Genomic DNA, 52,637 nt, shown 5'->3' on the forward strand with positions numbered 1-52,637 from the left:
CCTGCCGCTCGCTTCTTTGGTGGTGCTCGCCTGCAGTGCGCAGTGGCCTTTCCCGCGTCTCCTGCCCTCCGTCTTTACCGTGGACCACATCGCGCGACTCCTCTTCACTCCCCGCCTAGCGGAGGCAGTTAGGACCAGTTTGGCAATGGCCCTGTGCTCAACAGCGTTGACACTGCTGTTGGTGTTCCCAGCCGCAAAGGCAGCCGGGCTTTACAGTTTTCGGGGCAAAGAGGCGCTTAAGCTCTTAGCCTTACTGCCGGTGATGGTGCCGGCGGCGACCGTTACCATGGGTCTGCACTACGTTATGATTAGAGCCAGTCTCGCCGGGACTATGCTCGGCGTAGTCATCGTGCACACCGTCTTCGCGGTGCCGTACGCCTTTAGAATCCTGATGCATGTTTTCGAGCTCACGGGCGAGCGCCACGAGGAGCAAGCGGCGATGCTGGGCGCAGGCCCTTGGTTGGTGTTCTCCGCAATTACTTTGCCCTTGGTAATGCCTGGGATGGTGGCTGCAGCGACCATGAGCTTCATCATCTCGTTCTCGCAGTACATTACGACCTTTATGATTGGCGGTGGCCGGCTCCTGACTGTCCCCCTGCTCCTGGTACCGCATGTGCAGGGAGGCGAGCTGCATGTTGCCTCGGTCTATAGTCTCGTTTTCATCCTTACGGCACTGGTAGCCCTGATTTTACTGCAGGCCTTGGTGCGCCGATACTACCGCGAGACATACTTCCTTAACCCGTGACAAGAGGAGTGCGCGATGTCTAAGATAAATCTGGTGGGAATCACAAAGTCATATGACGCCAAGTTGGTCCTAGATAACTTAGCGTTATGCATAGACAACGGTTCTCTGGTAGCTCTACTCGGGCCTTCCGGAAGCGGCAAGTCTACCTTGCTAAAGCTTATCGCGGGACTTGAGATGCCAAGCGCCGGGCAGGTGCTCTTTGACGACTGCGATGTTACCTTATTGCCGGCGAGGCATCGGCAGGCTGTAATCGTGTTTCAGGACCACTGCCTGTTCCCGCACTTAACAGTGAAAGAGAACGTCGCCTTTGGGCTGCGTGCGCGGGGCGAGAGCAGGGGAGTCATCGACAAGAAGGTCGGCGAAATCTTGGAAGTGGTGCGGCTGCCGCAGCGCAGGAATAGCTTGCCGCACGAGCTTTCCGGCGGAGAAAAACAGCGGATTGCCCTGGCTCGTGCCTGTGTGCTGCAACCTCGCGTACTGCTCTTAGACGAACCTTTTTCGAACTTAGACGTTAACCTGCGGCTCAGCATGCGCGAGTTTGTCGTCGCCCTACAGCGCGAGCTTAAGCTCACCTGCGTTTTGGTCACACATGACAAAGAAGAGGCGTTTGCTATGGCCGAGCGCGTAGCCGTGCTACTTGACGGTCGTTTGGAGCAAGTCGACACACCGGAAAGTCTATACGCGCGGCCCATCAGCCGGAAAGTAGCGACATTTCTCGGGGACTGCAACTTTCTGCCGGGCACCATTCTAGACGGCAAATTTGTCTGCACACTCGGCGCCTTCCCAAACAAGCATTCCACAGGTAACGGCAGACGGGCCATCGGCATGTTGCGCTATGAACATGTAGACTTAGCACGAGGCACCTGCCCGACAAATGGTCGAATTACAGGCAGAGTTTTCGCCGGCCGACAGACGACTTATAGTGTCGAGCTCGCAGACGGAACCATGCTCACTGCGGCCACGTGCAAAGAATTCTTCGCCGTCGGCGATGGGGTTTTCGTCACCTGTGCAGAGCGTGCCATGCAGGTTTATGTGGATTGAAGAGTGGGCCACCAGCCGCCAGCCGCCAGCTACCCTCTCCACATCTCGTTCCACGCAGTTGACTCCTCCCCTCGCACATGCTAAGATAGCTCAAAGCTTTGATGGGGCCAAACCAGGCAGGCAAGCAGAGAGTTAGCGGTTGGTGCAAGCTAACGAGGCGCCTGGCACCCACCCCGGAGCTGGCGGCGATGAGCCGCACCGGACCCACCGTTATCGGGCTTGAGTGGACTGCGCGCTGCGTAGTCAATCAGGGTGGTACCGCGAGCTTACTCGTCCCTTGCATGGGGCGAGTTTTTTGCTTTCAAGAAGCTCCGTGCTCCGTGCTGAGCAGCATGAGGTACGGGAAGAATTCTGCGGGATGGGGCGGATTTTTTGGATAGTGCGGGACAGGGTGGCTGCCGTCACTTCTTGCTTAATCAGCGCCATCATGCTAATCAAACCTAATCCGGATTAAACCGTTCCCCGCCCAAAGCTGGCGGCTGGCGGCTGGCGAGCCTGTCTGAGAAAAGGCCTTTGAAAGGGGCGGCAGCCCACCGTTTAGCCGTGCTTTTCCAATAGGTGGATGGTAGCTGAAATTTGAGCCTGTTGTAGGGAGTAAGTCTACCACTCACCCCCCCTCTAGCGGGGTTTCGTGCCCCCGTTCTGCAAAATGAGACAAAGATACCCTAGACCATTCTCGGCAACACTTCAGCCCTGGCGCGCCGTAGGTGGCATAGAATGTTCGTAATGGCCGAGATAAGGTTTAGTGTGTACTCGACATTGCGTTTGCCCCAGCGTCGTAACTTGCGCATTCCGGAGGCAACAGCGATTCCGTAGAAAGCACGCTCCACCACGTAACGATCCTTCATTACGACCTTGTACTCTTCTGTACTACATCTGTTGTGCGCTGCCTCGTTTAACGAGTAGAATCTGCTGATCTCGATGCGTTTTCGTTGGTCCTTGCCACGACAGGTGGAGAACCTTTCACAACCTCTGCAGTTTTCAACCAGAAAGGAGTAGTGCGTCTTGTTGTTCACTTCCTTGCCCGGCTTACCGTGAACCCCATTGGGACAAACTATGGTCTTCTTGTCTGAGTCATACGTAAATCCCTCTGGCAGGGGCTTGAAATTGGTCGGTTTTGCATAAAGATCAAACCCATTGGTCTTGGCAAACTCCTGGTTCTCACCCCAACCGTAAGCGCTATCTGTGCCCATGATTTTTGGCTTAAGCTCGTTCTCTGCTAGCTGTTCTGAAATTGCTGGAAGCTCATTGCCATCTGCAACGTTGCCGGGACTTACGGTGGTGGCGGTGATGACCCCCTGCTTAGTTACCGCAATGTGTGCTTTGTAGCCATTGAAGGTTTTTAGCTTACTCTTCCGCCCATATCTCGCTTCTGGGTCTGCTACAGAAACTATCCTATCTTGGCTTTCATGGCGCTTCAGAGTTTCTACGCCACCCTCGGTCTTCTTTAGGCTCTGGCTAAGGACGGTACGCAACACGGCGACTTCTTCTGCAGCGTCTCCGATGGCCGCACCCTCTACGAGTTCGAGCAAGGTTGTTGCCTGTCTGTATACTTCCCGCAGCACTTCCGCACGCTTCACCTCGCTAAGCTTGCCCTCATCAAAGCGCCCTGCCTTTTCTTGTCTGGTGATGTGCTGTAAGTAATCCCCAAGCCCGATGTCTCGCAGCTCTTGATGAGAAACTTGCTCAGATTTATCTAGTGCGCGAACAACGTTAGAGATAGCGCGCCTAGTGAGGGCCACCGGACTGACGATGGTGATTGCAGGCTCAATGTGTGTTGCGTCTACGAACATGGTCTCACTACTCTTGACCAAGCCCGAATCAACCATGTGTCTAAGAACCAAGGCGAATAGCTCCTTGTCTTTACCGTGTTTGCGCAGCCTGTTCCGATGGGCGTCAAAAACGCTATGATCAAAGCCCTTATGAAAGGCTGGGAGCCCCAAGGCAAACTTAATCTCTAGGTTGTAGCGAACGCGTCTTTCCAGTTCGCGATCTGAGAGGTGTAGGTACTCCTGCAGAGCCAGGGCAGCAGTGAGGATAACAGGATCGTTCGCGGGGCGGCCCAACCGCTCGTGGTACATGCCATCAAAAAAGTCTTTTGGGAGAAGGTTAGCAAAGAAAGACCTAAAGGCCCGCGCCCAATGGTTTGGCGGAATCATCTCTTCGAAAACCATGTCCCCATCGAACATGTCTAATTGCGCAAACTCCCGACCCTTACGTATCATAGTGCACCTCCAAAGAAGTAGCTTGCATTAATATTCGCCATTTATAGATGCAACTCCTTCTTTTGGAGACTAATTCGTCAAGTTTCTAGACAGGTTCCCTGGCGGCCGGCGGCCTCTCCCCAAGCGACAAGCGACAAGGGACAAGGGACAAGCAACAAGCTACACCAAAATAAAGGAGTGACTACCATGTCCGAACAACGCAAACTAACCTCCCAGAGCGAGGACTTCTCCGCGTGGTATCTTGAAGCTATACAGAGAGCTGAACTCATGGACTACGCGCCCGTGCGCGGCTGCATCGTCTTTCGTCCCGAAGGGTACGAGCTCTGGGAGCGCATCCAAGCAGGGCTCGACGCGCGGTTTAAGGCCACCGGGCACAGGAACGCCTACTTTCCCATGCTTATCCCAGAGAGCTTTATGCAAAAAGAGAAGGAGCACGTCGAAGGCTTTAACCCCGAGCTCCCTTGGGTGACAGAGGCCGGCGGCGAGAAGCTAGAGGAGCGCCTAGCACTGCGTCCTACATCCGAGACCATTATCGGGCATATGTACAGCAAGTGGATTCAGAGCTACCGCGACCTGCCGGTGCTCCTGAACCAGTGGGCCAACGTCTTTCGCTGGGAAAAGCGCACCCTGCCGTTCTTGCGTACGTCGGAGTTCTTATGGCAGGAAGGCCACACCGCTCATGCCGATGAAAGCGAAGCACGCGAGGAAACCATGCGCATGCTCGACATCTATGCCGAGTTTGCCGAGCAGGAAATGGCTGTACCTATGGTCAAAGGGCAAAAAACGCCGTCCGAGCGTTTCGCCGGTGCAGTCGACACTTACTCGATTGAAGGCATGATGAAAGACGGCAAAGCGCTGCAAGCAGGCACTTCGCACTATCTAGGGCAGAACTTCGCCGCAGGGTTTGACATTAAGTTTCTGGACAGGGACAACCAGCTTAAGCTAGTCCATACGACCTCGTGGGGGGTCTCCACCCGCCTGATTGGCGCGCTGGTGATGGTGCACGGCGACGAAAAAGGCGTTGCGCTGCCGCCGCGCCTAGCCCCAACCCAAGTAGTCATGATTCCGATTGGGCCGCCCAAGCTCCGCGAAAAGGTTATGGAAAAATTCGACGGAGTGTTTACGGCACTTAGACAGGCGGGGGTACGCGTAAAGAGCGATATCAGCGACGCAACGCCCGGGTTTAAGTTTAACGAGTGGGAAATGCGCGGTGTGCCGCTGCGCCTTGAGCTTGGCCCGCGCGATGTCGACAGCAACCAGTGTGTTCTCGTGCGGCGTGACACCGGCGAAAAGACAACGGCCAGCCTAGAGAACATCGTGGCACGCGTCAAGATGCTGCTTGACGAGATTCAGCTTAACATGTACCAGCGTGCGCTTGCCTTCCGCTCTGCTAACAGCCACACGCACATTGAGTCACTGGCCGACCTCACGAACCATATCTCCGCCAAAGAGGCATCAGGCGAGCTAGCCGGCTGGGTGCTGGCCGGCTGGTGCGGCAAAGAGTCGTGCGAGTCCGCCATCAAGGAAGAAACGAAGTTCACCTCGCGCAACATCCCCTTCGACCCCCCGACGACCAAGACCCACTGCATAACCTGCGGCGCACCGGCCTCGACCACTCTCTGGCTAGCCCGAGCCTACTAGAAAGAACAAAAGAAAAACAAAAGGGACGGTTCTTCCTGTATTGAAGAACCGTCCCTTGTGTTCATGACCCACATGCTCTCGTGCTTTCCTTCAAGATGTCAGGGCATCCTCGCAAAGCAATAGACACTAAATTATTGCCCCCCAAGCAGTCGTCTTTCGATTGCGATGCTGTCTTCGCGACTGGTTGCCGGGGCCGCGAAGTTCACGTTATGCTCAGGGAAGAGGCCCTCTACTTGCTGCAGCCACCCGGAGAGAGCACTTAGATCGCTGGCCAAATAGAATCCGCCCTTAAGCTGGATCAAGTGATCGGCATTGACTATCCCGACAAGAGTGGGGCTACTCTGCCCGCGCCAGCGCTCCCGAATCCAATGCCAGCGCATGGCCATATTGCCGGCAGAGCTGCCTATTGTGCCTATGCGAACGCCATTGACTATAATTGAGCCTGTGTAACGGTGGTGAGAGATAAGGCTTCTGTGCAGGTATCCCTGCAGTCGTATCTCGGCAGCTTGATCGACTGCGCCGTCGTGGGTGTATAGCCAACCCTGGTAAGTGCGGTCGACCATCACCGGGTTCCAGTATTGAAACAACGCTATCCCGAGCAGGACTCCAATCACAGAGACAATTAGACGTTTCATCCAGTACCTCCTCCCGAGCCCGTTATGCGCTGCGAACACTGGCGTCCTCCCCCGTCCTCAGGCACGCGCGCAGAATTTTAGCAGCAGAGCGCTTAGCATGATGCCGGCAACGAAGACGCCCGCATCGAGAAAAAGCATCCAACCGAGTGTGATATCTGGCCATATGAGCAGGGCCGAACCTAGCAAGAAGCCGAGGATAGAGTAATAAGCCAGCCCGTGGTAGCGCGCAAATACCTGTTCGACGGCGCGCACAAGGAGCACTATCCCTAAGCCAAAGCCAAGCCCGGCCGGGACTAGCACGGGGATGTCGACGGTAGCGATTGCGCGCAGGAGGTCGTCATACGACCCGATATGGATAAGGACAAAGGAGGAACTAATCCCAGGGATAATCGACCCTATGGCATATATGAAGCCAAAGTAAGTGTAGTGCAGAGCGGAGAACGCCCCGTCCGTCACGCGCGGCCACGCCAACAGCTCGGCTCCGCGGTACATAACTGTGAGCGCAGTAATCGTCGCCAACACGTAGCGCAAGCGAAACCCGGTGCTGTTGGCCTCGCGGATAAGGGCAGGCAGGCTCCCTGCTACAAGGCCGAGAAACAGGAGTTTAACTTGGCTGGGATAAGCGAGCATCAGCCATTCCATAATGCGGGAGAAGGCCAGCACGCCTACCAGCCCGCCACAGGCTAAAGGCAAGAGAAAAAGTGCGTTCTTGCGGAAGCTTCGCGAAAGCGAACTCAGCGCGCGGATAATCGGTTCGTATATGCCCATGGCCGCCGCCAGAGCTCCGCCACTTAGCCCCGGCGTTATCCCAGCGATTCCAATCACTAATCCCAAGACAATGTCGCGTGCAAAACGCATGCCGTTCCCTCGCTTCGCTGATGTTTCTTAAGTCTATTCGCTTATGGGTTATCCGAGTCCTGCGCGCGGATGGAAACTAGCAGGAGACAGTTAGCCTTGCGCAGAAATATACCTTATCGCAGAGGAAGGAGGTAGAGCATGTTAAGCGCAGTAATCGCCGTTTTGATTTCTCAGCGCACTGATGATGCACCGAAGTTTCAGGAGGTGCTGACGAAGCACGGTTGCATCATTAGAACAAGGCTAGGGCTACATGAGGTAGACAATTGCCGTGAGGACGGCCTAATCATCCTACACGTGTCGGGAACCGACGAAGACGTGACATGCTTGGCAGCTGACATTAACGCTCTTAAAAATATCAGAGCTAAAGTCATGAAGCTCGATTTCTAACTATGAAGTAGGGGGATGCGAACATGCCGGTTAAATGGAACGATACCCTAGCCGTCGGTGTAGCCCAAATTGACGAACAACACAAGGAGCTGTTTGAGCGGATGAACAATCTGCTCGAGGCCTGCAATAAAGGCAAGGGAAAGGAAGCAGTACGCCCAATGATTGCCTTTCTTGAGGAGTATGGCTTAGAGCACTTCAGCGACGAAGAGAAACTGCAGAAAGCCGCAGGGTACCCACAGTACGAGCAACACAGACAGCTACATAGCGATTTCTTGCGCAACGTACGCATGTTGAATGCTAAGCTTGAGGAGCACGGGCCCACGCTACCTTTTGTCATTGAGGTTAACACGACAGTGGTTAACTGGCTGACCGCTCATATTAGTAAGACCGATAAAGAACTCGGGGCATTCCTGAAAGCAAAAAGGTAAGGTATAGGTCGTGGGCACTAACATGCAGCTTGGGGCGGCACTTGCCTATGTTCGTAAATCGCTAGCCATACGCCGGAGATAATTAGCCCACCCCCAACTAACATGGCGGGCGTTACGTTCTCGCCAAGGAGCACAACAGCCCAGATAATGGCGAAAACCGGGATGAGAAAGAGCGAGGTGGCGGCCTGCGAGGCTTGCACTCGCTGCAACAAGTAGAAGTAAACCACGACGGATACGGATGTTGGAACGACAGAGAGATAGAAAGTGATTAGCTTGTGGGAGACCGATAGGTCTCCCCAGTTTACATGGCGGTCTAAGACTAGACTTGCGGCACACAGGAGAACAGCCCCCACACTGGTGGACCATGCCACTACGATGGGGGGCTCTTCGTGGTGGAGAACTTGTTTACTCAATACAGTATAGATGCTAAAGCCCATGGCTGCTGCTACAATCAGCAGGTTGCCGACGCTATTTCCCCAATCGGTAATGCCGCGTCCGTCGGTCGTAACGAGGTAGACACCCACAAAAGCGAACACGAGCCCGACAGCTTTGTGCTTGCTGAGCTTCTCTCCCAGAAACAAAAGTGAGAGCACGACTGTAAAGAGCGGGTCAATAGTACTGAGCAGGCTGGCACTGCCGGCTGCCGTACGCGCTAAGCCTAAGTTTTGTAACAGATTATTGCTGAAGATCCCCACAAATCCAAGCAGCACATAAGTCCTGTAACGACGACAGAAAGACCCATAGACTGCAGGCCAGCCGAAAGCATAGATGGCATAACCTAACAGGCACAGCGCTCCGATGCTAAAGCGCAGTGCGGCAAGCGAGGTGGGTGGGATATGCTCCAGCACCAGTTTTGAAAGCGGAAAGACGGTAGACCATATCACTACCGGGGTTAGGAGAAGTAAGTGAAGCGGTCGAGCCATTAAAACCCGAAGCGGCGATCGTGTAGCCAAAACACCGGCAGAGCCACAAGCGAAACCGTAAGCTGGTCGACTACTTGCCTATTGCGGGACGACTGATGGGCCTCTGCCTCTTTGCGCTGTGTCTCGAGATTGCGCCTGACTTCGTCTACATCGACGGTGCGCGGTGTTTGCTGCCCCTCTGGTCTAGGGCCATGGAAGCGGTGCATGTCGTAGTGGAAGTAGGACCACTCCACGTTCACCGCTTGCTCCACTAGGGTAGCGATACCGGCCGAGAGGGAGTAGAACAAAATTAGGAAGGAGATGCCGCTGACCAGGAAAAAGTAGAAATTGCGGACAGTCGGCTCCATCTCGAGCTGCTGGGAGCGCCCCGTTCGTTTCCAGAACCAAGCGAAGCTGCCAAGCGAGACAACGAGCAGAATCAGGCTGCGAATTAAGCCTGCTGTAGTAGTTCGCCTTGCCTGCTCTGCCGTTAAGTCGTTTAGGAATTCCTCGGCGGCGGGCGTAAAGGTGACTATATCGGTTGAGAATTTGGCGGGCCGCACGTTGTCGTTTAGGTCAAGCAGGAGGTAGAGCCCTTGCCTGACGAAGGCCGCGGCGTGAAACACCGACGTGACAAGTAGCACCGCAGCCAACAGGTAGACGTACAGCGCGGGCAGGTGGAAAAATTTCTGCATTAAAACTATCCTCTCTCGGGAGAGTTGCCCCCAGTACAATTATACTACGCGCGGCGCCGTTTTCCTGCGCAGCAGTTTCTGCCAGTGTGTTTAGCTGGGGCAGGACTTGCGCCTAGCGACGGAGAATTGCCTAGAGAGAAGAGGAGGTGCCCTATGGCAATAAAATGGCATGAATCACTATCTGTCGGGGTTCCAGAGATTGACCAACAACACCAAGAGCTTTTCCGGCGGCTTAATCAACTGCTTGAGGCGTGTAATCAGGGAAAGGGCAAAGAGTCGGTACGAGAGTTGGTTAATTTTCTGCAGGAGTATGTGGTCGAGCATTTTGCCACCGAGGAGAGACTGCAAAAGCAACACGGGTTTCCGGGCTACGCCGAGCACCGCGCCAAACATGCGGAGTTTATGAGGGCTGCGGGGGAGCTCAAGTTCACCTTAGAAGAACAAGGCCCGACTTTGCCGTTTATTATCGCTGTCAACAAGGTCGTTGTAGACTGGCTCGCCCAACACATCAGCAAAATGGATAAGGAGTTTGGCCGCTTTTTGGCGACAAAGTGAGTGAGCTGTGAGCTTTGAGCTGTGAGCGGTGAGTGGTGAGCGGAGAGCAATCGTGAATCATGAATCAGGAATCGTGAACTAGGGAGCGGGCCCGGTCAGGGCTTTCCGCTTTCCGCTTTCGGCTCTCCGCCGTAAGCTTCGCCTTCTACCAGCAGCCAGGAGCTAGGAGCCAGCGCCCCTCATTCCACGAAGTGCTAAGTGCGCAGTGCCAAGTGCCAAGTGCCAAGTGCCAACATTACCCCAGGGGAGTGATACTGTGAGCAATGAACTCAAGATCTATATATCCGTAGACATGGAAGGCGTTACCGGTGTAACGCGCTTTGAAGACGTAGAGGTCGGGAAGCCTAGGTATGAGCACTTCCGACAATTGATGATTCGTGAAACAAACGCCGCCATAGAAGGTGCGCTTGCCGCCGGGGCTACGCAGGTCGTGGTGCGCGACGCGCATGATTCTGCCTGTAACCTCCTGCCGGAGGAGCTTCACCCGGCGGCGCTCTTAATCAGCAACTGGTCAGGGGGCGTTTTTGGCATGATGGAGTGCATCGACAGCTCGTTTGCCGCAGCAGTCTTCATCGGCAACCACGCCAAAGCCAACGCACCGCATGCCATCCTTAAGCACACCATGAGCCTCGCGATTAGCGACTTGCGAGTTAACGGCATGTCCTTGTCCGAGGCGGGGTGGAATGCCCTTATCGCGGGATACTACGGTGTGCCGGTAGTCTTTGTGTCGGGCGACAAAGCGGTGTGCGAACACTGCCAGAGTCTGTTCCCCAATGTCTATACCGTAGCCGTGAAGGAAGCGGTAGGGTCGGCATCAGTTAACCTGCACCCCGCAAAAGCGCGCGAGTTGATTCGTGCCGGGGTCGAGCAGGCCGTGCGCGAGCGCGCCAAGTGCACCCCCTTTGTCTTGGCTCAGGGCTACACGGTAGAGATTGAGTTCACCAAAGAAGACAAAGCCTACCGCGCACAGTGGTATCCAGGGGCAGAGCGCGTGAACGAGCGGACGGTGCGCTTTATGTCCGACGACTTTTTGGCTTGCCTGCGCTTCTTTGATTTCGTGAGTTGAACACAATGCGTGGAACATTTTTCCCCTACCTGCGTCTAAAAGCGGAACAATGTTTTAGGAGGGGTCTTGTGAAACGCATTTTCGTTCTGGTGCTGGTAGCCATCGTGTGTCTCACCTCTGCTTTGCCTGCGGCGGCGCGGGTGGATGAGAGGCTGACGGCGGCCGTACAGCTTGCCAAGCAGTTTTTCCCGGAGACCGACAACTTCCGCAACTTCCGCTCGGGCCTCGATACGCGCGGCGATAGGGCAGTCTTTAGCCTACATTGGTCGGGCGCAAATACCGACCCGGCAGGCCATAACCCGTCTAGCCTGTGGGTGAGCGTGGATATCAGCCGGAGACTGGTAGTCTCTTTCCGGCACGAGCCGTCAACTCCCCGCACGACGCCGCCGAGCCTTACCGCCATACCGCAGTTTGACCGTGCGCATGCGGAGAGAGTCGCGCGCGAGTTTGCACAGCGCTTGGCTCCCACGCAGTTTGGCACCATGCGCCTGCACCACGTAGACGAACCGGCGATAAGAATCGGCAGGCGTCACTGGCCGCACTTCTACACGCTAAGCTACATCCAGTTTGTAAACGGCATCCCATTCGCCCCAAACTCCGTGCGTATTGCTGTTAATGCCGACACCGGCGCGGTGCAGATGTACGACCTAGCCTGGGAAGACTACACCTTCCCCCCGGCGACAGGTGTCATTTCGCAGGCAGAACTTGAGCGCGTGTTTGGGCAGGTTGGGCTTAAGCTTGTCTATCAGCGCGTGCAGTGGTGGCGCCCCATGCAAGATAAAGAGAGTGAGCCATTTCTGGCTTTTGTGCTTGAGGATGGCTCCTCGTTGGCCATTGACGCTTTCACCGGCAAGGTGACGCGCATCGGGTGGCATGGGGCTTTCCCGCCGCGAGCCATAGTCGAAGGCATGGCACAACAAGATGCCCGGCAAGGACTTACTCCCGCGGAGCTAAAGGAAATTGAGTTCGTGGCCGGCTTATTGCCGCTTGAGCGGGCCGAAATTATTGCGCGGGAAATAACTGCGCTCCCGCCCACGGTGCCGCTGACGAGTAGCCAGCTGTACGTGCGGGGAGACGGTGAAATGCGCCTGTGGCAGCTGCACTTCTCTCAGCACGATAGAGACGTGCAAGTTTGGGCGCAGGTGACGCTAGACGCCAAAACAGGTGCGCTCATTAGCTTCCACTACTCCGATGACGAGAAAGCCGAGCCCAAGCCAAGTCTTACGGCTGCGGAGGCGCAGCAACTCGCGCAGGCTTTTCTGCAACAATGGGCCGCCGACAAGTTCCCGAATGTAAGGCTTGAAGTAAGCGGCTCAGGGGGCGTGGAGCCCCATTGGTTTACATTCCGCCGCTACGTCAATAACATTCCGGTGGCAACCGACCAACTTGGCGTGACAGTGCGCCACGACCGGCGCGTGACGAGCTTTCACTCCAACTGGTATGAAGGCAAGTTCCCCTCTCCGGCAGGCGCGCTTACTCCTGCGCAAATGACGGCCTTGTTCCTACGGGAGCACGGTCTTCACCTCGAGTATGTGCTTGACCATCAGGCAGACGACGTAACCGCCGAGGCAAAGGCGTCTTCGCCCATGCCTATGCCTATGCCTATACCAAGGCCCGAGCCCGTGCCCGGACCGGTAGTAAGGCTGGTGTTTAGACCCAAGGCCTTGCCTTCGTATTCCTTTGATGCCTTCACCGGTAAGAATATCGACCATACAGGCGAAGAGATAAAGCCGGTTGTTAAGCCCGTTTACACAGACATTGCCGGCCATTGGGCAGAACGCGATATAGCTCAGCTGGTAGGTCTCGGACTCCTGCGGCTGCCGGGCCCGGCGTTTAAGCCTGACGCAGTCATAACCGTGGGCGAGTTCCTGCGTGTTTTGGCGGATGCCTCCGGCATGAGCGGCGACTTTACGACTATGACTCGCTCGTTTGCCGTGCAAAGCGGCATACTAGAGCAGCCCGAGGCCGAAAAAGTCGACCTCAATCTACCTCTTACCCGCGAGTTGATGGCCTATTACCTAGCTCGCCAACAGGGACATGGCCAAACGGCCGCCTTAAGGGGCATTTGGGCGACTCCGTTTAGGGACTTTGCCCAAGTGGCACCTGAGTACCAAGGCTCGGTAGCCGTAGTGCACGCCTTAGGCCTCATGGCTGGCGACACGGCGGGCAACTTCCTGCCGCAGCAGCAAACTACACGGGCCCAAGCCATAGTCATTATTGGGCGTATGCTACACATGAAGTAGCACGTAAAGAAACCACCCCGTAGGAGAGCCTACGGGGTGGTTATCTTAGAAGTCAAACAGGTCGCCAAGCAGTGACTTGCGGCGGCGAGGGTCGCGCCTGTCGTCATCGAAGCGTTCCGAGCGAGGTTCGCCGCGCTCTTGGCGCTCATTGCGTTCCTGACGCTCGCCGCGCTCCATGCGCTCCGGCCCGGATAGCTCGATAATCTTATCGAGTTCCCCCCGGTCAAGCCAAACACCGCGGCACTTAGGGCAGTAGTCTATTTCCACACCTTTGCGTTCAGACATCTTAAGCTCGACGTTCGGGCAGACAGGGCATAGCATGGCAATTACCTCCAATCAGCAGTAACTAAGCTTATCATACTATAGTCTGGCATGACCTTCAAGGTAAGTACATGCAGGAGGCGCAACTCAATTAGATGGTTGGCCCGTCTTGGCTGTGAAGTTATCGGCGAAACGCTGAGCTAGGTTTTGTGCGGTGCGGTCGTAGGCAGCTTTGTCGGCCCACGCATCACGTGGGCGCATAAGTTCTTTTGGGATGCCGGGAACATCCTCCGGCACAAACCCGTGGAACAGTGGGTCTTCCCTGTAGCTGCACCTCTCTAGGTCGCCGTTTAGCACCGCAGTGATGATCGCCCGCGTGTAGGCGATAGAGATGCGCCTGCCCACGCCATATGGCCCACCCACCCAACCGGTGTTAACGAGGTATACTCGCGCTTTACTTTCGGCGATGCGTTTGCCCAAAAGCTCAGCATAAACGCCAACAGGCAAAGGCAAGAATGGGTCGCCAAAGCAGGCGGAGAAAGTGGCCTCCGGCTCTGTTACGCCGCGCTCGGTACCGGCCAGCTTACTCGTGTAGCCGGAAACAAAGTGATACATGGCTTGTGCGGGTGTGAGTTTGGCTATGGGAGGCATGACGCCAAAGGCGTCCGCCGTAAGGAAGATAATGTTTTCGGGAATGCCACCCACACCGGAACGCGAGGCGTTAGGAATAAACTCCACCGGGTAGCAGGCGCGCGTGTTTTCGGTTATGGCCTGACTATCATAGTTTGGCAGGCGAGTGTCGTCCGCAACAACTACGTTCTCTAACAGGGCGCCGAACCTGAGCGCGTTATAGATCTGCGGTTCGTGTTCGGGCGATAGTTTGATCGTCTTGGCATAACAGCCACCTTCAAAGTTGAACACACCGGCATCGCACCAGCCGTGTTCATCGTCACCAATCAAAGTGCGGTCCGGATCAGCGGAGAGCGTGGTTTTGCCCGTGCCGGACAAGCCAAAAAAGAGGGCTACGTCGCCATACACGCCTTGATTGGCCGCACAGTGCATTGGGAGAATGCCACGCTTAGGCAACAGGTAGTTCATCACGGAGAATGCGGATTTCTTAATTTCACCGGCGTACTCGGTGCCGCCGACTAGAATTACGCGCCGCGCAAAACTAATGATAACAAAAGCCTCCGAGTTGGTGCCGTCCTCACTAGGGTTAGCCTTAAACTCGGGCGCGGAGATAACAGTGAACTCAGGTTTGAAGTCTGCCAGTTCATGCTCACTCGGGCGACGGAAGATCTGCTTGGCAAACAAGTTGTGGTAGCTCAGTGAGTTAACCACCCTAACGCATAGGCGCGAGTCGCCTGCCGCTCCGACAAACCCATCGCAGACAAAAGCCGCCTTGCCCACAAAGTGAGACGTCACTTTGTCGTACAAAGCGTCAAAGCGTCTCGGACAGAACGGCTTATTCACTTTGCCCCAGTCAATTTCGGCGCGAACAGCCGCATCGTCGACGATAAACCTGTCGTTAGGGGAGCGGCCGGTATACTTGCCGGTGTAAACAGCCAGTGCGCCTGTGGCGGTCAGCATGCCTTCGCCGCGTTTTAGTGCATGCTCCACCAGCTCCGGCACGGTCAGGTTGTAGTGCAGTGCGGCTAAACCCGTAATCCCCAAATAGGCGAGCGAGTTATTCTCCATCGTCTCTAGCTCCTTGCCTTGTTGCATGTAATACACGATACAGAATACAAGATACAAGGGCGAGAGGCAAGAGAGGGGAACGGAGGAGTGAGAGTTAGGGACGGAGGAGTGCGACATCGACACTATAGCAGGATTGCGCCGAAAATTGTCGAAAATGAAAGAGAAGACTTTGGTCGGCGTGCTGAAGGAAGGAAGGGTCGCCTTTGAAACGTATCCATAAAGTGCTTGTGATAGCAGGCTGCCTTGCGTTAGCGGTTCTTGCGTACGGGTTTAGCGCGGAGCCCCAAGGCATACCGATACTAATCTATCACGAGGTAGGCCCCGTCTGGGGTGGAGACGCACAGATGTTTGTGGAGCCTTCCGTGTTTAGAGCGCAGATGCAGTACCTGCAGGAGAATGGCTTCACCACGATTTCACTACAAGACCTGTACAATCATTTTTCGCGCGGCTACTCCTTGCCGCCGCGCCCCGTAGTCATAACTTTTGATGACGGATACGCGGGCGTCTACCGGCACGCTTGGCCCATCATGCGTGAGTACGGCTTCAGGGGGACGCTGTTCGTGACAGACTACATAGATGATTACCTCTACATGACCAAGGAGCAGGTGGCCTCCCTAGTTGAGGATGGGTTTGAACTAGGGAATCATAGCCGCTCCCACAGAGACTTGCGCGCTAAAGATGACCACGAGCTAGTACACGAGGTCGCACATTTCAATGAAGAGCTCGAAACTACGTTCGGCGTGGAGGTCATCGCTTTCTGTTACCCCATGGGCTTCTACGATGAACGTGTGGTGAAGGCTGTAGAGCAAGCGGGATTGCGCATTGCCGTCACGGTGAGACAGGGGAGAGCCGCTCCAGCGCAAGGCCTGCTAACCCTGCATCGCATACCGATTTTTAGGCACGATTGCGTGCGAAGCTTCGCCCGCAAAATCGGCGGAAGACCGTAAACGGGGAGGTGTCAGCGCATGAATCTGGCTACGGACACCCCAATATCTTTAGCTATTTGACGAAGTAAGATAGGTGAAACATCTCTCCCCGGGTGAAATGGTACAGTCGTGCGGCGACCGTTTTCCCCCGTCTTCCAGTAGCATTTCAATTACTTCTCTAAGGTTCTTGTTTAACTCCTCAAGCGTATCGGCTTGTGAGTGTGCGCCTGCAAACCCTGGAACGTAGCCCACATAAAGGCCCGTGTCGGAGCACTTCTCTATTACTGCGGTGAAAGACCTCATGCTTCATACCCCCTATACCGTCTGGTCGCAGATAAGTGGCTGCGGCGTTGTAGTTGCCATAAGTGTAGCATATGCAGAAACTGACGGCAATTGCCTCTAGCCTCCCCAATCAGGGTTCTCGTTGCTGCCGCGCGCGGTGATTTGGATTGGCCGCGTGTGTGGACTGACGACGGTGAGCTGAGGCGCGATAGCTAGGCAGTTGCTGTAGGCAATGCTGCGTGAGTCCGGGCTAAACACCAGCCGCCCGGCAAAACAAGCGGTGTCGGTGAGGTCGTGCTCTTCTGCGCCCTCACGATTCACCACGCGCACGATACCGCGCAGCCCCATCGGCCCGGCATCAGTAGAGGCGTTATAGGCAAGATGCTGACTGTCTGGCGACCAAGCTGGATTAAAGTCATGGCCGAGCGGACCGGGTGGCGTCTTGGTTACTGCACCCGTAGCGAGATCCACGATGTATACCCCCGCTGCACTTACCGCCGGAAAGGCGTACGCGCCCTTCGTGCCATCGGGAGAAACCACCAAAGAGTGAATCTCGCCAGGCTCCGTGAGATGCGTTATTTGTCGCTTGTCGGTACCGTCAATGTTTATGGCGTAGAGCTGGCTTTGACCGTTCTCGGTGCGCACGAAGACAATGCGCTTGCCGTCTGGCAGGTAATTTGGCCAAGTGCCTTCGGTAATAAAGTTCGTGTGCCCCGTGTGGACGTTAATCGTAATAATAAAGGGCACAACCTCCCGGCGACTAAAGGCAATGGTGGTGCTGTCCGGCGACCAGTCGAAGTCCGTGTAGATCTGCAGGTTTTCGATCAGGCGATCAGACCTAAGCGTCTGCACGTCCGTAGTCCACAAAGCGTTGCCTCGGCCTAGGAAGGCCACCAAGCGGCCGTCAGGCGACCAGCGCGGGACGGAGGATTCAAGCGCCAATCTGAACGTGATGCGCCGCGCGCGGGGATCCCCGGGGCTTCGCACAAAGAGGTCCGGTCGACCCCTGCGTGTCGAAAGCCAAACGAGCGAGCCTTGCGCTCTAGGCAATAGCGCGGGAATGACGAGCGCCTGCCCTGGGAAAATGGTGTAGGGCGGGCTCAAGCTGTTGGCCGCGGCTATGACCTCTACTGGTAAGTCATAACGCTCGGCAAAAACCCAAAGGCTGTCTCCCGGCTGCACGCGCACCCGAATCGGCCCAACTGCCGGCACCAGCAAATGCCGGCCAACCTCTAGCGGCTCCGCCAACTGCGGGTTAGCTGCCCGGATTAGATCGACAGAGGACCGAAACTGCTCGGCGATAGAGGCTAGCGTATCGCCCTCTTGTGCGGTATAAATGTACAATCCGACCACCCCCAAACTGACTGCTACAGCATATGCCAGCTGTCAGTATTCGGACAGTTGTCCAAGAGGAATGCGGGTGGGGGAGGGCGAATAAGTGCTCAGTAGAGCGGTGTCGTGTTGGCGCAGCTAGTGGACAAAACCCCTGCGCTTCTAAGTGCGCGCGGGGGTCCATACTAGACGCGACCTAAGTTGCGTGCGTCCATAAACGTTTCGGGGGAGACAGCGAGGGGGAACTCTTCGAGATAGAGCTCAGTCGCCTCGCGCAGGTTGGCCAAGGCTTCCTCTATAGTTTCGCCTTGAGTGGTTGTGCCCGTCTCGGGGTTAAAGGCCACATAGCCTCCCTCTTGCGCTGGCATTATTACTGCGGAAAGTTCCATAAGCTCACCCACCATCTAGAAAATCTTTCGAAAATACTTTACCCTAATGCGCTATAAAACTCAAGGCAGAGCGATTTGGCCGTGCTTCGTGCTTCCGTGGAAAGCCGGTTCCCCTTTGACCTTTTACCTTGTACCTTTCCACCCTCCTACTGATAGCTGATAGCTGAGCTCTGATAGCTGACATTTTCCCGGTCCACTCCCTAGTTCACGGTTCATGATTCATGATTCCTGATTCATGATTACCCACCGCCCACCGCTCACCGCTCACCGCCGGCGGTCGGCAGACCTCTCCACAAGCGACAAGCGACACAAGCCACAAGAGACAATCCAAAGAAGGAGGTCCCCCATGTCCTTGCGCCTTATCCTTGGCCGCGCCGGCAGCGGCAAGAGCGCCTTTATCGAGAACGAAATTGCGGCTGAGGTAGCAGCCGACCCATTGGGCGCGCCGCTTTGGGTCCTAGTGCCCGAGCAAGCGACCTTTCAGGTGGAAAGAGCGCTGTGCGATAAGCTAGGGGGCCTGATGCGCGTACGCGTCGTGAGCTTTCAGCGCCTGGCGCACATCGTCATGAACGAGGTGGCCGGCGCGGCGCTTACTCCGATTGGCGACCTTGGCAGACTAATGCTTATGCGCAAAGTCATAGAGGAGAACAAGAGCAGCTTGCGTCTGTTTGGGCGCGCCGCGCGTGGGCCCATGTTCGCCGGCAAAGTGGTGGAGCTTGTCTCCGAACTAAAGCGCTATCGCATTACGCCGGAGGCGCTATCCGTTGCCCTAAGCCTTAATCTTCCGGCGGCGCTAAGCAACAAGCTGCACGACCTGCACTTGTTGTACAGCGCCCTGACAGAAAAGTACGGCCAAGTGTCCCTCGACAGCGACGACCGCCTGGCCTGGCTAGCCGACCACGTCAGCAGTTTCGCACCTTTACGCGGAGCGCGGCTCTACATAGACGGATTTACCAGCTTTACACCGCAAGAGGCCAGTGTGCTCCGCCACTTGTTTCGCTTTATGCAGGCTTCGCTTGCCCTCACCTTACATCCTTCGCTCTTAGATGCCAGCCTTGACCAAAGCCACCCCTTCTTCTCGCCGTGGGAGACGGCGCGACAGTGTCGACAACTCGCTCTCCGCCAAGGTGCCCAGGTAACCGTGCAGCCGCTCTATCCGCCCGAAGTACAGGGCGATGTCACCCCGTTAGCTTACCTCGAAGCGAACTACTTCGACATTACAGCTAAACCGTGGGAGGGAGCGGCACCCGAAATATCCTTTACCGCGGCCGAGACGCGCCGGGCCGAGGTCGAGTTTGTGGCGCGCGAGATTATCGCCCTCTGCCGGGAGCAGAAGCTGCGCTACCGCGACATTTCCGTCGCCGCCCGCGACTTGTCGCTGTATGAGCCCTTACTCACCGAGGTGTTCTCAGTCTACGACATACCCTTCTTCCTAGACCAAAAGCGCGCCGTGCCGCACCACCCGCTGTTTGACCTGCTCACCTCAGCTTTAGAGGCCGCTCTCCTCGGCTTCCCCTATGAGCCGACCCTACGCTGTCTGAAGACCGACCTGTGGCCGCTCGCGCGCGATGTCGTGGACCGCCTCGACAACTTCGCCCTAGCGATTGGGGCCCGCGGCGCGTGTTGGACTGGCGAAGCCGACTGGCACAGCCTGCAACACGTAAGCGAGGAGAGCTTAGCAGAGCTCAATTCGGCTCGGCGCGAGGTGGCCGCGCATTTCGCACCACTAGCAGATAAGCTCAAGAACGGGACACAGGTGCGGCACTACGCCGAAGCTCTAATCTCCTTCTTAAGTGCCCTAGCGGTCGAAGATCGACTGACGCAGTGGGCGCTTTCACTGCGCTCTAGCGGCGACATAGAAAGCGCACGCGTGCACAGCCAGGTGTGGCAAGCGGTAGATCAGCTCCTAGCAGAACTCGTAGCCACACTCGGCCAAGAGCAGTTGCCGCTAGAAGATTTCGCGCGCGTGGTGGAGTCGGGCCTCGAGGGAGTTAGGCTCGGGCTTATCCCGCCTTGCCTCGACCAAGTGCTAGTTTTAGAGCTAGGCCGCTCCCGCAGCATCGCCACGCGCGCAAGCTTTCTTCTTGGCGTCAACGACGGCGTATTGCCGGCGCGGCAAGGCTCACCCGGCCTCCTTACCGACGAGGAGCGCGCCCTGCTGCACCACTCATGCGCGATTGTGCTCGGGCAGTCCGCCCAGCGCCAGCTCTTTGAAGAAGAGTTTCTCGCCTATGTCGGGCTTACGCGCGCCGCCGCAAGGCTCTTTCTCTCTTATGCGCAGGCCAACGAGGATGGGACGGCGCTCCGCCCTTCCTCGGTGATGCGCCGCCTACAGCAGCTCTTCCCCGCAGTGAAGCTAAAATTCGCCGGCGCGGAGGCACCGCTAGCCGCGAGCGAAGCGCTAAACTATCTGGCCCATCCGGTCAGTGCGGCAGGATATTTGGCCGCAGAACTACGCAAGATGCGCCTTGGCGGCGAAGTCTCGCAGGTGTGGTCAGACGTGTACAACTGCCTGCGAGCCGACACGCGCTCGCACGCACTCGTCGAGACATTAGCGCGCGGGTTGCGCCACCGCGTCAGCGTCCAGGATTTGCCGCGCCAGCTAGTAAGGCGCCTTTACGGCGGGGTGTTGCGCGGCAGTGTATCGCGGCTGGAAAGGTTTAGGGCCTGTCCCTTTGCCCACTTCGCCTGCTATGGCTTGCGGCTACGCGAGAGGCCGCTGTATAAGCTTGCCGCCGTCGACATCGGCAACTTCTTTCACCTCGCGCTTGACCGCTTTGTCGGGCACATGCAGGAAAAACGCCTCGACTGGGCAGAAGTTACCCGCGAGGATTGCCGCAGTATATCCCAGGGAATCGTGGCGGGATTGGTCCCGCAAATGGGCATTCTCGCTAGCAGCGCTAGGCACAAGTATCTTACAGAGCGGCTGCAGCGCGTCGTGGAGCGCTCGGCGCGCGCAATGGGCGAGCACGCTAAGCGGGGCAAGTTCCGCCCCGTGGCCGTGGAGCTAGCTTTCGGGCAAGACGGCGCAAGTCTGCCGGCAGTCAAAATTACGCTGCAAGACGGCACAGAAATGGAGCTATCCGGACGCATCGACCGAGTAGATGCAGCTACCGCGGAAGAGAAAGTCTATGCGATGGTGGTGGACTACAAGTCCGGCGCCAACAAATTGACACCGCTTGAAGTCTATTATGGGCTGAAGACACAGCTGTTGACGTACCTTGACGTCGTGCTTCGCTACGCCCCGCAGTTGTTTAACCAAGCGGCACGCCCGGCTGCGGCCGTCTACTTTCGCGTGCAAGACCCGGTGTTAACCCTGCCGGGCCCGCTCGCGCCGGCAGAGGCCGAAGCGGAGAGCCAACGCAAATTTCGCTTAGAGGGCATGGTAGTAGCGGACCAAACCGTCGTCAGTTTGTTAGACAATACCATAGCCGACCGTTCCGAGATAATCCCGGTAAAGTTGTCGGCTAAAGGTGAACTGAGCGGCAGCGGCTTGTGGACGGAAGCACAGCTAGAAAGCATGCTCTGTCACCTTAGGCAAAGCCTCGCGGAAGCGGGGGAGGAGATTATGGCGGGTAGGGCAGCCGTCGCCCCTTTTCGCTTGGACAAAGACACTGCCTGCACCTACTGCGAGTTCTTGCCTGTCTGCCAGTTTGACACGCTACATCCCGACAGCCAATATCGCCGCTTAGAGAAGCACGACGAAGCGACGGTGTGGAACTTAGTGTGCGAGAAAGGGGGTAGCGGCAATGTCTAACTGGACCTTAGCACAGCGCGCAGCCATCGACCTGCGCGGGTGCAATCTCCTGTTGTCGGCGGGTGCCGGTGCCGGCAAAACAGCCGTGCTGGTAGAGCGCATTATCCGGCGCATTCTCGACCAAAACAACCCGGTTGATGTCGACCGGCTACTGGTTGTTACGTTCACAAACGCCGCAGCAGCCGAAATGCGCGAGCGCGTGGCAGGTGCGCTGCAGCAGGAACTAGCCAAACAACCCGACAACGACCGCCTGCGGCGGCAAATCACGCTGTTAGGTAGAGCAACGATAACTACATTGCATTCGTTTTGCCTGGAAATTCTCAGGCAAAAGTTTTATCTCGTAGGGCTTGACCCGGCCTTTCGCGTCGCCGACGCCACGGAGTGCGCACTAATGCAGGTTGACGTCTTGGAAACGTTACTCGAAGAAAGCTATACGACGCTTGACAGCGCTTTTGTCGCTTTGGTCGAGGGGTTTGGCGGCCGTAACAGCGACGAGGGCCTACAGAAAATAATCTTTGAACTTGCCGACTTTGCCCTCAGCCAACCTAAGCCGGAGCAGTGGCTAAAGGACGCTAGTGCCGCCGTGGCCGTTAATGATATGGCCGACGTCCTGCAGAAGCCCTGGTTTGACGGTGTGCTGCGGCAAGTGCGCGGCAAACTCGCCGTTGCCCGCGACCACCTCGAAAGTGCCCTCGCCATTGCCGAGGTCGGCCCGACGCACTACTGCGCAGTAATTAGCTCTGAACTAGCCGCCTTGGAAAGTCTAATTGCAGCCGACTTCACCACTTGGAATAACATGCGTGAAGGCATCCTGAATATGGCTTTTGGGCGGTTGCCATCGAAGCGCGGTTACGACGCGCCTGACAAAGATGCTTGCCAAAACGCGCGTAACGCTGCCAAAGAGGCCATTAAGGACTTAGCCGGGGGCTACCTCGCGCCGAGCGAGGACGAGGTCGTAGCCAGCCTAAAGCTAGCAGAGCCGCAGGTAGCCATGCTGACCGAGCTAGCGCTTGATTTTCTGGCACGTTACCGGGCGGCTAAGCAAGCTAAGGGCATCGTCGACTTTAGCGACCTTGAGCACCTAGCCTTAGCCATTCTCACGGACGCCAGCGAGGACTCAGGTGCGGCGGGCGAGTTGCGAGCTCGCTTCGTCGAGGTGTTAGTAGACGAGTACCAAGACATTAACGCCGTGCAAGAGACAATTCTTCGTGCCGTGGCGGCCGAAAACAACATGGTTATGGTGGGGGACGTCAAACAAAGCATCTATCGCTTTCGCCTAGCCGACCCAAACCTGTTCCGCGCCAAGGAGCGCGAGTTTGCGACGCCTGCGCGGGGACAGTGCTTATACCTCGCCGACAATTTTCGCAGCCGTCCGGCCGTTATTGCCGCCATAAACTTCATCTTCAGGCAGCTGATGTCCGCGAGCTCGATTGGTGAAGTCGACTACGACGCGCGCGCAGCGTTAGTGGCGGGGGCCAAATATCCGGCGGGAGAAAACCTCGCCCCGACCGAAGTTGCCGTCTGTTTGCTCGAGCGCAAAGAGTCCGACACGGCACTAGCCGACCTTGACGCTAACACCCGCGAGGCGCGCGTCGTGGCACAGGAAATAGCTCGCCTCGTGGAAGGAGCGTGCGTCTCTGTCTGGGACAATAGCGCGCAGGCGTATCGCCCGGTGCGCTACCGCGACATAGTGGTGCTCCAGAGGGCTACCGCCGGCCGCGCCGACGTTTTTGTCGATGTCTTTGCCGAACACAATATCCCTTCCTATACCGATGCAGTGGGAGGGTATTTCCGCGCGACGGAGGTGCATGTCTGCCGCAGCCTGCTTAAGCTTATCGACAACCCGCGCCAAGACATACCCCTGGCGGCCGTATTGCGCTCGCCGCTTGTGGGGCTCGACGCAAGCGAATTAGCAGAGATTCGCCTAGCGCAGAGTGGGAGCTACTGGGATGCAGTCGTCGCCAGTGCGCCCCACCACGCCAAACTGCAGTTGTTCTTAACGAGGCTTGAGAATTGGCGCGATATGGCGCGGCGCGGCGGCCTGCCGGAGCTAATCGGGCAGATATACCGCGAAACGGGCTATTATCTCTATGTCGGCACCCTGCCGGGCGGCAGACAGCGCCAAGCGAACCTGCGGGCGTTACTCGACCGCGCGCACCAGTTTGAGACTACTGCCTACAAAGGCCTGTTCCGTTTCCTGCGGTTTATCGAGCGCTTGGAAGAACAAGAAGGCGACCTCGGCAAGCCCAATACTTGCGGCGAAAACGACGACGTCGTCCGGATTATGAGCGTGCATAAGAGCAAGGGACTTGAGTTCCCGGTAGTCTTTGTGGCGGGCTTGGGTAATAAGTTTAACTTGCGCGACCTCTCCGGGCAGGTGCTGGTACACAAAGAGACCGGTATCGGGCCTAAAGTCGTAGACGTAGAGGCGCGCTCTGTCTATCCGACGCTCGTGCACCGATACTTAAGCGACGTGCTGCGGCGCGAGAGCTTATCCGAGGAACTGCGAGTGCTCTATGTGGCACTTACCCGCGCGCGCGAAATGCTGTATTTAGTGGGCGCAATAAACAAGCGTGACGAAAAAATCGCAGAGTGGCGGCAGTTTGGCCAGAGCGGGCCTAGGCTAGTCGCTGCGCATCTTATGGAGGGTGCGGGCAACTACTGGGATTGGCTCGGGCCGGCCGTGTTCTCGCACGCCCCCGAGGTAGCTTTTGCCCGGCTGAGCGAGACGGCGCCGCTCGTTCTCGCCAGCAGCCAAGTAGACACGCCGTCGGCGTTCCTCGCTGCTGTGACGCAGTTGGGCGAACTGCCAGACGGTCCATACAGCGCCGAGGTTGCGCGCCGTTTAGGCTATCGCTATCCTCACACGGAGAGCACCCGCGTGGCCGTGAAGACCTCGGTATCCGAGCTTAAGCGCCGTCGCCTCGCGGAAGAGCAAGAAGAAGAAGCCCACACCGCACCTGCGGTCGCCGCGTTTCGCCGCAGCCGCCAGCAGCTCGTGCAGGAGCCAGGCGCGCTGACTGCCGCCGAAATCGGCACAGCCATGCATATGCTTTTGCAGCACGTCGACCTTAGCGCAGAGCTTACGGAGGACTACTTTGTAGCCCTAAAAGCCACTATGGTAGCCAAGCACCTGCTCACGCCAAGAGAAGCCGAAAGCTTCTCGCACCTGCCGATCGCCGCGTTTTTTGCCGGGGATTTGGGCCGAAGGCTCTTGGCGTCGCCGCGCGTCTGGCGCGAGCTTCCCTTTAGTTGGCGGGTCCCCGCGCAAGAAGTGCACCCTAACGTGCGCGACGAATTCGTCTACGTGCAGGGAGTAATTGACTGCCTATTTAGCGAAGGCGATGCTCTGATTCTGGTTGATTACAAGTCCGACCGCGTCACAGAGGACACAGCGCAAGCCGCAGGCGAGCGCTACCGCCCGCAAATTGAGCTCTACGCCCGCGCCGTCGAGTCTCTCTTCAAACGCCCAGTCGCCGAGCGGTACATCTACTTCTTTGCGCTGGGGCGGGGGATGCAGGTGTAGTGTGGGGGGAGCAATGGATTAGTTTTGCCAACTAAGGAATTAAGCCCATGGATTAAGTTATTAGCCAGGTTAATTATCAGAACACAACAAAAAATATGTTAAAATGCACTTGACGGTCTGGGGGGGGGGATGTGTAAAATATAGCTAATATTGATAAGGGGGTTGCGAGTGAATGAAAGCGTTTTTGGTTGTCGTCCTGTCGTTAGTGATGGTAGCAAATGCTGTAATGGTTCCTGTTGCCAGCGCTGAGTCAGCCGTAGGTGCGGCCGAGTGCCTTATAGCGTCTCTGATCGAGAACAGTACATACCTGGCTGTTAGGGATTCGCTCAGCCGTCAGGGTACAATGTTGATGGATCCACGTGTTGCACACCGAGGCGAAGTTGACATCGTAGCGTTTAACACTAATAACCCGGATATGCCTACGGTGTTGGTGGTTCTTGATCCCGCCCGTCAAGTACGGGATGTAGTCGCAGTGCAAAGGGGTGGAATGCAATCAGGAAATGAAGTAAGCGTAAGCAGCGCTACCAGCGGAGTAACAGCGGTTAGTCTGCTCACTGGAACTCCCAAGGAGGTCATAACTATGACCCCGGAGTTGGAGGGTGCTCATGCTGGGTTTCTGATTGTCGTCTTTGGGGCAGTATTATGGCAATCCACGCAGTGGATGTTGCTTGCTCACATAGGTATGCATAATTGGCAGGCAGCTGCGGTGCTAACTATTTTATGGGGTACCGCGCACTGGTACATCGACCAATATGGCAACATTTGCCCTAATATAATATGGACATTCCATACCGAACAGATCTTGCTAGAGTATGCCGTTGTGCATGTGTGCCCGCATACTGGACTGATCACTGTGCCATAAGTACGAGGCCGAGTTTTAGGGGGTGACTTCATCAATGGCAATTGGTACGGGGCCCATGGAGTTAGAATTATGGCAGATGTTGCTAATGGCGATAGGTGCTGGGGCTATCCTCCTGTTGGTAGTCATGATCATAAGGGATCTGTTGTGCCGGGGTGCTGGGCAAGACGTAGGCGCTGCCAAGAAATTCGAGATAATGAGAAGGGGGGCAAGGATTGGCACCTCATGTTGGGTGGCAGGCATTGTGATGGCTATAGCTATCGCAAAGGATTTAGTCGAGGCAGCCGTTCCTTGGCATGAGCTATTAATGATCCTTGGTGTTGGCGCGGTGGCATTCACTGTAACTGAGCTGATATGGGCGTTGTGCCGCAAGGCACTTGCGAAGCTAAGGGCACCCATTTCAAAGGCATAAGCATCTCAGGGCCCCACTGGTGGGGCCTTTCTAGTGAGCAGTTTGAGCTCTGAGCGTAGGCGTGGGAGGAAGGTGCAAGGGAATAGGTCAAAGTGGCACCGAGGCTCCCTGCCCAGGTGCGAAGTGCCGGTGAATTTGCGTGTTTGTGCAAATTCATAAAGTGCACAGCGAAGGCCTCCACCGCGCACTGGCCTAACGCAAAAAATAGTAGACATTTCAGTTAATAGCGAATAGAATTGCGGTAGACACGTGGAAATTCAGTGGAAGGAGTGGGCGTCATGCTCTTGCATATCAACATAGGACGCATGGAGGCAGAGCTCGCGTGGCAGGGCTTGTTCTTGCTGATAGGAGCAGCGACTATTGTGGTTATATTCGCTTGGCATGCAAAGGGTCTGGTACGCTTTGCCCGAACTCAGTTGAAGGCCATCCGTGACTGTGGTGGGATGCGGGAGTATATAAGCACTGTTAAGTGGCATGAGAAGCGAGAGGAGACCTGCAAATCACCACCGAGGTCCGGCGTCTCTGTATGGGCGGCTGTTATTGTGACACTCATCGTTATTGAGCGCGACGTGTTCGAGACGGCTGTTCCTTGGCACGAGCTAATAATGGTGCTTGGCGCGAACTCTGTTGCATTCACGGCAACCGAGCTACTCGAGGCGTTATGTCGCAAAGCGTATGCTAAGGTAAGAGCTCCGCATTTACAGGGGTGAGTTTTTCAGGGGGGGACTTCATCAATGGCAATCGGTACGGGGCCCATGGAGTTAGAAATATGGCAGATGTTGCTCATGGCGATAGGTGCTGGGGCTATCCTCTTGTTAGCAGTCGTTATCATAAGGGATCATCTGTTACGTCGGGGCACGGGGCTAGACGCGAGCGATGCCAAGAGATTTGAGACTAGGAGAAAAGGAGCAAGGCTTGGCTCCTCGTTTGGGGTGGCAGTCGTTGTGATGGGTTTAGCTGTAGAGAGGAGTTTAATCGAGGCGGCCGTTCCTTGGCATGAGCTATTAATGATCCTTGGTGTTGGTGCGGTCGTTTTTGCCGCAGCTGAGCTCGTGTGGGCGTTGTCTGGCAAAGCGATTTCTTGTATACGGGCAATGCGACCAAAAGGACCAGCCACAAACTGAGCTATCGGATAAAGCGCTACTAGAAAGCCTTACCATAGTGAGCGGACTTTCGGGGGCGTTGTGTAGCAGAGCGATTTCTCGGCTACGCGAACTGTGTCATAGGAGGTCAAATACTAACTGACCGAGAGGAGCAACGACCATCGTGGCCATATTCAAGGAGTCTTGGCGTGAATAAAGCTAGTAGGGTTGGTCTTTTCGACGATTGGGCGGATACATATGATGCTTCGGTGCAAGAGGTTGATTTCCCATTTGATGGTTATGAGCTAGTGCTAGATGAGGTTGCTCGGCTAGCTGCCGTTCAGCCAGGCATGCGCATCTTGGAGTTGGGCATAGGCACAGGCAACTTAACCAAGCGGCTGGTGAACTCGGGATGTGAAATTTGGGGCGTGGACTTTTCCGCAGAAATGCTTGCTCTAGCACAAGTCAATCTACCTCAAGTTATTCCAGTTCAGGCTGATGTTCTGGGAGATTGGCCTAGTGAGTTGAATAGGCGCTATGACAGGATTGTATCAGCATATGTGTTCCACGAGTTTGATACGCCCGCCAAGATAGCCTTACTGGAGCGGCTAAGGGAACAATATCTCACTCCAGACGGATACATAGTCATTGGTGATATTTCGTTCGCGACGGTAGAGGATCATAGCCTGGCGCATCGGCTGTGTGATCATGAATGGGATGAAGATGAGTATTACTGGGTAGCCGAGGAAGCAACAGAAGCCTGTCTTCAGACAGGATTAACTGCTGAATATAGGCAAGTGTCCCAATTTGGCGGGGTCTATGTAATTGGTGCACTAGGGGCCTAGCTCGGCTTCACCGGCTCGCGGAACAGACGCACGAGCATGTAGGAGTGACTTAGAACTACGCGCAGCACAGCGTAAGCGGGGATGGCGAGCAAAATGCCGAGCACCCCGGCGAGCTTTCCGGCCGCGAGGATTACCAGGATGATGATAACGGGGTGGCTCGCGAACCGCCTGCCCATAATGCGCGGCGAAATGAGCAGCCCTTCTAGTTGTTGCACGACGATCATCACCAGTAGGGCTCGCCAGGCCATGCCGGGTGAGTGAATGATGCCTACAACCAGCGCCGGCAAGGTGCCTATAATGGGACCGACAAAAGGCACGACGTTAGTGACGGTAGTTATAATGGAGAGGATAAGCGGATAATCCAGCCCAATAAGCATGTAGCCGATAAGCGCCAGCACCCCTACACTTAGACTCACTAAGGCCTGGCCTTGGATGTAGGTGCTGAGCGCTTTATCCATGCCGTAAAGCACGGATTTTGCCTCGTTGCGGTGACGGCGCGGCAGCCAGCTCACCAGCGCATCGGGTAGGCGGTGACCGTCGAGGAGCATATAAAACAAGAGAAAAGGGATAAGCAAGAGTGTAGTGACAACGCTGGTGGTAAGTTCAATGAGCGGCGTAATCTGCCTGCCGATGGAAAGGAGCGCGTCGTTGACTACAGCAGTCACTTCTTCGACTAAGTCTTCTAGCGTGACCTCGCCATAAGCAAACAGGCGGGCAATCCACTCGTGCTCCTCAAGGGCCAGGAGGCGCACGCGCAGCGATTCAGCCAGCAGCGGCGCGTTGCCGATGAGACTGGCCAGCTGTTCGCGTAGTAGCGGAATAAGTGAGGTGGCTAATAAACCGAGCAGGGTGGCGACTAGGACATAGACGAAGAGAATGGCCACGGTGCGCGAGAGCTTGCGCGAGGTCAGCCAGTCCACCACGGGACAAAACCAGTAGTAGAGCAACCCGGCTAAGATAATAGGCCAAAAAAGAGCTCTTGCTACCAGCACGAGCGGCGTAAAGATAAAGGAAATTTCGCTCCCCACCAAGATAATGAGAAATACCAGCAGTATCCACACGGCAGCGCGGAAGGCGCGTGACCCAAACACAAGCATCACTCCTCCATATGTGAAGATGACCAAGGCAAGCCTTGGTCAAAAAACTAGTACACCTTTTTTTCCTTCTTGGGCTTATCTTGCTTGGGCTTCTTGGTTTCTTTCTTGACGACCTTTTCCTTACCCACGAAACGGCCCTCCTTTCTATTGTCAGCGGGAGTTAGGTATAGTATACCACGACGTGTGTCGCTTGTCGCTTGTGGCTTGGGGGGACGGGGGTACCGTTACTGCCCTGACAAGACGTTATCCGTTTTCGGTGGACACCATTGTCAAGTATTGTGCGGCAGTCATGACGCACGGACGCTCCATACTCAGCTCCAAAAAATGCCTATCTCCGCTAATGATGATGTCGACCTCCCCAACTATAGCCGCATCTAAAATCGGCTGGTCTTTAGGATGCCTTATCAGCTTTTGTGGGTTTTCTGGAGCAGGCACCAATTCATAGGAAAGCTCAGCCAGGAAGACGTCTACATCTGCCAATATGTGTGGCGCTTTACGCGCTAGGACTGTGCGGAGCTCAGAGATATTGCGGTCGCATAGCACTAGCTCGTGATAACGTGCAGCGTGAAGCAAGGCAGTGGCCGGCTTCGAGTGGGGCCACAGCAATGCTGAAACAAGAATATTTGTGTCAGTAAGAACTTTCATTGACGAGGAGTATTCCCATAGCGGACCTCGTTGATAAGGTTCTGTACGTCATTTTCATCTTCTACGCCCATTGACTCTGCCACACCTTCAAAGGCCTTTTGGGCACGCAAAATCGCCGTGGCCGAAGCATTGTTGATGACGATTTCGCCGTTTTCGCGCTGAATAAAGAGCACTTTGTCCCCTTCCTTCAACATGAGTTTACGGCGTATTTCGATAGGCACAGTAATCTGCCCGTTTGCGGACACCTTCGCGAGATTCACCAATGTCCCCTCCATGATTTCTTGAGTGCTACGCAGCTCTCCTCTTTCCTGTCAGCGGGAGTTAGGTATAGTATACCACGACGTGGGTCGCTTGTCGTGTGTCGCTTGTGGCTTGGGGAGAGGGCTACCGGCCGCCAGGCGCCAGCCGCCGGCTGTGAGCGGTGAGCGTTGAGGGGCAAACATGAATCGTGAATCGTGAATCGTGAAACGAAGAGTCGCTTTCCGTCTTCCGCCGTCCGCTTTGGGCTGTAAGCCGTAAGCCGTAAGCATAGCAGGGGTGCCTTCCACGAAGTGCAAAGTGCAAAGTGCGAAGTGCAAAGTGCGAAACACACTCCCACTCACACTCGGGCAGCCCCCAACTTCTCCAGCAGTTCGACCACGTCCCTAGGCAGCGGCGCCGTCAAGCTCATGCGCTGACGCGTTATGGGGTGAGTGAACGCGATTTCGCTGGCGTGCAAGGCTTGACGAGCGATCAAAGGCGACGGTTCGCCGTAGACATCGTCGCCGATCAAGGGGTGACCGATGTGGGCGAAATGCACGCGAATCTGATGTGTGCGACCTGTGACTAGTTGCGCTCTAACCAGACTAGCACCCGACAAGACCTCTAGCCTTTGCCAGAGGGTAAGCGCAGCGCGACCCTCCGCGGCGACCACGCGTGCGCGGCTGCCGTTACCGACACGCGCAATGGGCGCGTCAATTCTCCCGGCAGACGAGGCGAGCTCACCTTTGACGACCGCAAGGTAATGCTTCTCCCACTCGCCGCTCTGCTGCTGATTCGTCAGCACAGCCTGCACATGCGGGTTCTTGGCAATGACTACGAGCCCTGATGTATCCCTGTCTAAGCGGTGGACGGGGCGAAAGACCTGTGGCAGTCCCTGCACCTGCCAGTGAAAGGCCAGCGCATGGGCCAGTGTACCCGTCATGTACCCTTTGGTTGGGTGCACTACCAGCCCGGGCGGTTTGTTGACGACCGTCAGGTAGTCGTCTTCGAAGGCTATATCTAATGGTATGTCCTCGGCGTCAACGGTAGGCGTTTTTTCTTCGCGCAACGTGACCGTCAAAACGTCGCCGACTCGAGCCAAGGCCTTGAGGTAAGCGGGCTCATCGTTTAGCAGCACTTCGCCGCTGCGCTTAAGCCGGATTAGCACTTGCCGCGACATGGCGAGCTCACTTCTCAGTATGCTGCCGATGCTTGCGCCGCCCTGCGTCACGCGGTGAACGTAGGTATGTGTGGCCGTCATGCGGCTACGCGGTCACTTCTAGCCGGTCGTAGTACTCGGCCGCTTTACGCAAGGTGAAGCTGACGCTAGCAGTTGCCGCGACGAGGTGGAGCACCAACAGCGCAGGTACAAACAGCGTGCCCAAAGGCTCGTGTAGCCAAAGGTAGAGATAGTAGCTTACAACCCCAAGGGGTACGCAAGCGAGAAGCGCGGTAAGCGCGTTTAAGTTGTTCTTTACGGCGTGCTGCGGGGTAGTCCACTTAAGGAAGGGTCGCCAGATGTCAAAGGCGAGGCCTAACGCTTGCGGCGCAATGCTCGCCACAAACCCGAGCGCGACCGCGACCAAGAGGGTCGAGACGCTAGGCGAGAACAGCACCGCAAAAAAGACTGCAAGCAATATACCCGTTAACGCCGTGCATAACAGTGCAAAGATTAGCTTTGCTTTTACTTGGGTAACCGGCATAACCGGGATAGATTTAGAGATCCACAAGTACTTGCCCTCGCGAGAGACGGCAGTGCAAGCGACCGTGTTCATAGACGACATGGCGGTCACAAAGGCTGCTATGGCAAGCATCAGGATAGTTTCGCCTTGCGGGTTCTCCGCCAGGAGCGCTGTCAACTGGCGTAATCCTCCGTTTCCGGTAAGGGCGGGGAACAACGACATGAGGGGTACTATCACTACCGCCAAGAAGCCGTTTAGCACCCAGATAGGCATGCGCATAAACAACCTGATTTCGCGTAAGACTAGCGCGGTTAAGGAAGGGGTGCGCACTACCTGCGCGAGCGATTTGCCGTCAAGTCTGGTTCGCTGCCGTAATCTCTCTTCTCCTCCTACTAGGCCGCGGTAGAACACCCTTTGCCCCACCAGCAAGAAGGCGCCCACAGACGCAAGCGAAGCAAAGGTGAGATACATTAGATTCGCCAAGCCAATAGGGTTTCCCGCCCCGGCAATGGCGCGCGTCGCCCACACGCTAGGCGGAAATCTGCTCCCAAGAGCCGCCACCAAGTCGATGCGGCCCTCTAGTACAGCGCCGATGTCGAGACTACCCATGGCCATGGACTGAATAAAGTATTGTAGTGCCAGCATCCCCACAACCAAAACTAAGCTCGCCACTACCACCAGTATGTCGCGGTGGCGGCGGCCGACGCCACGCATAAGGGTGAGTGTGGCAATCCCGGCGAGCGATAGAGGAATGGCCGGCAGCAAGACAAACACCAGCAGTGCGGACAGTATGCCAAGGACGCCCAGCGGCACATGCCGATTGTAGGCGATAAGCACCGGTAGCAAGATGACGATAGGCAGCAAGTACTCCGTAATCGAAGCCACGACAAACTTCGCCGCGAGAATTGTCCATTCCCTAAGGGGCAGAGGCACTAGCACCGAGAGGTCTGTCGAGAAGTAAAACAGCGAGATTAAGCTGGCCAGACCAAAGCCAAGCATCAAGAGCTGTGTGGCGAGTATAGCCAAAAGCAGGACGAGGTCGGAGAAGGCCAGAGGCAGTACGGCAAGTAGCGAACGCGCGGCGAAAAAGAGCATGCTGCCGAAGCTTCCCCCGCCGACAATTACCGCGAGTCCAAATACAAGCGGCTCCCACTGTCGTTCCCGCTTCTCGAAGTAAGTTTCCTGCATGACGGAGATGTGAAAGTGGTTAAGCAGTGTTACTTTAAGTAGACGCCAAAAGCTCTTCATTTTTCGGTCAGCCCCAAGAAGATGCTCTCCAGGCTAGACTGCGCAGTGGCGGAGCGGCGCAAGTCTTCCATCGTACCGCAGGCGATGAGGCTCCCTTGTCGGAGGATCCCCACACGGTGGCACAGCCGCTCTGCGACGTCAAGAATGTGGGTAGAGAAGAACACGGTCTTCCCCTGGCTGCAGTGCTCATTCATCAGTTCCTTAAACAGGTGGGCAGAGCGCGGGTCAAGCCCGACCATGGGTTCATCTAGAATAAGCAGGGGAGGTTCATGAATCAGGGCAGCTGTTAAGGCAAGCTTTTGCTTCATGCCGTGCGAGAAAGAGCCGATAAGGTCGCTCATGGCGTCGTGAATCTCAAACATTCGCGCGAGCTTAAGCAGGCGCCGTTGTCTTACCGAAGTCTCCACACCGTAGACATCGGCGACAAAGTTAATGTACTCGATAGCCCGCAGCTTTTCGTAGAGGTCGGGGTTATCGGGGACATAGCCGATGCTAGCTTTAGCCGCAAGCGGTTCGCGCCGTGTGTCGTGGCTGTTAACTACAATTTGTCCTGCGTCCTGTCTAAGGAGCCCAACCACCATCTTAATGGTGGTAGTTTTGCCTGCCCCGTTAGGCCCGAGAAACCCAAAGATTTCACCCGGCCTCACTTCTAGGTCTAGTTTGTCGACTGCTTTTACACCAACGCCGCTATAAGACTTGGACACGCCTGTAATTGTCAGCACAAAACTGCCTCCCCTTCTCCCTGCCTGCCTACAAAGGCAGCCTTTTCCTGCAAAATACAGCCGTTCCGGCAGCAAACAACGCGGCAACAAGGCCGATATAGATAACATTAGTGACTAACACCGGTTCTCCTGCTGCAACTTTTAAAGGATCGTAAAAGCCGAAGATTGAAGCTCTAGCCAAGAATCCTAGGCCAGGGGCAGATTCGCTTAGCATTTTCATTAACAGGAAGGTAATCGGAACGCCTGAGCCAAAGGCGAGTGCCAGCCGCGACTCATTAAAGACACACGAGAAGAAGAACGAAATCATCAACACGACGGTGTTGACGAGCATAGTAGTGACGTTAAGCCTGAGGAACCCTGCTATGTCAAGTTCGCCCGGGAAAAGCGCCTGTGCGCTGAGCATGCCGACCACAAAGACGGCGGTAAACAGAATGAGCATGGACGAGACGGCGTACACGCCTTGCGTAATAATGAGCTTGCGACGCGAATGTGGGGTAGATAACAGGAAGGCAAAGGACCCACTGTCCACCATTGCGGCTACCAAGCGATTGCCGAGGATTATGCTGTAAACAAGTGGGAAGCCAATCATCAGCATGCCGTAGAGCCAGCTAGCGAGGTATCCCGTCAGATCTAGCGGTATGGCGTCAAAGCCCATGGCGGCACTCAATGCTTCTGGGAATGCTTCGATCATAAGCATTAGCCCCTCCATATTGGCAGGGTCGTACATCGCCAACATGGAACTCATGTACATGACCAAAACGCCGAAGAAGATAAGGAGCAGCACCCAGTTTTGCTTTAGCGTCTTCTGGAACAGGGCGGGTATCATGCTACTTCGCCTCCTTGCCATAGTACTCGATAAAGATATCTTCAAGCGACTGGTGTTTTTCGCTAAAACCGAGCACAGTGAACTGGGACGCAGTCTTTAGGAAATTATCTATGCGCCCGCCGGCGACAAAGACAGTGAGCGTGCCGTCGGATTCCCTCCGCAAGCCGTATCCCTCGCGGCCAAGCCTTTCCGAGAGCGCAGCGTTGTCGCTCGTAGCAAGAGAAAACACCCGCCGCTGCGTGCTGCGCAGCTGCTCCACGCTAGCTTGTCTAATGATTCTCCCGTTTTTAATAATAAGTACGCTGTCGCAGGTCTTCTCAACCTCCTCAAAGTTATGGCTAGACATAAGTATGGTCTTGCCTCTAGCTTTTTCGCTAAGTACGAGCTCGACAAAGCGGTTTTGCATCAGCGGGTCGAGGCCGCTAGTGGGTTCGTCCAGAATAAGCACCTCTGGGTCATGCATAAAGGCAGCTACTATCGCGAGCTTTTGCTTAGTACCCTTAGAGAATTTGCGGATTCTGCCCTTTGGCGAAAGCTCGAACATGTCTAGCAACTTGGCTTGTAGCCCCAAGTCTCTGCTTCCGCGCATATCGTTCATAAAGGAAAGGAACTCGTCGCCATCCATCCCCACAGGAAAAGCGATTTCGCCCGGGATATAGCCGAGTTTCTTTTGTATGGCGGGAGCACTTCGCTGGCAGTCAAGGCCTAAGATGGAGCAACTGCCGCTGTTTGGCCGCATAAAACCGAGCAGCGCGCGGATAGTAGTGGTTTTGCCGGCTCCGTTCGGCCCTAGGTAACCGGTAACTACTCCCTTGGGCACGGCGAAACTAAGGTCAAATACCCCCTTGCCGCTAGGGTAGGTGAGAGTCATCCCCGAAACAGCGATCATTAGCAGACCTCCTCATTTCCTGTTGGGTTAGTGATAACAGCAGGGATTTTGCCCTTGGTCGTGAATACTGTACGCATAAAGGAACTAGGGTAGGGGGAGCAGGCCGTGATTAGACTAGCCGAGATGTCGGATATTCCTAGCATTCAAATGGTGGCGCGGGTGGCGTGGGAACACACCTACCGCGAGATTATGCGCCCCAAAACGCGCAGCATGTTCCTTGATGAATTCTATAACTACGAAGCGCTAAGCAAGGCCTTGGTCGTACGGCCGGGCGGGGTATGGGTTGCCGCAGAGGACGAGCTGGTGTTAGGCTTTGTGCAGGTAGTGCCCATGCTAGACGGCACGGGATTAGAGATAGCCAGGCTTTATGTATTGCCCAACTACCAGAGACAGGGGTTAGGCAAGCTCCTGCTGTCGGCGGCGCTAAGCAGTTACCCAAACACGAAGTGGTGGGCGCTCGTCGAACGCGACGATGATAAAGCGGTGCAGTTTTACCGCCAGCAAGGGTTTCGCAAACAGCGCGACCTTACCTTAAACCTCTTTGGCGAGGAGCTAGGCTTTGTCGAATATAGTTTGAGCTGTGAGCTGTGATTTGTGATTTGTGATTTGTGATTTGTACGGGCCTAGCCTTTCGGGCGGCCCTCTTTTCTTTTGCGTACACACTCGTGTAGCAGGTACTCGATTTGGCCGTTAATAGAGCGAAAGTCATCTTCCGCCCAAGCTGCTAGCTCTTTCCACAGCGCGGGCGACAGACGGAGCAGCAGCTGTTTCTTACCGGCTTCCTTCTCACTCATGGCATCTGTGCCGCTCCTAGTAAAGAGATCCGCTGTTAACTACGGGCTGCACATCCCGATTGCCACACAGAACTACCAACAGATTGCTGACCATGGCAGCCTTGCGCTCTTCATCGAGCCTAATCATGTCGTTTTCATTGAGTTTGGCTAGGGCCATCTCCACAATGTCTACCGCGCCTTGCACAATAAGTTGGCGGGCGTCGATAAGGGCTGCGGCTTGCTGCCTTTGCAGCATGGCGGCGGCAACTTCCGGCGCGTAGGAGAGATGCGTAATGCGAGTTTCAAGCACCTCGAGACCGGCTACTTCAACCTTGTCTTGTAGTTCTAGGCGCAGCTTTTCCGCCACCTCTTGGCTGCTGCCGCGCAGCGACATCTCGCTGTCTTCATTCGGTAGGTCGTAAGGGTAGTTGCGCACGATATTGCGCAGTGCCGCGTCACACTGAATGGAAAGATATTCTTGGTAGTTCTCTACATTAAAGACGGCCTTAGCGGTGTTAACGACTTTCCAAACCACCATTACACCAATGATAATGGGGTTGCCTAGCTTGTCATTTATCTTCTGCTTGTCGTTGTTTAGCGTAATCGCTTTAAGCGAGATGGCTCTGTTCTGAAAAGGTGAGACTACGCCCTTTTCCATTTTGCCCGCTACGACTCCGGTGGTAAGTGCAACCCCTGCCGTAGGATTGACGGCCGAGACGAAGGGATTTACGAAATAGAATCCTTCGTGCTTGAGCGTGCCGTGGTACTTGCCAAAGAGGGTCAAGACCAAGGCTTCATTGGGGCGAACGATTTTCAAGCCGATGAAGATAATTGGTCCCTTGACGAGCAAGTAAAACAAACCCATTACCAGGAAGACGATAGCCGGGGTGCGGTTTATGCCGGCTTCGAACCAGATTGCCGCATACACCACCATTGTCACGGCGACGAGCATAAAGGCGATGTTGAGTATAAGTACAGGCATGCCGGGCAAGGACGACGGCAAGACTTCCGTTTGGGGAGCCAGGCGGACTAGCTCCTTAGGCTTAGACATGGTACGAACCTCCTCTGCGATCTCGATATCATAGTGATATCACCACAATACTACTACCATTGTGCCCCAGTGTCAACGCTTAGTTCGTGACTTAGCGCAGTTTAACGTTTCTCTAATGGTGGCTTAATGCAGAAGCAATATCGATTATGCACGATAATTTGGGCGTGTGATATAATCGCTATGGCAAGTCCCTACCAAAATTATAGTAATGGAGGAACGATAGTGAAAGCCAACAAGACTGTCAGTCGCATCTTAATTGCCGTTGTGGGCCTTATTCTGCTCGCGACAACTCCACTCCTGGCCTCTCCCCCCGCGCCACAGACTATTAGCATGTCGTTAGATGGACGCAATTTTGCCCTTGCGACACCACTCGTCAGGCTGGGCGACTCGGTTATGGTGCCCTTCCGCCTAGTCAGTGAAGCACTTGGGTTTAGCCTGCAATGGATTGACAGCACCAATACAGCAGTGGCCGAGCGCGCCGGTCAAAGCATTAGGGTACGGCTCGACGACGCGACTGCCTTCGTTAACGGACGGGCATTAGCGCTCGATGCGGCACCGCAAATTGTGGGCGGTCGCCTTGCCGTGCCTCTGCAGCTCTTTGGGGCCCAGCTTGGCGTGCGTGTAAGCTACAACAGCGAGACGAGGCATGTGGCGATTTTCACCGACAATGGCCCGCGCAACGTCATCTTTATTCATCCCGACGGCACGTCACCTACGTTCTTTGCCGCGGCGAGAATGCTCCATTATGGCCCCGACGGCGAAACCCACTGGGATAGGCTGCCGGCTACTGCCGTGTACAAGGGACATATGCTAGATAACTTAACGGGTACTTCAAACTCAGGTGCGGTAACGCATGCTTACGGCATTAAAGCCTGGGACGGCTCGTTTGGCATGGATCAACAGAACGTGCAACTCACAGCCCGCTCGGGCCAACCCCACACCATCCTCGAAGAAGCAAAGCTAGCTGGCTTCTCCGTGGGCATGATTAATACCGGCACAATCACGGAGCCCGGTTCCGCCGTGTGGGGCGCAAGTGTGCCTAACCGCAACGACCACCTCGGCATCGCGCATCAGTTAATCGTACGTCCCGAGGGCCAGGCCATTGACGTTATCTTTGGCGGCGGCGAAGTGTGGTTCTTACCTAATACCGTTGTAGGACGCCACGGCGTACGCGGTCGCAGGACAGATGGAGTCAACCTGATTGACGAAGCAATTGCGCGCGGCTACCGTGTTATCTACACGCGTCAAGAGCTGCTTAACCTCCCGGCTGACACGACACGCGTACTTGGGTTGTTTGCCGCGCATGACACCTACAATGACAACAACGAAGAGGCCAACCCGCGCTATACATACACAGAAGAGCAGTTGCGCGCCGAGAACCTCCCAGACTTTGACCCGAACGCTCCCACCTTCGCGCAGATGATGGACGTGGCCATAAGGCTGCTTTCCCGCAACCAGACCAAGGGCTTCTACTTGGTAGCCGAAGAAGAAGGCACAGATAACCTAGCTAACTTCTCACTTAACGCGCGCGGCACCATCGAGGCGACGAAGCGAGCAGACGATGGCATCGGCGTAGCGCTAGCTTTTGCCAGAACCCAGCTTAACACGCTCATTATCACGGCTGCTGACAGCGAGGCCAGCGGCTTTAGCATTATGGGTAATCCCCCCGTCGATGCCGCCGGCAACGTATTGGCCACGCAGGTGCTACGTGACCGCGCCGGACAAGTCTATTACACCGAGTTCCTCGATGGACGCGACGGCACCGGCACGCCGCCTTTCCTCTCCGCACCGGATCGCAACGGCCGCCGTTGGCCCTTTGCCGTAACTTGGTCTATGCGTGCCGACCACTCCGGCAGCATTGTAGCGCGCGCGTTTGGCCTGCACTCGGATATGCTTAGCGGCACTATCGATAATACCGATATTTACCGTATTAAGTACCGCGTGTTGTTTAACCGCCTACTACCATAAGGCGGCGGCTGTTGCTACGAGCCGTAAGCCATAAGCGGTAAGCTGTGAGCTGAGAAAAGAGGCCTGTCCTTTGGGACAAGCCTCTTCTTGCTCTTAGCTATTCAATCTTTATATGCGTAAACTGCTTCTTCCCGCGGCGTACAACGATTACACCGTCGCGCAAATCCTCTAGGCCGACGGTTTGGTCTGGCGAGTCGACCCGTACTTCGTTAATGTAGAGGCCGCCCCCTTGGATAAGGCGCTTGACTTCGCCTTTGCTGGACATGATGCCGCTTAGGACCAAGAGGTCGACTACGGCAAGGCTCGGGACGAGAAGGGAGCGAGCGAGTAGCACCGTAGGTATACCTCCGGCGTTTTCACCGCCACTAAACAGTGCCCGCGCGGCTTTCTCAGCTTCTAAGGCAGCAGCCTCACCGTGCACTAGGCGCGTCACCTCGAGAGCTAGCACTTCCTTGGCGACGTTTAGCTCGCGCCCTGTTAGCACTCCTAGTCTGTCGACCTCAGCTAGCGGCAGGAAGGTAAACATAGCGAGTGATTTCTTAACGTCGGCATCGTGGGTGTTGCGCCAGTACTGGTAGAAATCGAAAGGCGTGGTGCGCGCGGGGTCTAGCCATACCGCACCGGCTTCTGTCTTACCCATTTTGCTCCCGCTCGCGGTAGTCACAAGCGGCCACGTAATGCCATAAGCCTCAACTTGCTCTACGCGGCGGATAAGGTCGGCACCCGCTAAGATATTTGACCATTGGTCGTCCCCGCCGATTTGTAGGCGACACCCGTAGTGCCTATAAAGGTGTAGGAAGTCATAGGCCTGCAGCAACATGTAGTTAAACTCAATAAAACTAAGGCCTTTCTCCATTCTGCCCTTATAACACTCAGCTGTAAGCATGCGATTTACGGAAAAATGCACCCCGACATCACGCAGAAACTCTATGTAGTTGCACTCGCGCAGCCAATCGCCGTTGTCGAGGACTATGGCTTCGGAAGTTATTGTACTAAAGAAGCGCTTTACCTGGCTCTGGATGCCGGCGACATTTCCCGCAATTTGCTTTAGGGTCAGCATGTTGCGCATTTCCGTCTTGCCGCTCGGGTCGCCAATCATGGCGGTGCCACCGCCCAACAGCACGATAGGGCGGTGACCGGCGCGAGCTAGGTGTGCTAGCGCCATAAGCGACACTGCGTGCCCGGCGTGCAGGCTGTCAGCCGTCGGGTCAAGCCCCACATAGACAGTCGCCTGCCCGGCAGACAAAAGACTGCGCAGCGGCTCGTCGTGCGTCGCTTGTCTGACAAAACCTCTTTCTCTTAGCACATCTAGCGCGTTGACCACAGTCGTCCACTCCTAGCAAAAGTTTGCCTTATCTTAACACAGCACTTGAGAGACGGCAACCGAAGTGGGGTAAGCTAAAACGGGAGGTGAGCAATATGAGATTGCGGGCAAAAATGAACCACAGGACGACAGGTTTAATTGTGGCCGGACTAGGCGCAACAGTGGCGGGCGCAGCGCTCTTTATGAAGAAAGGCCCCCTGCGGGACGGTGCGGTTGGCTTTGGACTCGCGCATCTAGTTCTTGGAGCCTTAGACGCAGTGGCGCGGGATTAGATTTAGGCCCCTACGGGGGCCTTCTGTTAACCCTTAGAGCCGGGTGTGTTATAATGTCTCCACTAAGTGCGGGGGGACGAGCGATGCAGGAATCAATACTTTTTGTGGTGACGGGCCCGTCAGGGTCAGGTAAGGGGACGATTATGCGGGCAATTGTTAAACGCTACTCTGACATCATAAAAATTGCTACATTTACGACGCGTGCACCGCGGGCCAACGAGGAGCACGGCTTTGACTATAACTTTGTTCCCCAAGCACGTTTCTTAGAGAAAGTTCAGGCCGGAGAGATTGCCGAATGGGAACAAGTCTATCAGGACCATTACTATGGTTCCCCAAGCTTCGATCCAAATGCCGGGCCCGACCGCTTGATGGAGTTAGACTATAAAGGCATGTTTAAGTACAAGAATCTAGCGAAACGCTTAGTTAGCATCTTCGTTGCGCCACCCTCGCTTGACGAGATGGTAGAGCGCATACAAAAGCGCAGCACCGAAGCTAATTTGGCTAATCGCGTAAACAACGCCATAGAGCAGCTGTGTTACGCGCAGCACTACGATTACATAATTATAAACGGCGAGATGGAGGAAGCGTGCGCAGAAGCCGTGGCCATTGTCGGCGCCGAGCGGGCGCGACGCGACCACGGCGCAAGAATAGCCGCGCTAAATGCCTTATGCCTTAACTCGCCTCAGTCAATAAGTGCGCGGCGGTAGAGAGAAAACTCTGCTTCCGACAAGATGCGGCTTACGACTAGCGTAGGATGTTCCGACGTGTTTACTTCCTGCGGCACGCGGTAGGGCTGCCCTTGTTCGTCATAGAGCATTCTGACGCGTGGGTACTTATAGAACCCTTTGGGCGTGTCTACGACAATGCCGACGCGGTTATCCGAAAACTTGACGATGGAACCCGTAGGATAGGCAGCCACGTTTTCGAGAAACTTGGCGATTAGGTCGAGCGAGAAGCTTTGGTTGCCGGAACCAGCGATTAGCTCTAACGCTTCATGCGGTGGGAAGGCGGGGCGGTGTACTCTCGCTGCCGTTACCGCGTCGTAAACGTCGCAGATAGATACTATTTGTGCGTGCAGCTGAATTTGGCTGCCCTTTTTTCCGTATGGGTAGCCTGAACCGTCGTAGCGCTCGTGGTGCTCGTGGGCTACATCTCTGGCTTGCGGCAGGGCTTCCAGTATCTCATAACCTGCCGTGGTATGCGTCTTGACGGCCTCAAACTCCTGTGGGGTGAGCAAGGCAGGTTTGCGCAGAATAGTTTGTGGGACTACACTCATACCGACATCAAGCATTATGGCCCCAATCCCGAGGTGGCTTAACTGCTCTTTGGTCAGCCCGCAGCTAATGCCGGTAATCAGTGCCAGCACACATACATTCACGGAGTGGCCGAAAAGATAATCGTCCTCTAGGCGTATGTCGGTCAGGTTGACCATAAGCTCGCGTTGGCGCAGCAGTTCCTCGACAATGGTGTCCACCGTGCGCGCCACTTCCTTAGAGCGCATTAACACGTAAGAAAGTGGGTTTGGCGTCTCCATTGCAGCTACTAAGTTGCGCACTCTGTGCACGGCGCCGGCGCGCGTCTCGTCGGTGATGACGTCTTCCACGCGAAAACCGTCCATGAGGCTGTCTTCAATGTAGAGAAACGGCACTCCTAGACTCCGAAGTTGCGATATGTAGCGGTGTGTCAACATCACATTGCGCTGCAGCAAAGCTTGTCCGGCGCTGCCGTAAACCGGACGCGCCACGCACATGCCAGGTTTGAGGGAAGTGATAGGTACTCTGCGCATACTTAACCCCTTATCCGTGCTAGTCATGTCTATTTCGACACGCAGTGAGATAATCCTCTATTCAAAATGCAGGGGGGAGGCAGTTGCCTCCCCGTGTGGCCGTGAACTAGAGCATGGTGTTATTCCGCAGCAAACAATGCAGGTTTTCCATCCTGCGCAAGGCCCGCAGCGAGGTGCGTGCGTTGCCGGCTAGTGCGAGCATGAGGGCGGCTGCGTCCATGTTAGGAGAGAGCGTTGCCAAAGCCCGAAAGCCGCGCACTGTGCTCTGCTGATGCAGAATGCCTCTCCGCACTAGAGCGCAGAAGCGTTCTTGACGAGTTGCCATCTCGAATCCCCCCTTTCATTTCACCATACGACGCGTCAGGCGAGAAAGTCACAAATAGGACGAGCTAGGAAAATAGTATATTTTTCAATTGGCTTATATCAGCAGGAAAACCTCCTGACAGCAAGAATATTTCTTGTAGTCAGGAGGCGTTAGTTGTATGCATAAACACATCGCATTTTGGCTAGCTTTCATGGTGTTGACGGTCTTTGTGTCTTCGGCATGGGCAGCCACCCCAAGCGTAGTCAATGTCAACCAGCTAAACCTGCGCAGTGGCCCGGGCCAAGCCTTTAGGGTGCTATCCACCTTGGCGCGGAACACCGAACTGGTAGTAGTTGGTTTGTCGGGTGAGTGGCGGCAGGTAGTTACCGCAACCGGCAATAGCGGATGGGTGTTCGGGCCCCATCTTGCGGAGGACTCGCGGTTCGTAGCCAAAGAGAGAACTGCTGTTGTCAGCGTAGCGAGGCTCAATGTCCGGCAGGGGCCGGGAACGGGTTATCCTGTAATTGCGGTGGCCGAGCGCGGGCAGTCGCTTCAGGTTAGAGGCGACGTAGGTGTGTGGCTCAAAGTACAGTCGCCAAGCTTTCTAGGCTATGTGCATAGCGACTTTGTCACGGAACAAGCCGCTCCGCCAGCTGCGCCGGATGCGGCGAGCGTACCGTTAGCGCGTGTGACCGCAAGCGCACTAAACCTGCGCTCCGGTGCTGGCACAGAGTCTTCGATAATTGCACGCCTCCCCCAGGGAACCCTAGTAGCCGTACTGGCGCCTGGCGCATGGTCACAGGTTATGCTTGAGAACGGCACGATAGGGTTTGTGTCAGAGACCTACATCGCACGGGTCGAGGGTCAAGCGACTGCGCGCGTGGATGCTAACGCCGTGAATCAACGGCGCGGCCCTGGCACAAGTTTTCCGGTCATGACTACTCACCCTGCCGGACAAGTTGTGGCGCTTGGCGGCCGCGAAGGTGATTGGGTGCGCGTGTCGTCTTCAGTCGGTGAGGGGTTCATTTTGGGTAGCCTGCTGTCTTTTGGCTTCTTGAGCCCGGAAGTCCCCACGCGCGAGACACCTGTTAGGCAGGACTTAGTAGGGTTTAGGGTAGCCATTGACGCCGGACACGGCGGTACAGACCCCGGCGCTATCGGTGTCAACGGTCTTAGGGAGAGCGACGTAAACTTAAGAATGGCACTTAAGCTGCGTACCCTGCTACAGGAGGCCGGAGCCGAAGTGTTTATGACGAGAACGGCTGACGTTCGCCCATCGCTTGACGAGCGCATTGCGGTAGCCCACGACAATCGGGCAGATATTTTTGTGAGCATTCACAACAACGCTCATCCACTAACCGAGGTTTCCGGAACGCAGACGTTCTTTGGCATCACTCCGAGTAGCTTCCGGCTTGGACAAGCCGTCCATCGCCGCCTTGTTGCCTTGGGCCTTACCGACAGAGGTGTGCACTCCGCTAACTTCAGGGTTCTGCAGTCGACCATGGTGCCTGCTATCCTCACCGAGACAGCGTTCTTGTCTAACCGGGGAGACGCGGCCTTGCTCGCTGACGAAAACTTTATTAACCGCGCCGTAGAGGCGCACTTCGAAGGGATTCGCGAGTTTCTGCTCGCACGGCGCTCTCCGGGGTCGTAGGCTACCGGCCGCCGGGAGATTGTCGCTTGTGGCTTGTCGCTTGGGGGGGCTGTGAGCCCCTACGGCTCACGGCTCATAACAAGGAGAAGGCTGACTCATTAGTCAGCCTTCTTCGCCTTTGTGGCAGATAGAGATGCTTGCACCTTTTTCTCAAATGGTTTTCCAATCTTAAAGATCTTGCGACACTTTGCGCCCACGACCGTCACCTCCCGCAAGATTATAGCATGCCCTTGGCGTATCGTCACGCCTGCTTGGCGGTACTCTATGCGAGAGGTGGGAAACAGTGACGTGGTTGAGCGCGCTGTTAGCGGCATTGTCGGGAGCGCTTATGGCGGTGCAAGGTTCGATAAACTCGAGCTTGGGCAAGCAGGTGGGGGTGTTGCTGGCTACCCTGATCGTGCATGCGGTCGGCACCGGTTTTGCCTTGTTGCTATATTGCCTGCCCTTCCTGCGCGGACAGCGAGGCGGGAGCCCCGGGAATGTCCCTTGGTATCTTTATGTGGGGGGCGTGCTCGGCGTAGGTATTGTCTATTTGGTGGCGATAAGCATCGCTCGCTTAGGTGTAGCCGTAACCACTACGCTAATTATCGTGGGGCAGGTCGGAACGGCACTCTTGATTGACGAGTTAGGCCTCTTTGGCCTGCAGCGCACGCCGTTCACATGGCTGAAAGGTGCCGGGCTGCTACTTTTGGCCGCCGGAGCGGGACTACTACTCCGTAAGTAGGGACGTGCGTTTCGCACGTCCGCGGACGTGCCACAGGCACGTCCCTACTTGCTCGCTAACGTGATCATGGCGCGGAGCCCTTGGAAAGCCGTAATATAGTCGTCGGCAGTATACTCTACGATGCTGCCTTCTACGCGCAGCGAACCCGGCAGAAAAGCTGCCGCATCTGCCATGCCAGCATTTAAGAACTCTATGCGCATGGTAACCGGGGGACGAAAGACAAGCGGCTGCCACGCGGGTCGCTTACTCATGGCGTGTTCAGCCCGTGTGCGAATCAAGTCTGCGGCCGCTCTTGGGTGTAGGTTCTTGGCGCTGTAGCGGGTAATGGCCTCTTTTACGGCAGCCACTTCGACGCTTGGGAGCAGTGCTAACGCTTCCTCGGTCGCATCTTTATCACCGGTCGTCAAAACCACGGGAACACCGAAGTGACCTGCTAAGCCGGCATTGATACCGATTTCGCCGCACAATACCCCATTGACCCACACGTTACTCACCACGCCACCGCTGATAGTGTGCGAGAGAATCCCACGCGCGTGCATGCGCGAGTGATAGCCGACGAACATGCAGGCGTCGCACTCAGCGTCGACCCCCTGCATCATCATCAGCGGCTTAGGCGTGCCAAGAATTACCTCGGCTAAGGGGTGAAGCTGTTTGGGGAGAAGGTTGTTCATTCCGCCGTGGCTGTCGTTTACTACAATCTTTGTGGCACCGCCAGCTATGGCGCCCTCTACGGCGGCATTGACTTCCTCGGTCATCTGCAGACGCGCCTCATCGTAAGTCTTCCCACCGGGGCCGGTGCTGTCGCTGTTTACTACGCCGCATACGCCCTCAATGTCCACACTGATAAATACCTTCACTCTTGCACGCTCCTTTACACTCGCTATCACAGATATATTCAATGCTCTGCCCTCTGCTCCTGCCGTGACTTGTAACCAGTCTGTAACTTAGTTTAGAGCGCGTCATGCCTTATAATTAACTTGGAGGTGGCGAAAGTGCGTATGCGGAAGTGGTTGCTTGTCTTAGTGCTAGTCGCTCTCTCCTTGGCTGTCAGTTGTACAAATGAACCGAGCCGGGCCCCGCTTGTGCCCCTTGTGGCCCATAACGCACACAGCCAGCGGGCCCATTACACAGCTTCCGGTGAGTCACCGTTTGTCGTAGTATATGTTTTGGAGAGGGCAACCGGCTGGATTGTTCCGCTTAGCGTGGCGCGCGAGCCGGGACAAACGCCCCTAGAGCAAGCGGTCCGTCTCTTAAACGACGGCGCTTGGCCGGAGGATTTTAGGACCTTAGGCGCAGGTCAGTCTCGCATTCAAGGAACGACCCTTAGGGATACGGTGTTGACGGTAGATATGCCGCCTGCCTTTCAGGCATGGGTCACTCGCAATCTAGCCGAGGAGCGCTCCTTTGTTAAGGCAACGGTGCTTACGCTTACGAGTTTTCGGGACATTACGGCAGTGAGATTCACGATTAACGGACTCCCCATGCACGGTGCGGTCGGTCCTTTTCAGCTCGCCGAACCCATAGGACGACCCACAGCCGTTAACTCGCTGCTAGCGACCGGCAATTCAGTGGTGCTTTACCTTAGGCTACGAGACGCAGATTTGCTGGTGCCTTGGGCGGTGCCTGCCGCGCGCCGGGACCCTGCAGTCGCCTTGCAGGAGTTAATTAGATTTCGCGGACATGAGAAGCTTGTCTCCCCCGTCCCCAACAATCTCTCGGTTCAGTCTGTGCGGGTAGGAGAGGGACTGGCCATAGTCAATCTCGATAAGGCCTCCGTTTCCCTGTTTTTGCAGGGAGCTGTTAACCAGCAACTCGTTCTCGATGCCCTCGTCTATACTCTCTTAGAGTTTCCCGACATAAAGGAAGTCCAATTCCTAGTTGACGGGCGCGTGCTTGCTCCGCTAGGGTCGAACCTAGACCTCAGCAGACCGATTGGGCGGACGGAGATTAACCGAGTGCGATAGCGCTCATCGTCGCACTATTGACCCGTCTACTGCTACTCTGGTAGACTTTACTTGGGTTAGCGGATACGCGAGGGGGAAGATGGAATGAGCGATGCCGACTTTCTGAAGACTGTCGACGACGTCGAAAGGCTTTTGCGCACCGTCAGTGTTATTATCAAGAAGCGAGGCAGGGAGATTCTCGCTGACTTTGGGATTACCCCTCCGCAGTTTAGCGCACTCCTCACCTTGATTCAAAACGGCGACATGACCATTGGCGAGTTAGGCGAGAAGTTGTACCTAGCCTGTAGCACCGCTACCGACCTAGTGGATCGCATGGAACGAAACGGCCTTGTAGCACGTGAGCGCGACACTAATGACCGACGTGTGATTCGGTTGCGAGTGCTTGAGCGCGGGCATCAAATGCTAGAGGAAGTAATGCAGGCGCGGCGGAGGTATTTGTCCGGTGTGCTTGAGCGCGTCTCGCGAGAGGAGACAGCCAACATGGTTGTGGCCCTTGACCATCTCGCCGCACTTATGACGCAGGAGGAAGTTACTTAAACGTCAAGACCTGCCGCGGGCGGGTCTTTTGTCTGGTTAGCAGCGCGCGCTAGTTACCGCCGTCAGAAGTAGCGCATACTATGAAGCATCACAGAAAGAGGCGGTGGTGGATTTGGGCCCAATCGGCCTGTTTGACTCCGGTGTCGGCGGCCTTTCGGTGTTGCGGCAGCTGCAGAAGGTAATGCCGCAAGAGGATTATGTGTACTTTGCCGACACCTTGCATATGCCCTACGGGTTGCGTAGCCAGGCAGAGCTTGAACAAATTGTTTTTGGCATCTGCGACTTCTTACTGCGTGAGCGCTGCCGCGCGATTGTAATGGCCTGCAACACCTCGTCCGCCTTAGTATTACCGCTAGCCAGACAACGCTACCGAGTGCCGCTATTTGGTATGCTGTTGCCGGGAGCGCGTGCCGCCGCTCAAGTTACTCTAGAGGGCCGGGTCGGCGTGCTTGCTACCGAGGCCACGATTAGGTCGCAGGCCTACACGAAAGCTCTAAAGGCCATCTCGCCCTGCACAGAGGTTTTCGGGCAAGCGTGCACGGCTCTCGCCCCGTTAGTAGAGAACGGTGAACTCGCGGGCGCACAGGTGAGTGATGCGGTACATGACTGCGTGGCACCGGTGCTTCTGCAGCACGTTGACACTTTAGTTCTTGGCTGTACGCACTATCCGTTCTTGCTGCCTGTGTTTAATCAAGTGGTTCCCCCTAACGTGAAACTAGTCGACCCAGCGGAAGAAGCAGCGCGGGATGTGCAGGCACATCTGTCACCGGCACTTTCCGGCGGCGGCAATACCACCTTCTACGTTTCAGGCGGCGTCCGGCAGTTTGGGCAAGTGGCAGGGAGCTTGCTTGGTGTCGCCATAGAACCTCGGCAGGTAAAGTTTGGGGCAGGAACAAACGGTTTGAGCGTGGAAGTTGTTTGACCGGGGAAACTGAATAAGCAGTGCGCGCCTCGCATATCGTGTAGGGAGATAGCTTAAAGGAGGCGCACATGAGCATTCACCGCTGCACCCGCTGGGTACTCGTTTTGGTGCTGTTGTTATCTGTCGGTGTGCTGCTAGGCTGCATTCCGGCTTGGCTGCGGCCTACCGCCGCGCCGCCTAGGAATGATGAGCCTAAGCGGCAGGGGGTGTTTGTGCCACGCGCACTGCCGGTGCTGCAGCAAAGGGAAGTGCGGCAACGCGTGCTGTGGGTACTTGACCATACGGGCAAATATGTTGTTCCCTTCGTGGTGATGGTGCCCAGAGTTGAAGGCATGGCTAGGGACGCAGTGGGCAGGCTCATTGACAATCCTACTAACGTAGAACATATGGGAGAGAGCGGCTTAAAACTTCCGCTGCCCGCAGGCACGGCCGTGCGCGGGCTGACTATCCGTGACGGTCAGGCTACGCTTGACCTTAACGAGGCCTTCCTGCAATATAATGTTGGAAGCGAACGACTGATAGTAGATGCCTTGGTGCTGACGCTGACGGAGTTTGACAACGTAGAACGCGTGCAACTGCAGGTTGGCGGCAAGAGATTGGCCCGCTTGCCGGGTGGCACTGCCGTTTGGCAGCCGCTCATGCGCAAGGACCGGCTCGTAAACGAAGAGAACGCCACAGCGCGCACAGCCGCAACCGTGCCGTTGACGCTGTACTTCAGCAGTGCCAGCCAGGAGGAGTATGTCTATTTTGTGCCGGTGACACGCCACGTGCCACAGACGGAGGACCTACTGCTGGCGACGGTTAATGAGCTTATCCGGGGTCCGCTGGCAGGCACTTCTCTCTTGCGGGACGTCCCTGCGGCCACTAAGGTGCGCTCTCTGCGCGTAAACGCCATGGGAGTGGCCGAAGTCGATTTCTCGCGCGAAATATACGACCATGTGCGAGGCGAGACGGCCGAAGTGGCATTGATGGGGTCTCTAGTGCTAAGCCTGACAGAGCATGAGGGAGTTAAGGGCGTGAGGGTTACCGTCGAAGGGCGGGCTCCGCGGTTTAATGCCGGGACTGATATTACCAGGCCCATACTGCGTCCGGTATTTGTTAACCCGTTTATTCTCTAGTGTTGTGGGAACCGCTGACGTGGTTCCTGCGCCTGGGACAAGCTAAGGAGGGTTTTTATGCGCATCGACGGCCGAAAAGAGACCCAGTTGCGTCCGGTGAAGTTTCACCGCAACTACATAAGTCATGCAGAGGGCTCGGTTCTCGTGGAGATGGGGAAAACCCGCGTTATCTGCACTGTGACGCTAGAGGATAAGGTGCCGCCCTTCCTCAGGCACACCGGCAGAGGTTGGATTACCGCCGAGTATGCGATGCTACCGCGCGCGACCATCGAACGCAGTCAACGTGAAAGCACGCGAGGCTCGATCGGCGGCAGAACACACGAGATTCAGCGACTCATTGGCAGGTCGCTGCGTGCCGTGGTTGACTTAGCTGCCTTAGGTGAGCGTACCGCGTGGGTGGATTGCGATGTCATAGAAGCTGACGGCGGCACGCGCACGGCTTCTATTACCGGCGCGTTTGTGGCGTTATGTGATGCCTTACACCACTTGTACCGCAAGAAGAACATGTCGGTGTTCCCTGTAACCGATTACCTTGCCGCCGTCAGCGTTGGGCTAGTGCAGGGCATGCCGCTCCTAGACCTGGCCTATACCGAGGATGTTGCGGCAGAGGTAGACATGAATGTCGTGATGACAGGGAGCAAACGACTAGTAGAAATCCAGGGCACGGGCGAGGAGGCCACATTTTCTCATACGGAGCTTTTGGACATGCTGGCGTTAGCGGAATCAGGCATTGTGACTTTAATCGGTCTGCAGCAGCAGAGTCTAGGCGACGTGGCGCGGTTGATTGGGGGCAGCCCGCATGGAACCAATCGTCCTAGCTAGCGGCAACAAGGGCAAGCTAGCGGAGTTTGCTGCCATGTTCGCGGCGTTTGGCGTGCAGACTATCCCTATCCAAGCGCTGCTGCCGGCGTGGCAGGTTGAGGAAACCGGCAGCACGCTGTACGAAAATGCCCTGATCAAAGCTCGCGCAGCTGTGCAGGCTACAGGTAAGGCGGCGCTAGCGGATGATTCCGGTCTCTTTGTTTACTATTTAGGCGGAGAGCCTGGGGTTTTCTCGCAGCGTTACGCCGGCTTAGAGGCCACCGACGCGGAGAACAATGCCCTGCTGCTGCAGAAGTTGTCGCGTGCAGGAAAAAGGCGGCAAGCGCACTTCGCTGCGGTGTTGACGTTACTCTGCCCTGACGGAAAGTGCGTAACCGCTACCGGACGCTTGTTTGGCCGCATCACTGACGCCCCGCGCGGGAGCTTGGGCTTTGGCTATGACCCCATTTTTGCGGTGCGAGGGAGTGACCTTACGCTAGCTGAAATGCCTCTACACGAAAAAAACAAAATCAGTCATCGGGCTATGGCTTTGCTTGCGCTACGCGATAGCTTAGGCTTAGCTTCCCATGTCCGCTGAAAGCTATCGCTGCGGCATACTGGGCGATACGCACGGGGACCAAGCGTCTATAGAAGCTGCGCTGCAAAAATTTGGGTGCGTCGAGGCAATAATTCACGTAGGCGACCATTACCGCGATGGGGAAGCATTAGCTCACAGGCTCGGCATACCTGTGATCGCCGTAGTGGGGAACTGCGACGCTCGACGTCAGCCTGAGCGAGAGATAATAGAGCTTGGCGGCAAGCGTTTTTTCGTGACACACGGACACTTACAGGGCGTCAAACTAGGTGTGGGGAACCTTGTGCGCGAAGCCAAACTGTACCGAGCTGATATCGCTGTGTTTGGTCATACGCATGTCCCGACAGTTTTTAGTCAGCAGGGGATTCTCTTTGTTAATCCTGGGTCAACCCATGCCGGCAGAAAAGTAACGGCGCGCTCCTGTGCTTTGCTCGTCATTGCCGGAGGAGAAGTACATGTTTCACATTTTTCACTCTGAGACCTAATTGCGATGTCCAGAAAGGACGGTAGATAGGGCGTTTTGAGGCTGTGGTAGATTTATTTTACCCCAGCACAACCTAGCGTTAGCGAGGGTTTTTGGGGCAAGGACGTTTAGCTACAGTAAAATTGACCCCAAGGCAAAAATCAGAAGAAAAGGGAAATAATATTCGAAATATGAAGGGAAACCCCCTACCTCTGGCGAATACTTTCTTGTCAAACAAAAAG

53 protein-coding genes are annotated in these 52,637 nt (G+C 55.8%); 29 read left to right on the forward strand and 24 right to left on the reverse strand.

All coding sequences use genetic code 11. The annotated features are described in order from the left end of the window. The coding region (locus KGZ66_10725) for an ABC transporter permease subunit (protein MBS3986058.1) at positions 1 to 745 on the forward strand (745 nt) is incomplete at its 5' end. 15 nt (positions 746 to 760) lie between these two features. Continuing rightward, entirely contained in the window at positions 761 to 1,786 is a 1,026-nt protein-coding gene (locus KGZ66_10730; protein MBS3986059.1) for an ABC transporter ATP-binding protein, read from the forward strand. 665 nt (positions 1,787 to 2,451) lie between these two features. Here KGZ66_10730 and KGZ66_10735 read toward each other — a convergent pair. After that, the gene (locus KGZ66_10735; protein MBS3986060.1) at positions 2,452 to 4,011 is read right to left on the reverse strand and encodes an IS1182 family transposase; all 1,560 of its coding nucleotides are present in this window, start codon (positions 4,009 to 4,011) and stop codon (positions 2,452 to 2,454) included. A 186-nt stretch (positions 4,012 to 4,197) separates the two neighbouring features. On the opposite strand from KGZ66_10735, the gene proS reads away from it, so the two are divergent. Continuing rightward, entirely contained in the window at positions 4,198 to 5,652 is a 1,455-nt protein-coding gene (gene proS / locus KGZ66_10740; GenBank protein ID MBS3986061.1) for a proline--tRNA ligase, read from the forward strand. Between the two features lie 131 nt (positions 5,653 to 5,783). Here the strand turns inward: proS and KGZ66_10745 are convergent, their stop codons facing one another. After that, the gene (locus KGZ66_10745) at positions 5,784 to 6,287 is read right to left on the reverse strand and encodes a hypothetical protein (protein MBS3986062.1); all 504 of its coding nucleotides are present in this window, start codon (positions 6,285 to 6,287) and stop codon (positions 5,784 to 5,786) included. A gap of 57 nt (positions 6,288 to 6,344) precedes the next feature. Further along, positions 6,345 to 7,145, reverse strand: a complete 801-nt coding sequence (locus KGZ66_10750; GenBank protein MBS3986063.1) for a DUF368 domain-containing protein — start codon at positions 7,143 to 7,145, stop codon at positions 6,345 to 6,347. A 138-nt stretch (positions 7,146 to 7,283) separates the two neighbouring features. Here KGZ66_10750 and KGZ66_10755 point away from each other — a divergent pair, with 138 nt between their 5' ends. Next, complete coding sequence (locus KGZ66_10755) at positions 7,284 to 7,532, forward strand: hypothetical protein (GenBank protein ID MBS3986064.1); 249 nt, start codon at positions 7,284 to 7,286, stop codon at positions 7,530 to 7,532. 23 nt (positions 7,533 to 7,555) lie between these two features. Beyond that, the gene (locus tag KGZ66_10760) at positions 7,556 to 7,960 is read left to right on the forward strand and encodes a hemerythrin family protein (protein MBS3986065.1); all 405 of its coding nucleotides are present in this window, start codon (positions 7,556 to 7,558) and stop codon (positions 7,958 to 7,960) included. Between the two features lie 17 nt (positions 7,961 to 7,977). Here the strand turns inward: KGZ66_10760 and KGZ66_10765 are convergent, their stop codons facing one another. After that, positions 7,978 to 8,883 carry a DMT family transporter gene (locus KGZ66_10765; protein ID MBS3986066.1) on the reverse strand — a complete coding sequence of 302 codons (906 nt, stop codon included), beginning with the start codon at positions 8,881 to 8,883 and terminating at the stop codon, positions 7,978 to 7,980. Further along, positions 8,883 to 9,557, reverse strand: a complete 675-nt coding sequence (locus KGZ66_10770; protein MBS3986067.1) for a hypothetical protein — start codon at positions 9,555 to 9,557, stop codon at positions 8,883 to 8,885. Before KGZ66_10770 ends, KGZ66_10765 begins: the two co-directional genes overlap by 1 nt. A gap of 153 nt (positions 9,558 to 9,710) precedes the next feature. Here KGZ66_10770 and KGZ66_10775 point away from each other — a divergent pair, with 153 nt between their 5' ends. The 3 genes from KGZ66_10775 to KGZ66_10785 all read left to right on the forward strand — a co-directional run bounded on the left by KGZ66_10775 (position 9,711) and on the right by KGZ66_10785 (position 13,421). Next, positions 9,711 to 10,112 (forward strand): hemerythrin family protein, encoded by a 402-nt coding sequence (locus KGZ66_10775; protein MBS3986068.1) that lies wholly within the window; start codon positions 9,711 to 9,713, stop codon positions 10,110 to 10,112. A 256-nt stretch (positions 10,113 to 10,368) separates the two neighbouring features. Beyond that, on the forward strand, positions 10,369 to 11,178 hold the full coding sequence (locus KGZ66_10780; GenBank protein ID MBS3986069.1) for a M55 family metallopeptidase: 810 nt from the start codon (positions 10,369 to 10,371) through the stop codon (positions 11,176 to 11,178). A 68-nt stretch (positions 11,179 to 11,246) separates the two neighbouring features. Next, positions 11,247 to 13,421, forward strand: a complete 2,175-nt coding sequence (locus tag KGZ66_10785) for an S-layer homology domain-containing protein (protein ID MBS3986070.1) — start codon at positions 11,247 to 11,249, stop codon at positions 13,419 to 13,421. A gap of 45 nt (positions 13,422 to 13,466) precedes the next feature. Here KGZ66_10785 and KGZ66_10790 read toward each other — a convergent pair whose 3' ends face one another. Both KGZ66_10790 and pckA read right to left on the reverse strand, forming a co-directional pair. Beyond that, the gene (locus tag KGZ66_10790) at positions 13,467 to 13,742 is read right to left on the reverse strand and encodes a zf-TFIIB domain-containing protein (protein MBS3986071.1); all 276 of its coding nucleotides are present in this window, start codon (positions 13,740 to 13,742) and stop codon (positions 13,467 to 13,469) included. Positions 13,743 to 13,829: 87 nt separating this feature from the next. Further along, on the reverse strand, positions 13,830 to 15,380 hold the full coding sequence (gene pckA / locus KGZ66_10795; protein MBS3986072.1) for a phosphoenolpyruvate carboxykinase (ATP): 1,551 nt from the start codon (positions 15,378 to 15,380) through the stop codon (positions 13,830 to 13,832). Between the two features lie 203 nt (positions 15,381 to 15,583). Here pckA and KGZ66_10800 point away from each other — a divergent pair, with 203 nt between their 5' ends. After that, positions 15,584 to 16,327, forward strand: coding sequence for a polysaccharide deacetylase family protein (locus KGZ66_10800; GenBank protein ID MBS3986073.1), 744 nt, complete (start codon positions 15,584 to 15,586; stop codon positions 16,325 to 16,327). Positions 16,328 to 16,375: 48 nt separating this feature from the next. Here the strand turns inward: KGZ66_10800 and KGZ66_10805 are convergent, their stop codons facing one another. The 3 genes from KGZ66_10805 to KGZ66_10815 all read right to left on the reverse strand — a co-directional run bounded on the left by KGZ66_10805 (position 16,376) and on the right by KGZ66_10815 (position 18,309). After that, the gene (locus tag KGZ66_10805; GenBank protein ID MBS3986074.1) at positions 16,376 to 16,609 is read right to left on the reverse strand and encodes a type II toxin-antitoxin system HicB family antitoxin; all 234 of its coding nucleotides are present in this window, start codon (positions 16,607 to 16,609) and stop codon (positions 16,376 to 16,378) included. Positions 16,610 to 16,705: 96 nt separating this feature from the next. Further along, positions 16,706 to 17,932, reverse strand: a complete 1,227-nt coding sequence (locus tag KGZ66_10810; protein MBS3986075.1) for a PD40 domain-containing protein — start codon at positions 17,930 to 17,932, stop codon at positions 16,706 to 16,708. 173 nt (positions 17,933 to 18,105) lie between these two features. After that, positions 18,106 to 18,309, reverse strand: coding sequence for a hypothetical protein (locus tag KGZ66_10815; GenBank protein ID MBS3986076.1), 204 nt, complete (start codon positions 18,307 to 18,309; stop codon positions 18,106 to 18,108). 346 nt (positions 18,310 to 18,655) lie between these two features. On the opposite strand from KGZ66_10815, the gene addB reads away from it, so the two are divergent. The 7 genes from addB to KGZ66_10850 all read left to right on the forward strand — a co-directional run bounded on the left by addB (position 18,656) and on the right by KGZ66_10850 (position 28,790). Beyond that, the gene (gene addB / locus KGZ66_10820) at positions 18,656 to 22,066 is read left to right on the forward strand and encodes a helicase-exonuclease AddAB subunit AddB (protein MBS3986077.1); all 3,411 of its coding nucleotides are present in this window, start codon (positions 18,656 to 18,658) and stop codon (positions 22,064 to 22,066) included. Next, positions 22,059 to 25,592 (forward strand): helicase-exonuclease AddAB subunit AddA, encoded by a 3,534-nt coding sequence (gene addA / locus KGZ66_10825; GenBank protein ID MBS3986078.1) that lies wholly within the window; start codon positions 22,059 to 22,061, stop codon positions 25,590 to 25,592. The genes addB and addA overlap by 8 nt, the downstream gene beginning before the upstream one ends. A 172-nt stretch (positions 25,593 to 25,764) precedes the next feature. Continuing rightward, positions 25,765 to 26,454, forward strand: coding sequence for a hypothetical protein (locus KGZ66_10830; protein MBS3986079.1), 690 nt, complete (start codon positions 25,765 to 25,767; stop codon positions 26,452 to 26,454). A gap of 34 nt (positions 26,455 to 26,488) precedes the next feature. After that, positions 26,489 to 26,863, forward strand: a complete 375-nt coding sequence (locus tag KGZ66_10835) for a hypothetical protein (protein ID MBS3986080.1) — start codon at positions 26,489 to 26,491, stop codon at positions 26,861 to 26,863. Between the two features lie 278 nt (positions 26,864 to 27,141). Further along, a complete protein-coding gene (locus KGZ66_10840; protein ID MBS3986081.1) occupies positions 27,142 to 27,573 on the forward strand; it encodes a hypothetical protein in 432 nt (143 codons plus the stop codon). Positions 27,574 to 27,597: 24 nt separating this feature from the next. After that, the gene (locus KGZ66_10845) at positions 27,598 to 27,987 is read left to right on the forward strand and encodes a hypothetical protein (GenBank protein MBS3986082.1); all 390 of its coding nucleotides are present in this window, start codon (positions 27,598 to 27,600) and stop codon (positions 27,985 to 27,987) included. Positions 27,988 to 28,154: 167 nt separating this feature from the next. Beyond that, a complete protein-coding gene (locus KGZ66_10850; protein ID MBS3986083.1) occupies positions 28,155 to 28,790 on the forward strand; it encodes a class I SAM-dependent methyltransferase in 636 nt (211 codons plus the stop codon). Here KGZ66_10850 and KGZ66_10855 read toward each other — a convergent pair. The 8 genes from KGZ66_10855 to KGZ66_10890 form a co-directional block, all read right to left on the reverse strand. After that, complete coding sequence (locus KGZ66_10855) at positions 28,787 to 29,881, reverse strand: AI-2E family transporter (protein MBS3986084.1); 1,095 nt, start codon at positions 29,879 to 29,881, stop codon at positions 28,787 to 28,789. The two genes, KGZ66_10850 and KGZ66_10855, sit on opposite strands and share 4 nt — an antisense overlap. Before the next feature lie 249 nt (positions 29,882 to 30,130). Continuing rightward, the gene (locus KGZ66_10860; protein MBS3986085.1) at positions 30,131 to 30,532 is read right to left on the reverse strand and encodes a putative toxin-antitoxin system toxin component, PIN family; all 402 of its coding nucleotides are present in this window, start codon (positions 30,530 to 30,532) and stop codon (positions 30,131 to 30,133) included. Then, positions 30,529 to 30,807 (reverse strand): AbrB/MazE/SpoVT family DNA-binding domain-containing protein, encoded by a 279-nt coding sequence (locus KGZ66_10865; GenBank protein ID MBS3986086.1) that lies wholly within the window; start codon positions 30,805 to 30,807, stop codon positions 30,529 to 30,531. Before KGZ66_10865 ends, KGZ66_10860 begins: the two co-directional genes overlap by 4 nt. 323 nt (positions 30,808 to 31,130) lie before the next feature. After that, the gene (locus KGZ66_10870) at positions 31,131 to 32,033 is read right to left on the reverse strand and encodes an RluA family pseudouridine synthase (GenBank protein MBS3986087.1); all 903 of its coding nucleotides are present in this window, start codon (positions 32,031 to 32,033) and stop codon (positions 31,131 to 31,133) included. 4 nt (positions 32,034 to 32,037) lie between these two features. Then, positions 32,038 to 33,702: a hypothetical protein gene (locus KGZ66_10875; GenBank protein MBS3986088.1), complete on the reverse strand. Its 1,665-nt coding sequence runs from the start codon at positions 33,700 to 33,702 to the stop codon at positions 32,038 to 32,040. Beyond that, complete coding sequence (locus tag KGZ66_10880; protein MBS3986089.1) at positions 33,699 to 34,424, reverse strand: ABC transporter ATP-binding protein; 726 nt, start codon at positions 34,422 to 34,424, stop codon at positions 33,699 to 33,701. Before KGZ66_10880 ends, KGZ66_10875 begins: the two co-directional genes overlap by 4 nt. Positions 34,425 to 34,452: 28 nt before the next feature. Further along, entirely contained in the window at positions 34,453 to 35,250 is a 798-nt protein-coding gene (locus KGZ66_10885) for an ABC transporter permease subunit (GenBank protein ID MBS3986090.1), read from the reverse strand. 1 nt (position 35,251) lies between these two features. Then, the gene (locus KGZ66_10890; GenBank protein MBS3986091.1) at positions 35,252 to 36,139 is read right to left on the reverse strand and encodes an ABC transporter ATP-binding protein; all 888 of its coding nucleotides are present in this window, start codon (positions 36,137 to 36,139) and stop codon (positions 35,252 to 35,254) included. Positions 36,140 to 36,244: 105 nt separating this feature from the next. On the opposite strand from KGZ66_10890, the gene KGZ66_10895 reads away from it, so the two are divergent. Beyond that, positions 36,245 to 36,730: a GNAT family N-acetyltransferase gene (locus tag KGZ66_10895; protein MBS3986092.1), complete on the forward strand. Its 486-nt coding sequence runs from the start codon at positions 36,245 to 36,247 to the stop codon at positions 36,728 to 36,730. A 32-nt stretch (positions 36,731 to 36,762) separates the two neighbouring features. Here the strand turns inward: KGZ66_10895 and KGZ66_10900 are convergent, their stop codons facing one another. Next, a complete protein-coding gene (locus KGZ66_10900; GenBank protein MBS3986093.1) occupies positions 36,763 to 36,933 on the reverse strand; it encodes a PTS ascorbate transporter subunit IIC in 171 nt (56 codons plus the stop codon). Positions 36,934 to 36,949: 16 nt separating this feature from the next. Beyond that, complete coding sequence (locus tag KGZ66_10905; GenBank protein ID MBS3986094.1) at positions 36,950 to 37,963, reverse strand: SPFH domain-containing protein; 1,014 nt, start codon at positions 37,961 to 37,963, stop codon at positions 36,950 to 36,952. A 222-nt stretch (positions 37,964 to 38,185) separates the two neighbouring features. On the opposite strand from KGZ66_10905, the gene KGZ66_10910 reads away from it, so the two are divergent. Then, on the forward strand, positions 38,186 to 39,931 hold the full coding sequence (locus KGZ66_10910) for an alkaline phosphatase (GenBank protein ID MBS3986095.1): 1,746 nt from the start codon (positions 38,186 to 38,188) through the stop codon (positions 39,929 to 39,931). A 97-nt stretch (positions 39,932 to 40,028) separates the two neighbouring features. Here KGZ66_10910 and KGZ66_10915 read toward each other — a convergent pair whose 3' ends face one another. Continuing rightward, the gene (locus KGZ66_10915; protein ID MBS3986096.1) at positions 40,029 to 41,255 is read right to left on the reverse strand and encodes a tyrosine--tRNA ligase; all 1,227 of its coding nucleotides are present in this window, start codon (positions 41,253 to 41,255) and stop codon (positions 40,029 to 40,031) included. 95 nt (positions 41,256 to 41,350) lie between these two features. Between KGZ66_10915 and KGZ66_10920 the strand changes: the two genes are divergently transcribed. Then, the gene (locus tag KGZ66_10920) at positions 41,351 to 41,527 is read left to right on the forward strand and encodes a hypothetical protein (protein ID MBS3986097.1); all 177 of its coding nucleotides are present in this window, start codon (positions 41,351 to 41,353) and stop codon (positions 41,525 to 41,527) included. 83 nt (positions 41,528 to 41,610) lie between these two features. Continuing rightward, a complete protein-coding gene (locus tag KGZ66_10925; protein MBS3986098.1) occupies positions 41,611 to 42,234 on the forward strand; it encodes a hypothetical protein in 624 nt (207 codons plus the stop codon). Here KGZ66_10925 and KGZ66_10930 read toward each other — a convergent pair. Continuing rightward, on the reverse strand, positions 42,210 to 43,313 hold the full coding sequence (locus tag KGZ66_10930; GenBank protein ID MBS3986099.1) for an HD-GYP domain-containing protein: 1,104 nt from the start codon (positions 43,311 to 43,313) through the stop codon (positions 42,210 to 42,212). The two genes, KGZ66_10925 and KGZ66_10930, sit on opposite strands and share 25 nt — an antisense overlap. Positions 43,314 to 43,419: 106 nt before the next feature. Further along, the gene (locus KGZ66_10935; protein MBS3986100.1) at positions 43,420 to 43,638 is read right to left on the reverse strand and encodes a hypothetical protein; all 219 of its coding nucleotides are present in this window, start codon (positions 43,636 to 43,638) and stop codon (positions 43,420 to 43,422) included. Positions 43,639 to 43,795: 157 nt separating this feature from the next. On the opposite strand from KGZ66_10935, the gene KGZ66_10940 reads away from it, so the two are divergent. Both KGZ66_10940 and KGZ66_10945 read left to right on the forward strand, forming a co-directional pair. After that, a complete protein-coding gene (locus KGZ66_10940) occupies positions 43,796 to 45,271 on the forward strand; it encodes an N-acetylmuramoyl-L-alanine amidase (GenBank protein ID MBS3986101.1) in 1,476 nt (491 codons plus the stop codon). Positions 45,272 to 45,599: 328 nt separating this feature from the next. Continuing rightward, on the forward strand, positions 45,600 to 45,995 hold the full coding sequence (locus KGZ66_10945; protein ID MBS3986102.1) for a DMT family transporter: 396 nt from the start codon (positions 45,600 to 45,602) through the stop codon (positions 45,993 to 45,995). A 44-nt stretch (positions 45,996 to 46,039) separates the two neighbouring features. Here the strand turns inward: KGZ66_10945 and KGZ66_10950 are convergent, their stop codons facing one another. Beyond that, positions 46,040 to 46,852 carry a M55 family metallopeptidase gene (locus KGZ66_10950; protein MBS3986103.1) on the reverse strand — a complete coding sequence of 271 codons (813 nt, stop codon included), beginning with the start codon at positions 46,850 to 46,852 and terminating at the stop codon, positions 46,040 to 46,042. Between the two features lie 135 nt (positions 46,853 to 46,987). On the opposite strand from KGZ66_10950, the gene KGZ66_10955 reads away from it, so the two are divergent. The 7 genes from KGZ66_10955 to KGZ66_10985 all read left to right on the forward strand — a co-directional run bounded on the left by KGZ66_10955 (position 46,988) and on the right by KGZ66_10985 (position 52,410). After that, a complete protein-coding gene (locus KGZ66_10955) occupies positions 46,988 to 47,959 on the forward strand; it encodes a GerMN domain-containing protein (protein ID MBS3986104.1) in 972 nt (323 codons plus the stop codon). Positions 47,960 to 48,043: 84 nt separating this feature from the next. Beyond that, entirely contained in the window at positions 48,044 to 48,496 is a 453-nt protein-coding gene (locus tag KGZ66_10960; GenBank protein ID MBS3986105.1) for a MarR family transcriptional regulator, read from the forward strand. 112 nt (positions 48,497 to 48,608) lie between these two features. Further along, positions 48,609 to 49,418 (forward strand): glutamate racemase, encoded by an 810-nt coding sequence (locus tag KGZ66_10965; GenBank protein ID MBS3986106.1) that lies wholly within the window; start codon positions 48,609 to 48,611, stop codon positions 49,416 to 49,418. Between the two features lie 68 nt (positions 49,419 to 49,486). Beyond that, a complete protein-coding gene (locus KGZ66_10970) occupies positions 49,487 to 50,536 on the forward strand; it encodes a GerMN domain-containing protein (GenBank protein ID MBS3986107.1) in 1,050 nt (349 codons plus the stop codon). 57 nt (positions 50,537 to 50,593) lie between these two features. Further along, entirely contained in the window at positions 50,594 to 51,358 is a 765-nt protein-coding gene (gene rph, locus KGZ66_10975) for a ribonuclease PH (GenBank protein ID MBS3986108.1), read from the forward strand. After that, on the forward strand, positions 51,336 to 51,935 hold the full coding sequence (rdgB, locus tag KGZ66_10980) for an RdgB/HAM1 family non-canonical purine NTP pyrophosphatase (GenBank protein MBS3986109.1): 600 nt from the start codon (positions 51,336 to 51,338) through the stop codon (positions 51,933 to 51,935). The genes rph and rdgB overlap by 23 nt, the downstream gene beginning before the upstream one ends. Then, complete coding sequence (locus KGZ66_10985; protein MBS3986110.1) at positions 51,925 to 52,410, forward strand: metallophosphoesterase; 486 nt, start codon at positions 51,925 to 51,927, stop codon at positions 52,408 to 52,410. The genes rdgB and KGZ66_10985 overlap by 11 nt, the downstream gene beginning before the upstream one ends. The last annotated feature ends 227 nt before the right edge of the window (positions 52,411 to 52,637 follow it).

The sequence above is a fragment of the Selenomonadales bacterium genome, from assembly GCA_018335585.1.
In the GTDB taxonomy this organism is placed as follows: Bacteria; Bacillota; UBA994; order UBA994; family UBA994; genus UBA994.

Coding starts and splice junctions, on each gene's coding strand:
- KGZ66_10775 (MBS3986068.1), top strand. CDS start 9,711: ATGGCAATAAAATGGCATGAATCACTATCTGTCGGGGTTCCAGAGATT.
- KGZ66_10945 (MBS3986102.1), top strand. CDS start 45,600: ATGGCGGTGCAAGGTTCGATAAACTCGAGCTTGGGCAAGCAGGTGGGG.
- KGZ66_10755 (MBS3986064.1), top strand. CDS start 7,284: ATGTTAAGCGCAGTAATCGCCGTTTTGATTTCTCAGCGCACTGATGAT.
- KGZ66_10935 (MBS3986100.1), bottom strand. CDS start 43,638: ATGGCAACTCGTCAAGAACGCTTCTGCGCTCTAGTGCGGAGAGGCATT.
- KGZ66_10905 (MBS3986094.1), bottom strand. CDS start 37,963: ATGTCTAAGCCTAAGGAGCTAGTCCGCCTGGCTCCCCAAACGGAAGTC.
- KGZ66_10940 (MBS3986101.1), top strand. CDS start 43,796: ATGCATAAACACATCGCATTTTGGCTAGCTTTCATGGTGTTGACGGTC.
- KGZ66_10745 (MBS3986062.1), bottom strand. CDS start 6,287: ATGAAACGTCTAATTGTCTCTGTGATTGGAGTCCTGCTCGGGATAGCG.
- KGZ66_10960 (MBS3986105.1), top strand. CDS start 48,044: ATGAGCGATGCCGACTTTCTGAAGACTGTCGACGACGTCGAAAGGCTT.
- KGZ66_10750 (MBS3986063.1), bottom strand. CDS start 7,145: ATGCGTTTTGCACGCGACATTGTCTTGGGATTAGTGATTGGAATCGCT.
- addB (MBS3986077.1), top strand. CDS start 18,656: ATGTCCTTGCGCCTTATCCTTGGCCGCGCCGGCAGCGGCAAGAGCGCC.
- KGZ66_10930 (MBS3986099.1), bottom strand. CDS start 43,313: ATGCGCAGAGTACCTATCACTTCCCTCAAACCTGGCATGTGCGTGGCG.
- KGZ66_10885 (MBS3986090.1), bottom strand. CDS start 35,250: ATGATACCCGCCCTGTTCCAGAAGACGCTAAAGCAAAACTGGGTGCTG.
- pckA (MBS3986072.1), bottom strand. CDS start 15,380: ATGGAGAATAACTCGCTCGCCTATTTGGGGATTACGGGTTTAGCCGCA.
- KGZ66_10920 (MBS3986097.1), top strand. CDS start 41,351: ATGAGATTGCGGGCAAAAATGAACCACAGGACGACAGGTTTAATTGTG.
- KGZ66_10830 (MBS3986079.1), top strand. CDS start 25,765: ATGAAAGCGTTTTTGGTTGTCGTCCTGTCGTTAGTGATGGTAGCAAAT.
- proS (MBS3986061.1), top strand. CDS start 4,198: ATGTCCGAACAACGCAAACTAACCTCCCAGAGCGAGGACTTCTCCGCG.
- KGZ66_10815 (MBS3986076.1), bottom strand. CDS start 18,309: ATGGAACTTTCCGCAGTAATAATGCCAGCGCAAGAGGGAGGCTATGTG.
- KGZ66_10925 (MBS3986098.1), top strand. CDS start 41,611: ATGCAGGAATCAATACTTTTTGTGGTGACGGGCCCGTCAGGGTCAGGT.
- KGZ66_10985 (MBS3986110.1), top strand. CDS start 51,925: ATGTCCGCTGAAAGCTATCGCTGCGGCATACTGGGCGATACGCACGGG.
- rdgB (MBS3986109.1), top strand. CDS start 51,336: ATGGAACCAATCGTCCTAGCTAGCGGCAACAAGGGCAAGCTAGCGGAG.
- KGZ66_10730 (MBS3986059.1), top strand. CDS start 761: ATGTCTAAGATAAATCTGGTGGGAATCACAAAGTCATATGACGCCAAG.
- KGZ66_10735 (MBS3986060.1), bottom strand. CDS start 4,011: ATGATACGTAAGGGTCGGGAGTTTGCGCAATTAGACATGTTCGATGGG.
- KGZ66_10805 (MBS3986074.1), bottom strand. CDS start 16,609: ATGAGGTCTTTCACCGCAGTAATAGAGAAGTGCTCCGACACGGGCCTT.
- KGZ66_10765 (MBS3986066.1), bottom strand. CDS start 8,883: ATGGCTCGACCGCTTCACTTACTTCTCCTAACCCCGGTAGTGATATGG.
- KGZ66_10900 (MBS3986093.1), bottom strand. CDS start 36,933: ATGAGTGAGAAGGAAGCCGGTAAGAAACAGCTGCTGCTCCGTCTGTCG.
- KGZ66_10870 (MBS3986087.1), bottom strand. CDS start 32,033: ATGACGGCCACACATACCTACGTTCACCGCGTGACGCAGGGCGGCGCA.
- rph (MBS3986108.1), top strand. CDS start 50,594: ATGCGCATCGACGGCCGAAAAGAGACCCAGTTGCGTCCGGTGAAGTTT.
- KGZ66_10970 (MBS3986107.1), top strand. CDS start 49,487: ATGAGCATTCACCGCTGCACCCGCTGGGTACTCGTTTTGGTGCTGTTG.
- KGZ66_10875 (MBS3986088.1), bottom strand. CDS start 33,702: ATGAAGAGCTTTTGGCGTCTACTTAAAGTAACACTGCTTAACCACTTT.
- KGZ66_10790 (MBS3986071.1), bottom strand. CDS start 13,742: ATGCTATGCCCTGTCTGCCCGAACGTCGAGCTTAAGATGTCTGAACGC.
- KGZ66_10845 (MBS3986082.1), top strand. CDS start 27,598: ATGGCAATCGGTACGGGGCCCATGGAGTTAGAAATATGGCAGATGTTG.
- KGZ66_10840 (MBS3986081.1), top strand. CDS start 27,142: ATGCTCTTGCATATCAACATAGGACGCATGGAGGCAGAGCTCGCGTGG.
- addA (MBS3986078.1), top strand. CDS start 22,059: ATGTCTAACTGGACCTTAGCACAGCGCGCAGCCATCGACCTGCGCGGG.
- KGZ66_10760 (MBS3986065.1), top strand. CDS start 7,556: ATGCCGGTTAAATGGAACGATACCCTAGCCGTCGGTGTAGCCCAAATT.
- KGZ66_10860 (MBS3986085.1), bottom strand. CDS start 30,532: ATGAAAGTTCTTACTGACACAAATATTCTTGTTTCAGCATTGCTGTGG.
- KGZ66_10890 (MBS3986091.1), bottom strand. CDS start 36,139: ATGATCGCTGTTTCGGGGATGACTCTCACCTACCCTAGCGGCAAGGGG.
- KGZ66_10770 (MBS3986067.1), bottom strand. CDS start 9,557: ATGCAGAAATTTTTCCACCTGCCCGCGCTGTACGTCTACCTGTTGGCT.
- KGZ66_10865 (MBS3986086.1), bottom strand. CDS start 30,807: ATGGAGGGGACATTGGTGAATCTCGCGAAGGTGTCCGCAAACGGGCAG.
- KGZ66_10835 (MBS3986080.1), top strand. CDS start 26,489: ATGGCAATTGGTACGGGGCCCATGGAGTTAGAATTATGGCAGATGTTG.